The sequence below is a fragment of the Thermostichus sp. OS-CIW-31 genome, from assembly GCF_054060305.1.
In genome coordinates this window covers 1-57671 of record NZ_JBSSDA010000010.1, presented here as the reverse complement: position 1 = coordinate 57671, position 57671 = coordinate 1, and the positions used below count along the sequence as shown (strand labels likewise).

General features: G+C 59.4%; 46 protein-coding genes, 2 pseudogenes and 1 other annotated feature (1 of these 49 running past the window's edge). Of the genes and pseudogenes, 24 read left to right on the top strand and 24 right to left on the bottom strand.

Annotated features, from left to right (window positions below; genetic code table 11):
- The 5 genes and pseudogenes from ACVWY9_RS07655 to uvrA form a co-directional block, all read right to left on the bottom strand.
- On the bottom strand, window positions 1-617 hold the 5' portion of the coding sequence (locus tag ACVWY9_RS07655; RefSeq protein ID WP_457387968.1) for a glycerophosphoryl diester phosphodiesterase membrane domain-containing protein. Its footprint begins 91 nt before the window's first position; the window shows 617 of its 708 coding nt (coding positions 1-617); it begins with the start codon at window positions 615-617; its stop codon lies off the left edge, out of view.
- Between the two features lie 65 nt (window positions 618-682).
- Complete coding sequence (locus ACVWY9_RS07650) at window positions 683-2035, bottom strand: NAD(P)/FAD-dependent oxidoreductase (RefSeq protein ID WP_457387967.1); 1353 nt, start codon at window positions 2033-2035, stop codon at window positions 683-685.
- Between the two features lie 10 nt (window positions 2036-2045).
- Window positions 2046-2229: pseudogene (locus tag ACVWY9_RS07645) on the bottom strand (hypothetical protein); the annotation flags it as partial.
- 102 nt (window positions 2230-2331) lie between these two features.
- Window positions 2332-4572, bottom strand: a complete 2241-nt coding sequence (locus ACVWY9_RS07640; protein ID WP_457387966.1) for a WD40 repeat domain-containing serine/threonine-protein kinase — start codon at window positions 4570-4572, stop codon at window positions 2332-2334.
- Window positions 4573-4795: 223 nt separating this feature from the next.
- A complete protein-coding gene (gene uvrA / locus ACVWY9_RS07635; protein ID WP_457387965.1) occupies window positions 4796-7699 on the bottom strand; it encodes an excinuclease ABC subunit UvrA in 2904 nt (967 codons plus the stop codon).
- Between the two features lie 183 nt (window positions 7700-7882).
- On the opposite strand from uvrA, the gene ACVWY9_RS07630 reads away from it, so the two are divergent.
- The 4 genes from ACVWY9_RS07630 (at window position 7883) to ACVWY9_RS07615 (ending at window position 12506) form a co-directional block, all read left to right on the top strand.
- Window positions 7883-10249, top strand: coding sequence for a transglutaminase family protein (locus ACVWY9_RS07630; protein WP_457387964.1), 2367 nt, complete (start codon window positions 7883-7885; stop codon window positions 10247-10249).
- Window positions 10250-10505: 256 nt separating this feature from the next.
- Entirely contained in the window at window positions 10506-10865 is a 360-nt protein-coding gene (locus ACVWY9_RS07625) for a hypothetical protein (RefSeq protein ID WP_457387963.1), read from the top strand.
- A gap of 276 nt (window positions 10866-11141) precedes the next feature.
- Window positions 11142-11744: an alkaline phosphatase gene (locus ACVWY9_RS07620; RefSeq protein WP_457387962.1), complete on the top strand. Its 603-nt coding sequence runs from the start codon at window positions 11142-11144 to the stop codon at window positions 11742-11744.
- 336 nt (window positions 11745-12080) lie between these two features.
- Window positions 12081-12506 (top strand): MarR family winged helix-turn-helix transcriptional regulator, encoded by a 426-nt coding sequence (locus ACVWY9_RS07615; RefSeq protein WP_457387993.1) that lies wholly within the window; start codon window positions 12081-12083, stop codon window positions 12504-12506.
- Between the two features lie 68 nt (window positions 12507-12574).
- Here the strand turns inward: ACVWY9_RS07615 and ACVWY9_RS07610 are convergent, their stop codons facing one another.
- Both ACVWY9_RS07610 and ACVWY9_RS07605 read right to left on the bottom strand, forming a co-directional pair.
- Window positions 12575-13549, bottom strand: a complete 975-nt coding sequence (locus ACVWY9_RS07610) for an ABC transporter permease (RefSeq protein ID WP_414389016.1) — start codon at window positions 13547-13549, stop codon at window positions 12575-12577.
- Window positions 13550-13629: 80 nt separating this feature from the next.
- Window positions 13630-13905, bottom strand: coding sequence for a hypothetical protein (locus tag ACVWY9_RS07605; protein ID WP_041436392.1), 276 nt, complete (start codon window positions 13903-13905; stop codon window positions 13630-13632).
- A 246-nt stretch (window positions 13906-14151) separates the two neighbouring features.
- Between ACVWY9_RS07605 and ACVWY9_RS07600 the strand changes: the two genes are divergently transcribed.
- Entirely contained in the window at window positions 14152-14685 is a 534-nt protein-coding gene (locus ACVWY9_RS07600; protein WP_414342801.1) for a TM2 domain-containing protein, read from the top strand.
- 18 nt (window positions 14686-14703) lie between these two features.
- Here the strand turns inward: ACVWY9_RS07600 and ACVWY9_RS07595 are convergent, their stop codons facing one another.
- The 3 genes from ACVWY9_RS07595 to mfd form a co-directional block, all read right to left on the bottom strand.
- Entirely contained in the window at window positions 14704-15483 is a 780-nt protein-coding gene (locus ACVWY9_RS07595; protein ID WP_457387961.1) for an ABC transporter permease, read from the bottom strand.
- Window positions 15474-16412, bottom strand: coding sequence for an ABC transporter ATP-binding protein (locus tag ACVWY9_RS07590; RefSeq protein ID WP_457387960.1), 939 nt, complete (start codon window positions 16410-16412; stop codon window positions 15474-15476). Before ACVWY9_RS07590 ends, ACVWY9_RS07595 begins: the two co-directional genes overlap by 10 nt.
- 120 nt (window positions 16413-16532) lie before the next feature.
- Window positions 16533-20009, bottom strand: a complete 3477-nt coding sequence (mfd, locus tag ACVWY9_RS07585) for a transcription-repair coupling factor (protein ID WP_457387959.1) — start codon at window positions 20007-20009, stop codon at window positions 16533-16535.
- 489 nt (window positions 20010-20498) lie between these two features.
- Between mfd and ACVWY9_RS07580 the strand changes: the two genes are divergently transcribed.
- On the top strand, window positions 20499-21932 hold the full coding sequence (locus ACVWY9_RS07580; protein WP_457387958.1) for a cytochrome ubiquinol oxidase subunit I: 1434 nt from the start codon (window positions 20499-20501) through the stop codon (window positions 21930-21932).
- Between the two features lie 193 nt (window positions 21933-22125).
- On the top strand, window positions 22126-23175 hold the full coding sequence (gene cydB / locus ACVWY9_RS07575; RefSeq protein ID WP_011432837.1) for a cytochrome d ubiquinol oxidase subunit II: 1050 nt from the start codon (window positions 22126-22128) through the stop codon (window positions 23173-23175).
- Window positions 23176-23262: 87 nt separating this feature from the next.
- Here cydB and ACVWY9_RS07570 read toward each other — a convergent pair whose 3' ends face one another.
- The 4 genes from ACVWY9_RS07570 to ACVWY9_RS07555 form a co-directional block, all read right to left on the bottom strand.
- The gene (locus tag ACVWY9_RS07570) at window positions 23263-24849 is read right to left on the bottom strand and encodes a mechanosensitive ion channel (RefSeq protein WP_148202712.1); all 1587 of its coding nucleotides are present in this window, start codon (window positions 24847-24849) and stop codon (window positions 23263-23265) included.
- A gap of 547 nt (window positions 24850-25396) precedes the next feature.
- A complete protein-coding gene (gene rimI, locus ACVWY9_RS07565; protein WP_011432840.1) occupies window positions 25397-25930 on the bottom strand; it encodes a ribosomal protein S18-alanine N-acetyltransferase in 534 nt (177 codons plus the stop codon).
- Window positions 25931-25936: 6 nt separating this feature from the next.
- Complete coding sequence (locus ACVWY9_RS07560; RefSeq protein ID WP_011432841.1) at window positions 25937-26386, bottom strand: hypothetical protein; 450 nt, start codon at window positions 26384-26386, stop codon at window positions 25937-25939.
- Window positions 26383-27567, bottom strand: a complete 1185-nt coding sequence (locus ACVWY9_RS07555; RefSeq protein WP_011432842.1) for a 5-(carboxyamino)imidazole ribonucleotide synthase — start codon at window positions 27565-27567, stop codon at window positions 26383-26385. Before ACVWY9_RS07555 ends, ACVWY9_RS07560 begins: the two co-directional genes overlap by 4 nt.
- Window positions 27568-27667: 100 nt before the next feature.
- Here ACVWY9_RS07555 and ACVWY9_RS07550 point away from each other — a divergent pair, with 100 nt between their 5' ends.
- From ACVWY9_RS07550 to rplL, 10 genes are all read left to right on the top strand, one after another.
- Window positions 27668-27862, top strand: coding sequence for a hypothetical protein (locus tag ACVWY9_RS07550; protein ID WP_041436399.1), 195 nt, complete (start codon window positions 27668-27670; stop codon window positions 27860-27862).
- A 150-nt stretch (window positions 27863-28012) separates the two neighbouring features.
- On the top strand, window positions 28013-28411 hold the full coding sequence (locus ACVWY9_RS07545; protein WP_414522948.1) for a hypothetical protein: 399 nt from the start codon (window positions 28013-28015) through the stop codon (window positions 28409-28411).
- Between the two features lie 5 nt (window positions 28412-28416).
- The gene (trmD, locus tag ACVWY9_RS07540; RefSeq protein ID WP_011432845.1) at window positions 28417-29172 is read left to right on the top strand and encodes a tRNA (guanosine(37)-N1)-methyltransferase TrmD; all 756 of its coding nucleotides are present in this window, start codon (window positions 28417-28419) and stop codon (window positions 29170-29172) included.
- Window positions 29173-29175: 3 nt separating this feature from the next.
- Window positions 29176-29553 (top strand): hypothetical protein, encoded by a 378-nt coding sequence (locus ACVWY9_RS07535; protein ID WP_011432846.1) that lies wholly within the window; start codon window positions 29176-29178, stop codon window positions 29551-29553.
- Window positions 29554-29656: 103 nt separating this feature from the next.
- Window positions 29657-29929, top strand: a complete 273-nt coding sequence (gene secE / locus ACVWY9_RS07530; RefSeq protein WP_011432847.1) for a preprotein translocase subunit SecE — start codon at window positions 29657-29659, stop codon at window positions 29927-29929.
- Window positions 29930-29991: 62 nt separating this feature from the next.
- Complete coding sequence (gene nusG / locus ACVWY9_RS07525; protein WP_011432848.1) at window positions 29992-30657, top strand: transcription termination/antitermination protein NusG; 666 nt, start codon at window positions 29992-29994, stop codon at window positions 30655-30657.
- Window positions 30658-30666: 9 nt separating this feature from the next.
- Window positions 30667-31092, top strand: coding sequence for a 50S ribosomal protein L11 (gene rplK, locus ACVWY9_RS07520; protein ID WP_011432849.1), 426 nt, complete (start codon window positions 30667-30669; stop codon window positions 31090-31092).
- A gap of 106 nt (window positions 31093-31198) precedes the next feature.
- Window positions 31199-31909 carry a 50S ribosomal protein L1 gene (rplA, locus tag ACVWY9_RS07515; RefSeq protein ID WP_011432850.1) on the top strand — a complete coding sequence of 237 codons (711 nt, stop codon included), beginning with the start codon at window positions 31199-31201 and terminating at the stop codon, window positions 31907-31909.
- A 79-nt stretch (window positions 31910-31988) separates the two neighbouring features.
- Window positions 31989-32148 (top strand) — a sequence feature (ribosomal protein L10 leader region).
- Between the two features lie 59 nt (window positions 32149-32207).
- On the top strand, window positions 32208-32771 hold the full coding sequence (gene rplJ, locus ACVWY9_RS07510) for a 50S ribosomal protein L10 (RefSeq protein WP_011432851.1): 564 nt from the start codon (window positions 32208-32210) through the stop codon (window positions 32769-32771).
- 65 nt (window positions 32772-32836) lie between these two features.
- A complete protein-coding gene (gene rplL / locus ACVWY9_RS07505) occupies window positions 32837-33247 on the top strand; it encodes a 50S ribosomal protein L7/L12 (RefSeq protein WP_011432852.1) in 411 nt (136 codons plus the stop codon).
- Window positions 33248-33304: 57 nt separating this feature from the next.
- Here rplL and ACVWY9_RS07500 read toward each other — a convergent pair.
- A pseudogene (locus ACVWY9_RS07500) lies at window positions 33305-33571 on the bottom strand (hypothetical protein); the annotation flags it as partial.
- Between the two features lie 73 nt (window positions 33572-33644).
- On the opposite strand from ACVWY9_RS07500, the gene ACVWY9_RS07495 reads away from it, so the two are divergent.
- Window positions 33645-34856 carry an RNA-guided endonuclease InsQ/TnpB family protein gene (locus ACVWY9_RS07495; RefSeq protein WP_457387957.1) on the top strand — a complete coding sequence of 404 codons (1212 nt, stop codon included), beginning with the start codon at window positions 33645-33647 and terminating at the stop codon, window positions 34854-34856.
- On the opposite strand, the gene ACVWY9_RS07490 is transcribed toward ACVWY9_RS07495, so the two are convergent.
- The gene (locus ACVWY9_RS07490; protein WP_011432855.1) at window positions 34836-35681 is read right to left on the bottom strand and encodes an aromatic ring-hydroxylating oxygenase subunit alpha; all 846 of its coding nucleotides are present in this window, start codon (window positions 35679-35681) and stop codon (window positions 34836-34838) included. The genes ACVWY9_RS07495 and ACVWY9_RS07490 overlap by 21 nt on opposite strands.
- Before the next feature lie 256 nt (window positions 35682-35937).
- On the opposite strand from ACVWY9_RS07490, the gene ACVWY9_RS07485 reads away from it, so the two are divergent.
- Window positions 35938-37290 carry a TonB family protein gene (locus tag ACVWY9_RS07485; RefSeq protein ID WP_457387956.1) on the top strand — a complete coding sequence of 451 codons (1353 nt, stop codon included), beginning with the start codon at window positions 35938-35940 and terminating at the stop codon, window positions 37288-37290.
- A gap of 69 nt (window positions 37291-37359) precedes the next feature.
- Here the strand turns inward: ACVWY9_RS07485 and rpsU are convergent, their stop codons facing one another.
- Window positions 37360-37545: a 30S ribosomal protein S21 gene (rpsU, locus tag ACVWY9_RS07480; protein WP_011432857.1), complete on the bottom strand. Its 186-nt coding sequence runs from the start codon at window positions 37543-37545 to the stop codon at window positions 37360-37362.
- A gap of 354 nt (window positions 37546-37899) precedes the next feature.
- Complete coding sequence (locus tag ACVWY9_RS07475; protein WP_011432858.1) at window positions 37900-39186, bottom strand: trypsin-like serine protease; 1287 nt, start codon at window positions 39184-39186, stop codon at window positions 37900-37902.
- A gap of 194 nt (window positions 39187-39380) precedes the next feature.
- Here ACVWY9_RS07475 and ACVWY9_RS07470 point away from each other — a divergent pair, with 194 nt between their 5' ends.
- From ACVWY9_RS07470 to ACVWY9_RS07450, 5 genes are all read left to right on the top strand, one after another.
- A complete protein-coding gene (locus tag ACVWY9_RS07470) occupies window positions 39381-40004 on the top strand; it encodes a ParA family protein (RefSeq protein WP_041436401.1) in 624 nt (207 codons plus the stop codon).
- A complete protein-coding gene (locus ACVWY9_RS07465; RefSeq protein ID WP_457387955.1) occupies window positions 40001-40294 on the top strand; it encodes a hypothetical protein in 294 nt (97 codons plus the stop codon). The genes ACVWY9_RS07470 and ACVWY9_RS07465 overlap by 4 nt, the downstream gene beginning before the upstream one ends.
- A gap of 251 nt (window positions 40295-40545) precedes the next feature.
- Complete coding sequence (locus ACVWY9_RS07460) at window positions 40546-41724, top strand: 1-deoxy-D-xylulose-5-phosphate reductoisomerase (protein ID WP_414329119.1); 1179 nt, start codon at window positions 40546-40548, stop codon at window positions 41722-41724.
- Between the two features lie 59 nt (window positions 41725-41783).
- Window positions 41784-43547 carry an ABC transporter ATP-binding protein gene (locus ACVWY9_RS07455; RefSeq protein WP_457387954.1) on the top strand — a complete coding sequence of 588 codons (1764 nt, stop codon included), beginning with the start codon at window positions 41784-41786 and terminating at the stop codon, window positions 43545-43547.
- Between the two features lie 60 nt (window positions 43548-43607).
- The gene (locus ACVWY9_RS07450; RefSeq protein ID WP_457387953.1) at window positions 43608-45140 is read left to right on the top strand and encodes a UDP-N-acetylmuramoyl-L-alanyl-D-glutamate--2,6-diaminopimelate ligase; all 1533 of its coding nucleotides are present in this window, start codon (window positions 43608-43610) and stop codon (window positions 45138-45140) included.
- A gap of 2 nt (window positions 45141-45142) precedes the next feature.
- Here ACVWY9_RS07450 and carA read toward each other — a convergent pair whose 3' ends face one another.
- From carA to ACVWY9_RS07420, 6 genes are all read right to left on the bottom strand, one after another.
- Entirely contained in the window at window positions 45143-46321 is a 1179-nt protein-coding gene (carA, locus tag ACVWY9_RS07445; protein WP_457387952.1) for a glutamine-hydrolyzing carbamoyl-phosphate synthase small subunit, read from the bottom strand.
- 96 nt (window positions 46322-46417) lie between these two features.
- A complete protein-coding gene (locus tag ACVWY9_RS07440) occupies window positions 46418-47278 on the bottom strand; it encodes a pilus assembly FimT family protein (RefSeq protein ID WP_457387951.1) in 861 nt (286 codons plus the stop codon).
- 40 nt (window positions 47279-47318) lie between these two features.
- Window positions 47319-48401, bottom strand: coding sequence for a PulJ/GspJ family protein (locus tag ACVWY9_RS07435; RefSeq protein WP_457387950.1), 1083 nt, complete (start codon window positions 48399-48401; stop codon window positions 47319-47321).
- A gap of 50 nt (window positions 48402-48451) precedes the next feature.
- A complete protein-coding gene (locus ACVWY9_RS07430; RefSeq protein ID WP_457387949.1) occupies window positions 48452-49204 on the bottom strand; it encodes a prepilin-type N-terminal cleavage/methylation domain-containing protein in 753 nt (250 codons plus the stop codon).
- Window positions 49205-49267: 63 nt separating this feature from the next.
- Window positions 49268-56752: a hormogonium polysaccharide biosynthesis protein HpsA gene (gene hpsA, locus ACVWY9_RS07425; RefSeq protein WP_457387948.1), complete on the bottom strand. Its 7485-nt coding sequence runs from the start codon at window positions 56750-56752 to the stop codon at window positions 49268-49270.
- A gap of 141 nt (window positions 56753-56893) precedes the next feature.
- The gene (locus ACVWY9_RS07420; protein ID WP_414350377.1) at window positions 56894-57490 is read right to left on the bottom strand and encodes a response regulator; all 597 of its coding nucleotides are present in this window, start codon (window positions 57488-57490) and stop codon (window positions 56894-56896) included.
- Window positions 57491-57671: the final 181 nt, after the last annotated feature.

Here is a 57671-nt window from a genome sequence, read left to right as displayed (position 1 = left end):
TTCCCAACCACAGCCGCACCTAGGGTATCTCCCAGGATCCCCCCAACAAAAAACGAAATCAGGATCGCGATGCCGAAGATCAAACCCACGGCCAGAAATGCCCAAAACACCCCCCACCAACGGCCCCTGACGAGGTTCCAACTGTAGCCCAACCCTTCCGTGGCACCTTTGTCTTCCAGGACAATCGCGCAGAGGGTAAAAGCTAGCCTCACCCCCCAGTAGATTCCGGGAAGCACAAACAACAGCATCCCCAGCGAGACAATCAGCACCAGCAGAATGCTGCCGAATACCAGAGGCACTGCCTTGGAGACAGCTTGATCCAGACTGTTGCCCAGGGGAGGAGTGCGCTGCTTCAAGTGCTGATCCACCAGCCAAAAGGCTGCCCCTGCCAGGATGGGCAGGCCGATCAGGCCATAGGCCAAGTTGAGGATCCCCCCGGCAAGCGGGATCAGCTCCGCAACGATGGGAATGATAAAGCCAGGAGAAGCCAGGATCAGCAGCGGCCCATAGATGGGGCCCGCCATCTCGAATGACCGCTGCAGGAGCGGGATGGGGCTGAGGGTAGCGTTTTGCATGACAGAGGGATCCCTGTGGGCGACCAAGTTCACCCCCTTCATACCACGGGATCCCGGCTTTGGTTCTGGGAGCAGGCTTAAGAAAGTCTGTATTGCTTTGTACAGATCTAGGCGGATTTTTGGAGGATCCACGCCGCTGCCTGCTCGCCGCTGCGGAGAGCCCCCTCGAGGCTGCTCTGGTGGGTGTATTCCCCGGCCCAAAGGAGGCCCGGCAGGCCGCTAGAGGTGGGAACCAGATGCTGCTGAAAGCCGGGGGGTTGTACAAACTGGGCAAAAGGGATCCGGTACACCCGCAGCAGGCGCAGTTGCTCCAAGGGGGCTTTATCGCTACGCGACGCTGCCGCGACGGGGAAGTAAGTTTGCAGCTCGGCCCGGCAGGCTTGGGCCAGTTCCTCGTCCCTCAAGGGGGGATCCCCTAGCACCACCACCGAATACAGGTGTTGGCCAGGAGGAGCCAGCGCCGGGCTGATGCGGGTAAGTTGGACCCAATGGTTGATCCAGCCCTGGCCGGTGGCGTTGAGGTACAAGTAGGCGCCGCGGCTGAGGGAAAAGGGGGCGCAGAAGTAGAGACAGGTCACCGCTCGCCCCTGGGTGGGAATGGGGGTGGGGGCTTGAGGGCACAGCTCCGCCTGCCAGGCCCGTGCCTGAGGGGCATCAGTAGCACAAACTACCCACTCGGCAGGGATCTCTTCACCCTTGGCGGTGCGGATCCCGCGCACTTTCCCGTCTTCTGCCAGGATGCGCTCCACCGGGGTTTGGTAGCGAATCTGTTCGGGGGACAGGTGACCGGCCAGTTGTCGGGCCAGTTCTCCCATGCCCAAGGCCGGGGTGACGATGGAGCCCTCGGCCATCATCTTGAAATAAAAGGCAAAGAGGCGGGCGCTACTGCCCAGATCCGGATCTAGAAGGATCCCGCGGAAAAAGGGGTAGAAAAAGTGCTGGCAGATCTGTTGGGAAAAGCCGTACTGCTCCAGAAACTCCCGCAACGAGCAATCGGATCCCCCTAGCCCTTCTTGAAAAACCTGCTCCGGGCTGCGGCGCGCCAGCTCGGATCGCAATTGCAGCACCTTGAGCTTGTCCCCAAAGCTGGCCAAGGGGTTGAGCAAAGAGGGGAGAAGGCTGGACAGATCCCGTAGGGGATCCCCCAACAGCCAGCAGCGACCGGGTTGAGCCAAAATAGCGCCGGGCCGGTAGGGACGGGGATCGAGCTTGCCCAGATCCAAATGCTGTCGCACTTTGGGATAGGCGGTGAACAGCACCTGAAAACCGCGATCCAGGCGAAAGCCATCCACCTTGTCGGTACGCACCCGCCCCCCAGGGCCGTCGCTTTTTTCCAGAACCAGGACATCCCTCCACCCCGCCTGGCTCAGCACTTTGGCGCAAGCCAAGCCGGCCAGCCCCGCCCCAATGATGACAACTTTGCCCATGCTGATACATTTACGCTGAACACTGCTGAACATCACTGTTCAACTATGCAGCGATAGCATTCTGTTTGTTTCCAACCAGAATGGCGGTATCCCGCAAAGCTTTGAGTAGAATACCCAAAGCGCAGTTTCCGTGTCGTCTTACTACCAATTTTCTGCTTTGCTTTGGCTACCATGTTGGCAGACTCGAAAGTAAACAGAAAGATCAACTGGTAGTAATCCGTACTGAACATATTATACATTATTTTCAGTATAGTTGAGCTTATTATTGACTAGAGTCATGCTCTGCCGGGATCCCTTCTTCGTCGAGTATTTTATCTGCTTGGATCCCACTAGGGCTGAGCTGGGTCGGCTGGCCCCCAAATGCGAATTGAGCCATCGGCGCCACCACTGAGAAGGGTCTGTCCATATCGCTGCGCGACGCTTCCGCGACCGGGGCCAAACAGCAAGACGCTCACCATCCAAGTCTGGCCGCCCAGGGTGCGCAACTGTTCTCCGCTGCGCAGATCCCAGAGCTTGATCTGGTGAGCGCGGTAATCGGTGCCGCTGGCGAGCAAGCGGCCATCAGGGCTGAGGGCAAGGGCGGCCAAGCCGGACAAAGTCTGGGGCAAGGTGCGCTCCAAGGATCCCGTGCCCAAGTTCCAGACCAAGATGCCACCGGTACTGCCAGCGAGCAAATAGCGGCCATCTGGGCTCAGAAGCACCTGCTCGATGGGGTAGTCGGCCTTTAGGGTTTCCAGCAAGGCCCCGCTGCCAGGATCCCAAAGGTGAACGGTGGGATCTCCATTGGCGGCCACCAAGATCCAAGGGGGGATCCCTTCAGATTGGTGGGAAGTATTCATACGGGTAGGTCTTGGGCCAAAGGCCACTGCTGTAATGCCAGCCCTCTGAGGGGTCTCCTGGGCGGCAGCAGTGGGAGGCGCCAGGGTGCGGATCAACTGGCCGTTGTCGGCCTGCCAAAGGCGGATGGTGCGGTCGGCGCTGCCACTGGCAATCCAACGACCATCGGGGCTAATGGCGACACTGTTGATCAACCCGGTGTGCCCTTGCAACTGCAGCCGCGCCAGCACATCCCCAGGCGAGAGAGCCGGATCCCCCAGGGTCGCCAGATCCCAGACCCGTACCGTCTTGTCTGCCCCCCCACTCACCAAAAAGGTACCATCTGGGCTGATGGCCAGTGCCTCAACGGATCCCTCGTGGCCTGCCCAGCTCTGGAGCAGTTGGCCAGCCTGGGGATCCCAAAGCCGGATCACGCCGTCGTCTCCCCCGGCAGCAAGGAGATTTCCATCCGGGCTGATGGCCAGAGCAGTGACGGCGACAGGGCCTTCCAGCGTAGCCTTGAGCTGCAAAGACTTGGCCCAGTCTGCCGGGTCGTTATCGCTACGCGACGCTTCCGCGACCGTGACGGCGGTGGGGACGGAGGCATGAGAACCGTTCTCGCGAGTAGGACGGAGTCCCAGGCCGTTGCGCTTTGCCGGGCCAGAGGATCCCGTTCTCGTGAGGGGGACAGAATCCTTGGGCTCCCCCCGCAGGCCAAGGTTCGCCCTCATCTGCCATACCCCTGCCACCGTCAACGCCAGCAAAGCCGCCAAGCTGCCTCCTGCCCAAACCGGTGGGATCCGGGGACGCGCCCGCAGCGATACCGGAGAACGCGGTGGGGTGGTTGGCTCCTGTAAGGGCTCGGCGGCGACAGGGCTGGGCTGGGACAGGAGTTCGGCGGCAGGGGGGCTCTCGGCGGGGGGCAAAGCCTGCAAAGCGGCCAGAGCTGCTGTTGCTGAAGGAAAGCACTGTTGTGGGTTGCAGCTCACCAAACGATCCAGAAAAGCAGCAAAAGGAGCGCTAGTAGAGGCCAGATCGTGCCAGCGCAACTCCCCCGTCAACGGGTCGCGAAACAGCTTCTGGGGCGGGATCCCGCAGAGGGCCTGCAGGGCAATCAGCCCAAGAGCATAGAGGTCGCTGCAATGCCTGGGGCCATAGGGGTTCCCGAAGCCAGAGCCGGAAAAAGCCAGACCCTGTTCCTCACCCCCCCACTTCAACAACACCCATCGGCCATCCGCCTGACGGTAGATCAAGCGAGAGGGCTGCAGGTTGCAGCAGCTCACCCCTTCCCCATTCAGGAAGGCCAAGGTTTGCAGCACATCCTGCAACAAGGCCCGTACCTCAGCCTCTGTCCAGTCGTGCCCCCAATGGCAGTGCATTTGGCGGGACGGAGTCGTTAGCTGGCCCCTCTCGGTTGCGTTACCTAGCAATAGAGCTTGTTCCAGGGTGGGCCCTTCAACCCATTCTTCCACCCAATAAAACTCCCCCTCTTGCTCAAAGCAGGCCAACAGGCGGGGGATACCCTCGTGGGATCCCAGGTGCTCCCGCAGCGCCACTTCTTGCTGAAAGAGATGCCGTAGCGAGGCGGAGTCCTCACTGTGTTCGCGGTGCGGAGCATTTTGGCCGGCCTGCCAGCGTTTGAGCACCACCCGAAGCCGCTCAGGATGATGGCTATCCTGTGCCAAGTAGGTTTGTCCGCTGGATCCCAGTGCTTCCAAGATCTGATAGCGGCCACCCAGGGTCTGCCCTACCATGGGGAGAGTGCGAACCTTTTCCTTCCGACCCATCATGCCATAGCGACGTGAGACTCAGGCTAACCGTTCACCCTTGCGTTCACGGTGCGGAGCGCCTGGGTGGGATAGAGTCCTCGCCGCATCAGTCCTCCACCGCCATGGCTGAGGTGAGCAGAGCAAAAAGCGAAAGGGGATCCCGACAGCCGCTTTCGGTCAACTTTCTCCCTGGAGCAGGCTGAGTTGCTCAGCGACCTGGGGGATGTTGTTGCAAAACCTGCTTCAAATATCGCCCTGTATGGGATCCGGGGTGCTCAGCCACCTGTTCTGGAGTGCCAACGGCGATGATCTGGCCGCCGCGGTCGCCGCCCTCTGGCCCCAAGTCAATAATCCAATCAGCACAGCGGAGAATGTCCAGGTTGTGCTCGATCACCAGCACGGTGTTGCCTGTATCCACCAGCCGTTGCAGGACGTTCAAGAGCTTGTGGACATCGTAAAAAGACAAGCCGGTGGAGGGCTCATCCAGCAGATAGAGGGTTTTGCCGGTGGAGCGGCGGGCCAGTTCTGCGGCCAGCTTGACCCGTTGCGCTTCCCCACCGGAGAGGGTAGGAGCTGGCTGGCCCAGCTTGATGTAATCGAGGCCCACATCGGCCAGAGTCTGCAGGATCTTGGCGGCAGGAGGCAGGGCAGCGAAAAACTCCAGCGCCTCCCCCACCGTCATATCCAGGACTTCGGCGATGTTCTTGCCCTTGTACCTGACCTGCAGGGTTTCGCGGCTGTAGCGGCTGCCCCCGCAGACTTCGCAGGTGACGTACACATCGGGCAGGAAGTTCATTTCAATCACGTTCACCCCCTGCCCTTTGCAGGCTTCACAGCGCCCCCCCTTGACATTGAAGGAAAAGTGGCCGGATGGGTAGCCTCTGGCCTTGGCATCCAAGGTTTGGGCAAAGGTTTGGCGGATCGGGTCGAACAGGCCGGTGTAGGTGGCAGGGTTGGAGCGGGGGGTACGGCCAATGGGAGATTGGTCGATGACGATCACCTTGTCGATGTGTTCGATGCCCTCAAGTTCTCCCATCTCCGCGGGTTGGGGCACCTTGTGTCCAAGATGGTGCTGCAGGGCAGGGTAGAGCAATTCGTTGACCAAGGTGGATTTGCCGGAGCCGGAGACGCCTGTAACACAGACCAACTTGCCCAGAGGGATCTCCACATCGATGTGCTTGAGGTTGTTTTTGTGGGCATTGGTGAGCTTGAGGGCAACCGCTTTCCCAGCCCGCCGCTGCGCAGGGGTAGGGATCCGCAGCCGCCCCGAAAGATAAGCTCCGGTGATGGAGCGCTCGCAGGCCATGATGTCCGCCAGGGATCCCTGCACCACCACTTCCCCCCCGTGGATCCCGGCTCCAGGGCCGATATCCACGATGTAATCGGCGGCACGGATGGTTTCTTCGTCGTGTTCCACCACGATCAGGGTGTTGCCCAGATCCCGCAGGCGAAACAGGGTTTGCAACAGGCGCTCGTTGTCCCGCTGGTGGAGGCCAATCGAGGGTTCGTCCAACACGTAGAGCACCCCCGTCAAGCCGGAGCCCATTTGGCTGGCCAGCCGGATCCGCTGCGCTTCGCCGCCGGAGAGAGTCATGGCCGGACGGGCCAAGGTGAGGTAGTCGAGGCCCACATCCACCAAAAACTGCAGCCGGGTTTTGATCTCCCGCAGCACCAGCTCGCCGATCTGCGCTTGGCGGGGGGTAAGGTTTAGCTGCTCCAGGCGGTGCAGGCAGTCGCGGATGGAGATCTCGGTGAGATCGGTAATGCGGTAGCCGCCGATGCGCACGGCCAGAGCTTCCGGCTTGAGACGGGATCCCCCACAGGCGGAACAGGGACGGTAGGTGAGGTAGGCTTCCAGCTTTTGCCGATAGATTTCGGAAGTGGTTTCCTGGTAGTGCCGCTGCAATTGGGGAATCACCCCCTCATAGCGGCGATAGTACCCCCGGCCTCGGTACTGAGATTCCGCCTCGGCGATGTAGACCTCCTGGTCGGCGCCGTAGAGGATGATCTGCTGTTGCTGGGGGGTGAGATCACACCAGCGGCTGCTGAGGTCAAAGCCAAAAGCCTTGGCGGCTCCCGCCAACAAAGCCAGATAGTAGGGGTTCTCCCGCTCTGCCCAAGGGGCGATGGCCGCGTACAAGGGGAGCTTGGGATCGGGCACGATCCGCTCGGGGTCGAAGATGGGCTCAAAACCCAGCCCGTGGCAGACAGGACAGGCCCCAATCGGCGAGTTGAAGGAAAACAGGCGCGGCGACAGCTCGCCCATCACCGAACCGTGCTCCGGGCAGGCAAATTGCTCAGAAAAAATCAGCTCCGTTGGCTTGCCGTTCAGGTATTGCCCCGCCGACTCGGCCACCTTTTGCAGCAGCTGTTCTCGCTCCTCTTCCCGCGGCAGCAGCTCCACCACCGCAATTCCTCCCGACTGGCGCAGGCAGGTTGCCAGAGAATCGGCCAGTCGCTCCGCTATGTCGGGGCTCTTGACCAGCCGATCCACCACAACCTCAAGGGTGTGGGTTTTGTTTTTGGCTAACTCGATCTCCTCGCTCAGATCCCGCACCTGGCCGTCGATGCGCACGCGCACAAACCCTTGCTGGCGCAAGCTTTGCAACAGGTTGGCATGGGTGCCCTTTTTCCCCTTCACCACCGGCGAGAGCAACTGAAACCGCGTCCGATCCGGCAGAGCCATGATCTGATCCACAATCTGATCCACCGTCTGCGGGGCGATCACCCGGTTGCAATGGGGACAGTGAGGGATCCCAGCTCGCCCATACAGAAGCCGCAGGTAGTCGTAGATTTCGGTAACGGTGCCAACCGTCGAGCGGGGGTTGTGGCTGGTGGACTTTTGATCGATGGAGATGGCCGGACTCAGCCCTTCGATGCGATCCACATCCGGCTTGTCCAGTTGCCCCAAAAACTGCCGCGCATAGGCACTGAGGGATTCCACATAGCGCCGCTGCCCTTCGGCAAAAATGGTGTCAAAGGCCAAAGAAGATTTGCCAGAGCCGGAGACGCCGGTGAACACCACCAGGCGATCCCGCGGGATCCGCAGGTTGACATTTTTGAGGTTGTGCTGCCGCGCCCCCACCACGTGAATTTCGTTTTGGCTGGACATCTCACCACCTTTTCGCGCAGCGTGTCACAGGCATCCCGTCGAGACCGGCGAGTAACAAAATCTTAACGATTCTTAGCTAACGATTCTAATGCTCTTCGCTTTGTCCAGAAGGGGATCCCAGGGAGGGCAAACCGGTAGCAAAAAAGACTTGGCTATGCTGGAAAGGATTGAATCCCAAGGGCCATGACCTGGACACTGCCATCCGTTCAAAAGGTGTTTGTTTACCTGTTGGTGGGGATCGCCTTCACGGCCCTTTGTCTGGGGGATCAGGCTCTGTCGCCACCGGTCATTGCCGTTTGCTTGGCCGCAGGGGCCTGCAGTTGGTTTTGGGAGCCGCCAAGGATTGCTTTTGCCCGCTATGCCCCCCTGTGGATGCCCCTGACGGTGGCGGTGTTGCTTAGCCTGCTGGCTTTGGTCATCTCCGGGATCCTTCCCTTTTCCGATGGGGCCATTGGCTTGGTGCTTTACCTAACGGGGGCCAAGCTGTTTCAGCGGGAACGGGCGGCGGATCACATTCAGTTGGCGGTGCTGTCTCTGCTGCTGATGGCGATTGCCACTCTGTTCAACGAAGACATCAGCTTTGGGCTGCTGTTTTTGCTGTACGTGGGGGTAGGGCTAATCAACCTCACCCTTTACCACCTGCGCCTGCAAGCAGAGCAGCACCCGCAGGCAGCCAGCCAAACCCGTGGCATCAACCTCAACTTTTTGGGCTTTCTCGGATCCCTGGCTTTGCTGGCGGTGATCCTGTCCGTGGCTTTGTTTTTCTTGTTCCCGCGGGTCAGTTTAGGAATTCTGGGTCGCCAGGCCCGCTCGCCGGTGATGACCACTGGCTTTGCCGAGGAAGTCAGCCTGGGAGCATTCGGCACCCTCAAAACCGATAACACCGTTGTCATGCGGGTGGAATTTCCGGCAGGGGTGCCGCCCCGTGTGGAGTCCCTCTACTGGCGCGGGATCAGCTTCGATCGCTACGATGGACGGGCCTGGTCGCGAACGCTAGACCGCTTCATCCCCATTTTCCCCAACGCAGCAGGGGTATTTGATCTCTCTGCCTCCAGCTTGATCCCCACTGCTCCCGACCTGCTGCTTCTCCCCTTGGAGCAGCTTATCTATCTGGAGCCGCTGGTCACCAACACCGTTTTTGGGGTGGCCCCGCTGGTGGAGATGGAATGGCTGGAGCGGGGCGGAGCGGCGACGGTGCAACAAGCTTGGCAACGGCAGAATCGCCGCCTCATCCTGAGCGAGACCGGAGATGTTGGCCATTCTCTGCCTCGGCAGGTGCCCCATCTTTACCGCGCCCGGAGCCGGATCTCAAGGGAGTTAAGCCCGCGCTTGCGCCGGCTAGGCCACGCGGAGCTGTTCAGTGCTCTCGAGCCAGTCCAACAGGCAGCCTATCTGCAGTTGCCAGCAGACCTGGATCCGCGCATTCCCGCCTTGGCTGAAGACGTTACCGCTGGGATCCCCGATGTCTTTGGCAAGGTGACGGCTTTGCAGAACTACCTGCTGGAGAACTACGCCTATACCACCGATCTGCCGGATCCCGGCCCTGAACCGCCTTTGGAAGCCTTTCTGTTCACCCATCGGCGGGGCCACTGCGAATATTTCGCCACAGCCCTGACGGTGCTGGCCCGCAGCATTGGCATCCCAGCCCGGATGGTGAATGGCTTTTTGGGCGGGCGCTGGGTGGCGCAGGAAAATTATCTGGCAGTACGCAATGCCGACGCCCATTCCTGGACGGAGATCCCCTTTGGCCCCTACGGCTGGGTCATCTTTGACGCTACGCCGGCAGAGGCCAATGTTAGTCAGCGGCAGAGCTGGTGGGATCCCCTTCAAGATTTCTACGACAGCTTGCGCTTCCGCTGGTTTAAGTACGTCATCCAGTACGACCTATCCACCCAGCGGCAGATCTGGCGGCAGATCCAGGAGCTGGCTAGCGCTGTAGCCGCCTCTCCGGATCGAGAGGATGTCGGTGCTGGCTTCCGTCGCAGCCTGGTTGCCTTGGGGCAAACGTTGCAGCAGAATGGCCTGCCGGTGTTGGGGGTGGTTTTGATCACCGGATCCATGGCCTATTGGGGTCGCCGCCGCCGCTATCAGGCCGTGCGCTGGCAGGATGGGGGGTGGATTCTGTTGGCCACTGCCGGCAATGGGGTGGTGATGGGATCCCTGTGGCAGCCTCCGCCCCCCTGGCCCACCTGGATGGTTGGCCTCTTGCTACCGAGTCTGGCCTTTGCTGGGATGCGCTGGAGTCCGGCAGCTCTGCCCAAGTCGCAGCAGCGCCGCCAGCTTATCTCAAGGCTTTATCTGCAACTGCGGGATCTGGCGACGGCGGTGGGGATCCCAGCCCACCTAGGCCCTGAGGCCTGCCTGGAACACTTGCGCCACTCCGACTTACCACAAGCCCAGGTGGCCATCCAGTTCTTGGAGCGCTACCTGGAGGTGCGCTTCGGTGGGATCCCGTTGGAGGTGGGGGAACTGCAGCGCTGGCAGCAGCAACTCAGACAGCTTAGGCAAGCATGGCAGCCACTGGCCAAAACCCCCAGAAGAGCCGCCTGATCAGAAGGACGGCTATGCCCTGGAGCAGGTACCCCAAAAGCCCTGCGAGAAGCCTTGACAGTTATGAGACAGTTAAGAGATAGTTAACGTTAGTTATAGACCCCGTAAGCTGGCCTGCCAGAATAGCGGGACAGGAGGCGGCGTACTCACTTTGGGCACGTCGCACACTGGTAAGTTGCTCTGCTCTTGCAAACTCGTCCGAAGCTGTGTTACGTTTTTCAACGTTCAGCTTCGAACGAGCAAGGGCGTGTTAGCTATGCGTAGCTATTCTTTGAGGGCGGCTTTGGCTGCAACTTTGTGTCTGCTGTCCTCGTCAGTTTTTTCCTCTAGTGTGGCTCAAGCGGCGCCTAAGCCAACCGGCAACGGTGCAATCTTCTTTCACCCAGATGGAACCTCAGCTTCCCACTGGGACATTACACGCATTCTCCACTACGGCCCCGATGGCTTTCTGAACTGGGATCGTCTCCCCGTGATTGCCCCCTATCGCGGGCACCTTCTCGACCAGCTTGGGGGAACTTCCAACGCCGGAGCGGTGACCCATGCCACAGGAACTCGTGTCCACGCCAAGAGCTTTGGGTTGGATCCGGACGGCAAAGAGCATGACTCTAGTCAATAATAAGCTCAACTATACTGAAAATAATGTATAATATGTTCAGTACGGATTACTACCAGTTGATCTTTCTGTTTACTTTCGAGTCTGCCAACATGGTAGCCAAAGCAAAGCAGAAAATTGGTAGTAAGACGACACGGAAACTGCGCTTTGGGTATTCTACTCAAAGCTTTGCGGGATACCGCCATTCTGTTTGGACTCCGTCCCGCTAACGCGAATGGAAACAAACAGAATGCTATCGCTGCATAGTTGAACAGTGATGTTCAGCAGTGTTCAGCGTAAATGTATCAGTTGCGGAAAGAAAACTTGCCCAACTACATCGCCAGCGCCCCCACCATTGCCGAGATGACCGAATTTGCCCTGGCGCGGATCTCCCGCAATCCTAAGGGCTTCTTCGCCGTCATCGAAGAAGAGGGCACTGATAACATGTGCAACAACCTCAATGCCTCTGGCTGCCTGGAGGCCATGAAGCGGGCCGACGATGCCATCGGGGTGATTCTCAACTTTATCGAGAAGAATCCCAAGACCTTCATGATCACCACCAGCGACAGCAATGCCGGTGGCATGCAGTTGGTGGATGTCGAGTCCGCCGAGGAGCCGTTGCCCCCTACTGACCCCGAAGGCAGTGGTGCCCCCATTGACGGAGTTGACGGCACGGGCACAAAGCCGTTTATTTCTGCTCCTGACAAGAATGGCAAGCGCTTTCCCTTTGCCGTGGCTTGGGCTAGCGGAGATGACGTGGGCAGTGGAGTCATTGCTCGCGCTGCGGGCTTGAAGGCCCAAGAGCTGGTGCCGACCACCGGGATCCTGAACACGGACATTTATCGGATTCTCTACTTCGTGCTCTTCGGGGGGGAGCGCATCCCCAGCGAGCTGAAGCCCTAGTGTCTGCTGTGGTCACCTGCCTTGGGCGGGTGTTTGCCCCACAAGCTCTGTCCGTCACGGGGGATCCATCCAGTGGATCCCCTTTTTTTATGAGAACCACATAACGGCGAAGGGGCTAGCTCAGCAAAGCAGATAGACGTAGTTCATTTTGCGTTAGAACTGTACTACAGTGGGCTATCATGGAGCCGAGACTGTCCTTTGGGTTTGAGTTTGTTCCACCAACGCGAACTGCGATCTTCAACCATGCCCACTCCCGCTGACTCCTCTCCATCCCCCCTTCTCCAAAGCGACGAGGTTCTCAAGCCTGAGGACTCTGTTCCGCTGAGGGGGACGGTATTGGCGGCCCGTGAGCCTTTTTTGGGGCTGTTGCGGGATCTGGCGCGGGCCTACCAAGCTTTTGAAAATTACGCCGGGGCTCACATTCGGCAAATGGGGCTGACGGCCCCCCAATTCGATGTGTTGGTTACCCTTGGCAATACCCCTGGGATGACCATGAATGTCTTGGCCCAAAAAACGCTGGTGACTAAAGGGACACTGACCGGCATTGTGGATCGCCTGGAACAAAAAGGGCTGGTGCGCCGGGAAGTGCCCCCGGAAAACCGACGCTGCTTTAAGGTCGTGCTGACAGAAGCGGGGGAAAAACTGTTTGAGGAAATTTTCCCGGCCCACGTCGCCTACTTGAAAGAGCGCTTCCAAAAGCTGGATCCCTCGGAGATGGCGCAGATCCAGGCTTGCCTTAAAAAACTGCAGGCTATTTTCTAGCGCTTTCAGATTCCCCTCTCCGATCCGGCTGATCAGCGACCCCCAAGCCGTAGTGCCGGAAGCAACCTCTAGCCCGGTTCAAACGGCTGCCCTAGAGCTGCCGGCGGCGTGGCCTTCACCGCCTGCTGGATCCAGCGCCGCAGCCGAGGTGGGATCCCGCGCAAGCCGTACTCCCACCATTCCCCAGAGGTGAGCACCAACACCAAAATCATCAACACAAAGGGAGCCACCGTAAAAACTTGGGTGGGCACGGCGCGGATGGTGGTCTGGGCAACCCCAGCGAAGGACTGCAAAATGCCGAACAGGTAGGCCCCCAGAGCTACCCGCAAGGGGTTCCAGCCACCGAAGATGACGATGGCCAAGGCAATCCAGCCATACCCTGCTGTATGTCGGTGGCTCCAGCCGGCCTTGAAATCCAGAGAAAAGGCAGCCCCCGCCAAGCCCAATAGGGATCCCCCCACAAGGGTGTAAACATAGCGCCAGAAAATGACATTGGTGCCGCGGGCAAAAGCCGCCGCCGGCTGTTCTCCCATAGCCCGCAACATCAGGCCAGGCTGAGTGCGATACAAAAAGAACCAAGTTCCCCCGATGAGCGCGTAGCTGGCGTACAGCAACAGATCCCCTTGGAACAGGAGTGGCCCCAGCAGCGGCACCTCTCTCAGGAAGGGGATGGGCAGGCTGGGCACCGTTGGCCCTGGGATCCGCACGAACGGATTGCCCAAAAAGGAAGACAAATCCGCCCCCAATAGGGTCAAGACGAAACCAATGGCAATTTGGGATCCCTTCAGGGTCAGCGAGCCAAAGGCCACGATCCCAGCAAACAGCGCTCCCACCGCGGCGGCAGCCAAAAAGCCCAATACCAAGCTTCCCGTCAGCTTGGCCACGGCGAACCCAACCATGGCCGCCAGCATGATCGTCCCCTCTGCGGAGAGATTGATCACCCCTGCCCGCTCGGTAATGGTTTCCCCCACACAGGCGAAGACCACCGGTGTGGCGGTGGCAATGGCAGTGGAGAGAATGGCGACCAGTTGGGCAGCGGTCATTATGAGCCTGTCGAGAACTCGGGTTGGGTTAACGCATTTGCAGTTGCTGCGGGAATGCGCCTGTCGATCTGGTCATCGCCTCACCCCAACACCCAGAGCATGAAAGCCACCCCTAGGGTGACGGCACCAAACAGAGCATAGCTGATCCGGCGCAGCGGCCTCAGTTGCAGGGCATGCAGATCCTTAAGCCAGCCCAGCCCCAAGGATTCGACAAAGCGATCCAGCACCGCCTGCATAGGGTAGGCGTAAACCGATCCTTGCTCCTTAAAGTTCACCAGCACAACCAGCAGTGTAGCGTAGCCCCAGAGGAGGCCCCAGAGCACAGCGCTCAACCCGATTAAAATTGGCTCAAACATCGACTTTCCCTTGCCTTCTATAGGCATGTCCACTGCTTGCGTGAGCGGGAGACGGAGTTCTTTGAGCCTGGGGGACTTGGATCTCATTATTCCGGTTGTTTTCCCGTTGAGGCTGCCCTCCCTCAGACAAGAGCGTAGAAGGGATCCCAGCTTGCTTGCAGAGATCACGCCGGTTCTCTTCTGCCCGTCCAGGCCAGAAGATGACAAACTGGAAGTACCCGCTCGGAGTTATCTCGTCAAATCTCCATGAGTTCTCGCTACCTGCTGCCCCCCGCTGAACCCAAGTCTGTCGGTACTGCCTATATCCTCTGGGCGTTGGGCATCTTCGGGATCTGTGGCGTCCATCGCTTCTACCTGGGCAAGACTGGAACAGGCATCCTCTGGCTGTTCACCTTTGGCCTGCTGGGCTTTGGCCAGTTAATTGACCTGTTTTTGATCCCAGGCATGGTGGAGAACTACAACTTCAAGCTGGCCGTCCTGCAGGGATCCCGACCCTCCCCATCCCCAGCTTCCTCAAAAACCACCTCAGCACCTCCTCAGCCCCTCAAAGGTCAAGCTCTGATGCGGGAGATCCTGCGGCTAGCCCAACAGCGGCAAGGGATCCTCACCCTTGCGGAGATAGCTATCGACTTACCTGCCGACTTTGACGAAATTGAAAAGGCGCTGCAAGAGCTGAGCCGGCGGAGCATGGCTTTCCCCGAAAACAACCCGGTCACTGGAGCGGTAGAATACCACTTCCCTCACCTGCTGCACCGCTCCCCCGACCAACGTTCGCTCTAGATGCCCTCCTGCAGACCTCTACTGGGATCCCAGGATCCCTCGGCGCTTGGCTGCCCGAACCGCCCGGCGAAAGGTCAGCAAGCCCAGGCCGAAGTAGAAAACGCCGCTGGTCAGAGCCATGATCAGCCGCACGGGATCCAAGCCCGCCTCCCGCACCATCACGTCTCGCAGCAGCCCCGCCCCCGCTGTCATGGGTAGCATCTGCCCCAGCCCCTTCAGGGATCCCGGCCATTCTTCCGTGGGAGCAGCCAACAGGAAAAGCAGGCCGAATTGGCTGATAATTAAAAGCTGCTGAATTCGCTTCCAAATCAGAGCGGCGGATCCCAGCAAAAACGAAAAACCGTAGGCCCCCAGCACCACGCTCAAGAGCGGCAGCACCAAACTGGGGGGAAAGCGCAGCCGACTGCCTGTGAGCAGCAAAATGGCACCCAAAATGACGACAACAACAGAAAAGCGCAACACCAAGCTGGCACAAGCCCGCGCCAGAAACAGGGTGGCCGCGGAAAAGGGCGAAAGCAGCACCTGCTCTAGCGTCCCCGTCTGGGCTTCCACCTGCAGGTTAAGGGCAATATCGTTGACCACAAAAATGACCAGCGTCCAGAGCACATAGCCGATCACCACCGCATCCAACCGTTCGCCAAATTGGGAGGCAGGCCCTGCCACATATTGGGCGCCGGCAAAGAGGGCATAGAAGAAGAACGTGGTGATCAGGATCCCGCCCAGGGCCTCTGCCGGATAGCGGATGTACTGGATCCAGGCCCGCTTTAGTTCGGCCCAAAACAGGTGGATCACTGGCATTGTCTATCCCCTCTTTTCAACAACTTGAGGAAGATGTGGGTGAGATCGGCTTCCTCTCGTTTGAGGCTGAGCAAGGGCAAAGGCTTCAAGATCTCCAGCACCTGATAGAGCATCTCTGGCGGGCCGCTGAACCGCACCCGATGGGATCCGAGAATCTCCACCCCTTGGCGGGCCAGTTGTTCAACCCTCCAGGGATCCAGCCCCTGTTCCAGCTCGATCCGATAAGTGCTGACGGCGCCGGCAAAGTTCCGGATGAACTCGCGCGTGGGGGCTTGGGCAACGATCACCCCCTGCTGAATGACAGCCACCTGATCCGCCAGCACCTCCGCCATCTCCAGTTGATGGGTAGTTAGCAGAATGGCCTGCCCGGAGGCAGCAATCTGGCGGATGAGGGATTTCACCGCTTGGGCGGCTTCCACGTCCAGCCCTAGGGTGGGCTCATCCAGCAACAACAGGGCCGGCTGGTGCAGGAGGGCAACGGCAATGGCCACCTTCTGCTGCATACCCCGCGAAAGGGTTTGCACGGCAACATCCCGCTTTTCCCACAGGCCAAAGGTCTCCAGGAGCTCTAGCCCCCGTTGCCGGGCGGTTCTGGGGGGTAGCCCCCGCAGCACGCCAAAGTACTCCAGGTTCTGTAGGGGGGTCAGCCGCCAGTAGAGGTTGCGATTGCCTTCCAGCACTGCCCCCACCTGGGCCAGGGCCCCCGGATCGGTATGGGGATCCCGTCCGAGAACGCACACTGTGCCCGCGTCCGGTTGGATCAGCCCGGCAATCATCTTAATGGTGGTGGTCTTGCCGGCCCCGTTGGGCCCCAAAAAAGCCAGGATCTCCCCTGCTGCCAGCGTCAGGGAGACATCCACCACCGCCCGCACCTCCCTGCCTCCTTGCCGGTAGGTTTTTTGGAGGTGGTGAGCTTCTAGAACTTTCATGACGCGAACCCGATGCAAACGCGAAGCCGATGCAAAAAGGAGCGCTGAAGAGAGGAGGGCCGGCCATTCCACTCTCTCACACCAGAGCATGGGCCCGCCTCGAGAGGGATCCGGCAAGATCTAGGGGGTCATTGGGATCCCAGCCTCCATCCGGCTCAGGGCCAGGCTCATCTTGTCCAGCCACTGCAAAAGGTTCTCCAGTTGCTGCGCCGCCGGCACCATCCCCAGCCCTCGCACCGTCACCTTGCCCGGTTGGTAGACAAAGCGAGGCTGCAGGTGAGTGGGCAGAGCCTCTTTCAGGCGATTCCAAGCCGGCTCCTCCATGGGGGTTTCCAAAAGCACATGCTCTTTGGCCGGTTTGATGCGGGAAAAGCCCAGGGTGCGGGCCAGGATCTTCAGCTCCATCACCCGCAGCAGCTCCTGGGTAGGCTTGGGCAGGGGGCCAAAGCGGTCTTGCCATTCTTGGGCAATTTGCAACAGCTCGACCCGAGAGCCGGCAGCAGCCAGGTGTCGATAAGCCTGCATCTTTTGATCTTCGTCGGGGATATAGCTTTGCGGGATCATGGCGGTAACATTCAGGTCGATTTGCGTGTCCTCCACCTGCGGGATCTCCTGGCCGCGAATTTCTCGAATGGCTTCTTGCAGCATTTCCAGGTAAAGATCGAAGCCCACCGCATTGACTTGCCCGGATTGTTCCGTTCCCAGCAGGTTGCCAATGCCACGAATTTCCATATCCCGCATTGCCAACTGATAGCCGGATCCCAGTTGGGTAAATTCCTGAATGGCCTGTAGGCGTTTGCGGGCCTCCTCGGTGAGGATCCCGTCTTCTCGGTAAAACAGCCAAGCATGGGCTTGGATCCCAGCCCGGCCCACCCGCCCCCGCAGCTGGTATAGCTGAGCCAATCCAAACTCCTGAGCATTTTCAATCAAAATGGTGTTGACGCGGGGAATATCCAAACCGGATTCGATAATCGTCGTGCAGACCAGGATATCGATTTCCCCATTGTTAAAAGCCAGCATCGTTGCCTCTAGCTCCCCTTCCGGCATCTGCCCGTGGGCAATGGCAATGCGAGCACCGGGCACCCACTCCCGCAATTTGGCACTGGTTTCTTCGATGCCTTCAATGCGGTTGACGACATAGAAGACTTGACCGCCGCGATCCAACTCTTGGCGGATAGCCGTGCGGATGACTTCGGGGTTGTAGGGAGAAAGGTGAGTTTTGATAGGCCGGCGGGAAGGAGGCGGAGTTTGGATCAAGCTCATTTCCCGCAAACCCGACAAGGCCATATACAGAGTGCGGGGAATAGGGGTGGCGGTGAGGGTGAGTACATCCACCTGGGTTTTGAGAAGTTTGATTTTCTCTTTTTGGTTGACGCCAAAGCGCTGCTCTTCGTCAATAACCAAAAGGCCTAAATCCCGAAATTGCACATCCTTGCCCAAAAGCTGGTGGGTGCCCACCACAACATCCAGTTCGCCACTCTTGAGACGGGATAGGATTTCTTTTTTCTCCTCCGAGGTGCGGAAGCGGTTGAGCAAGCCCACTTGAATAGGATAGGGAGCGAAGCGCTCTTTTAAGGTGTGATAATGCTGCTGGGTGAGAATGGTGGTCGGCGCCAAAAGAGCCACTTGCTTGCCGGCGGTTACGGCCTTGAAAATGGCGCGGATGGCCACTTCCGTTTTGCCAAAACCCACATCTCCACACAGCAGCCGATCCATAGGGCGTGGAGATTCCATATCCCGCTTGATCTCCTGGACAGCTCGGAGTTGATCCGGCGTCAGGGGATAGGGGAAAGAATCTTCCAGCTCCTGTTGCCAAGGAGAATCGGGCGGGAAGGCATAGCCCTCCTGTTCGGCGCGTTTGGCATAGAGCTGCAGCAGGTCAAAGGCCACTTTTCGCAGGCTCTTTTTCACCTTCTGTTTGGTCTTTTCCCAGGTGCTGCCGGACATCTTGTGCAGGGCAGGTGGTCCATCCCCGCTGGCGCGGTAGCGGGAAAGGGAGTTGACCTGGTCGGCAGCCACCCGCAACAGGCCATCGCTGTATTGAATAACCAGGTACTCGCGGGTTTCGCCCCCAATGGTGAGGCTTTCTAAGCGCAGAAACTGGCCAATGCCATGGGCCTTGTGAACGACAAAATCCCCTGGCTTGAGCAGGTTGGGATCCACCTGGCGAGAGCTGGCCTGGCGGCGCTTGCGCACATAAGTAGGGGTGGCCAGGCTGTGCTGGCCGAAAAACTCGCGGTCGGTGAGCACCACCCACCCCAAGGTGGGCAGGAGAACCCCCTCCAGCTCGGCCAGGCCGGAATACTTGAGGGCCACTGGGGTGTAGGACTGCAGCTGGCGCTCGATGGCCGGGAAGTCTTTGGGATTGGGCACGTACTGGGCGGGGCAGTCGTGTTCCTGCAGCAGAGCTACGGTGCGGGAGGGCTGGGCAGAGAGGATCCACACCTGCAACTGCTGCTTGCGGTACTCGCGCAGGGTTTTGGCCAGGGATCCAAACTGGTGGGGAGCAGTAGGCACAGGCCGGCTTTTTAGGTCAAGGGCAGCTTCGGCTTCGCCAGCAGGGGCAAAGGTGCGGGCCAACAGGCAGGGGAAGGGATCCCAGTCGGGAGCATGGAGATCGAAGGGGCGGTGAAAGGGCTGCAGAGCCGGCTCCGCAACCTGGGCCTGTTTCCACTGTTCTTGGGCGTGGTAGAGCCACTGCTGGCTGTGGGCCTGGCACTGCTCCGGCTCGTCGATCAGGATCAAAGCCTCGGGATCCAGATAGCTCAGCAGGTTGGCTGGCGGATCGTAGAGCAGGCCGAGAAAACGGCGCAAGCCCTCCGGAGGAGACGGCGACTGCTCCAACTGCTGCCGCAGACCCTGGGAAAGCTGATCGGCTTTTTCCTGCAGAGCCGGCCAGAGGATGGGCCCGTAGCCGGTGGGAGTTAGCCAGACATGGGGGATCCCGTCTTGAGAGCGCTGGCTCACCGGGTCAAACTCCCGCAGCCGCTCCAGCTCGTTGCCAAACCACTCTAGGCGCACCGGCCACTCGCAGGCCACCGGGAAAACGTCGAGAATATCGCCTCTCTGGCTCCACTCCCCTTCGCTTTCCACCAGGCTTACCCGCCGATAGCCCAGACGAGCCAACTGCTGCCCCAACTGCTGCGGCGACATCTCCAGGCCGGGTTCCAGCTTGAGGCAAAAGGCCCGCAACACCTCTGGGGGAGGGAGGTGGGGTTGGAGGGCCCGCTCTGTCGCCACAATGGCCATGCCCTTCTTCCCCTGGAGGCAATCGGCCAGCACCTGAAACTGGCCCCACACCAGCTCCGGTTCCAGGTCAAAAGGTTCGTAGGGGGAAGCCTCGGAGGTGGGGTAGAGCTGCACACTCTCCCAGCCCATGCCCTCCAGTTGCGCCGTCCAGCGGCCTGCCTCCTCCAAGGTGGCAGTGACCACCAGCAGGGATCTTCCCTCCTGCTGGGCCAAAGCCGAGGCGATCAACCCCTTGGCAATCCGCCCTGCCCCCTGCAGATTTGCCCGTCGCTGCGATCTCAAGCAGGCGGCCAGCTCTTGAATCAAGCCAGATTGGGCCAGAAAGCGCACCAGCGGGATAAACGACATCTTCCACCCCACACTGCAAACTGCGATCCCAACAAGCAGGGATCCCAATTCTGGCAGGCTCCGGGGACAATCAGCAGCCGTCTGCTGGCGCTGTAGACGGGAAGTCGCCCCTTGCTGGGAATTGCTCCTCGATCTATTGGGACAACAGTTTTGTTGTTTAAAGACGAAGAAAACCAGAACCCTATGTCAATGGCCTGCCAGTTTTTGGCCGCTAGGTTCACAGAGGGCTTTTTGCTTTGTAGTCTAAATCACAAAAAAAGCCTATACTTCACAGAATCCTAAAATTAACCTTTAGAGTCGGACGGCCTGTCAATTGTCTTAGCCAAGATTCGATGTTAGAAGGAACAACGAACTACGGCTTTCCCGGCCTCATCTGATGTCTGCCAGTCAGCAAGATGTTTTTCATGCAAGAGATGTAGCTGTATCAATTGCAGCAGATGTTGTCGGAAAAAGCTGTATGGGTCAATTCATCTAAACTTGGTACAAATCATGTTTCTGGATACCGTTGCCCTTTCTCGTCTACAGTTTGCCCTCACGGCCATTTTTCACATGTTGTGGCCGGTTTTAACAACGGGGATGGCCATTTATCTCGTTGTGATTGAGGGACTTTGGCTAAAAACCCGCAACTTAGATTACTACCGCCACGCCCGTTTCTGGTCAAAACTCTATGTGTTGAACTTCGGTATTGGCGTGGCCTCAGGCTTGCCAATGGCCTTTCAATTTGGCATGAACTGGGCACCCTTTTCCGAAGCGGTGGGAGATTTTTTTGGAACCATCCTGGGCTTTGAGGGCACGATGGCCTTTATGCTGGAGGCCAGCTTTCTGGGGATCATGCTGTTCGGCTGGGAGCGCGTCCCGCCGGTGATTCACTGGATCTCGACGATCCTGGTGGCCTTTGGCGCCAACTTATCCACCTTTTGGATCCTGACGGCCAACTCTTGGCTGCAGACGCCGGCAGGTGGCGTGTTCGTCGATGGGAAATTTGTGGTGCGGGACTACCTGCAGGCCATTGTCAACCCCTTCATGGTCAACAGCTTTCTGCACATGTTTTTTGCCACCTTGGAAACCTCTTTGTTTGTTATCGGTGGCATCAGTGCCTGGTACATTCTCAAGCGGCGGCACAGCGAGTTCTTCTCCCGCTCCCTCAAAGTGGTCTTGGCAATGACCCTGGTGATCGCCCCTTTGCAGGTGTTTGTCGGCCATCTAAGCGCGGAGCAAGTCTATCGCTATCAGCCGGCCAAGCTGGCGGCCATGGAGGCCCAGTGGGAGACGATCCCTGCCGGCGAGCGGGCAGACTGGAGCCTGTTGGCTGTGCCCAACGACCGCGAAGAGCGCAACGAGTGGGAGGTGAAGATCCCTGGCGCGCTGGGCTATCTGCTGGAGTTCAAACCCAGGCTGGATCGACCCATTCAAGGGCTCAAAAGCTGGGATCCCCAAAATCGTCCCCACATGGTTGGCCTCATCTACTACTCCTTTAGGACAATGGTGGCCATTGGCCTCCTCCTAGCCGGGCTTGTCGGAGTTACCCTTGTGCAATGGCTGAGGGGCAAGCTCTCAGTGGAGGCCCTTTCTCAGCAAAAGTGGCTGATGAGAGCTTGGATCTTCGCAGCACCCCTGGGATACATCGCCGTTGAAACCGGTTGGATCGTCCGCTGTGTGGGTCGGCAGCCCTGGATTGTGTATGGACAACTGCGCACGGTGGAATCGGTTTCGCCCCTGCCGGCAGGAGAAGTGCTGTTTTCTCTGGTTGGCCTGACCGCGTTGTACACTGTGTTCTTCGTTGCCGCTCTCTACTTTGGCAGCCGCATCATCCGCAAAGGGCCCAACCTGGAGTTGCCCGCTCCTGCCCCGGCAACGCAGCCGGTGATCGTGGTCGAGCCTGCCCGCCACGAGCCAGATCGCCGTCCTGCAGAAGCTCGGTAGCAGCAGTTTGGTAGCCATCTAACTGGTGACTCCAAGTAGCAACAGGGCAACGTAGCAGGCCCATTCCCCACAGCAGTGAAACCCTTCGCTACGTCAACTCCCAACTTCCCTTCCCTGGAGGGAGAGGGACTGGGGATCGCCATCGGGAACTGTCTCGCACTGGTCAGAAATACTCAAAGCAGAGGGAACAGCGATGGAATCTTTTGAGCCTTTACAGCGGTTTCTGCCCCAGGTTTGGTTTTTTATCCTGGGCCTATTCCTATTTCTCTACGTTCTGCTGGACGGGTTTGATCTGGGAGTTGGTATCCTCTCCCTGACGGCCTCCAGCGAGACGCGGCGCAGCATTCTCATGACCAGCTTGGGCAATGTTTGGGATGCCAACGAGACGTGGCTGGTGTTGATGGGGGGATCCCTATTTGGATCTTTTCCTCTCGCCTACGCCACCATTCTCAATGCCCTCTACATACCCTTGGTGATCATGGTGGTGGGCCTGATCTTGCGGGCCGTTTCCTTCGAGTTTCGGGAAAACGCCGACAACAAGTTGGTGTGGAACCTAGCCTTTGGAGTGGGCAGCTTTTTGGCAGCCTTGGGCCAGGGATTTGCCTTGGGCAGCGTCTTCGAAGGGATCCGCGTGGACGAAGCCGGCCACTTTGCCGGCAGCCCCTGGGATTGGCTGACCTGGCGCACGCTGTTGGTGGCTCTTACTTTGATCCAGGGCTATGTGTTAATCGGCTCAGCCTACCTAATCGTTAAGACCACCGGCGAGCTTCAGGAAACCTACTACAAGACGGCAACCATCGCCACCTGGACAACTTTACTGGGGGCAGTGTTTATCACCATCAGCACTCCTATCATGTCCGAGCAGGCGCGTGCTCAGCTTTTCTCGCCCCCCCTTTTCTACATCTTTGCTGCCATCCCAGTTCTGGGACTTTTGTTGGTGGCGTTGTTGCTGCGCAGCCTGCGCCGGCGGGAAGAAAATAGCGTTTTGGTTTACACTTTTTTGATCTTTGCGCTTTCTTTTATCGGCTTGGGGTTCATGGTCTTCCCCAACATCATCCCCCCCAGCGTCACCATCTACGAAGCGGCAGCCTCCCCCAGCTCGCTGGTGTTTATGCTCACCTTTATTGGCTTTCTGATCCCGGTTATCTTGTCCTACAACATCTACAACTACGTGGTGTTCCGGGGCAAGATCGTGGTGCAGGAAGTGGCGGCGGAAGAGGCCAAAGTTCCAGAGGCAGTTTAAGCTGGCCTGAGGATGCAGCAATAACCCCGCCCGGTGATGGGCGGGGCAATTTTTTAGGTGCAATCGAACGTCTACAGAGAAAGGCTCTCACTCTCTCTTGAGCCATTGCCGGATCTGCTCGGCAGCTACATCGCGACCTCCCAACCCAAAAGCCAACGCCACCGCCACGGCAATCGCCCCCAGAACCAGACCAAAAGCCAACACCACAATGTCGGTGGCCACGCCCATCTGCTGCAGGGCCATGGCGCCAACAAAAACCAAGATAGCCACCCGCGCCGCCTGGGCCAGTACCCCTGAGGAAGGGCTACCCAAGCTCTTGATCATAGAGTGGGCCAAATTGGCCAAATAAAGACCGATCCCAAACACCAGGGCGCCGATGAGCACCCGACCGGAAATCAGCAACAGCCCCTGCACAATGTCGGTTAGGGCGGCAAACTGCAGCAACTCCACTGCCGGCACCGCCCCAAACAAGACCACGCCTACCCAGACCACCAAGCCGGCGATCTCGGAGGGAGTGCGACGTTTGGCAGCGGGATCCCCTTCAGGCTCAGGAGCAGCGGCCAGGGGCAAGCCCAGCCCCGCGACCAGACGGTCAAAACCCACCGCCTGCAGCAACTGGGTTACCAAGCTGGCCAAAAATTGCCCCAGCAAGTAAAAGACGGCCAGGATCAAAGCGGATCCCGCGATCAAGGGAATGGCCCGCAACACCTGCTCCAGCATCGCCACCGCCGGATCGGAGATGGCCCGAATTTCCAAGGCATTCAGCGCCGCAATCACCGCCGGGATCAACACCAAGACATACACCACCGTCCCGACGATCTGGGCCAACTGGGGAACGCCAAAGCGTGCCCCCAACCGATTTGCCCCTGCTGCCACCAACAAATTGGAGACGATCCCACGCACGATGCGGGCCAAAAACCAGCCCACTGCACCGATGATCAGCGCTCCCAAAATCCGCGGCACCATCGACAGCAACTGATCCAGCAGGTTTTGCACCGGCTGCAGCGGCCCCTGCAGGTTCAGGGTATCCAGGATGATCGGCAAAAAGAACAGCAGAATCAGCCAGTAAAGGGCATTGCCCAAAGTTTCATTCAGCAGGAAAGGGGTGACCTCTGTACCTCCCTCTTGGCCGGTTGGGGTTCCTTCTGCACCTGCCTCACCGGCAGTGCTTTCCTGTTGCAGAGGCCGGGCCAACTGCTCATCGAGGTTGAAACGCCGCAGCCCCTGGATGACCGCCAGCCGAGCAACAGTGGCCACCACCCAGCCCACAGCCAGCAGCACCAGCGCCCCACCCACCCGTGGCAGATAAACGAAGATTTCCCCCAAAAACCTGTTGAGCGGATCGGAGACAGCTTGAAGCTGCAGGGCATTCAGTACCGCCACCAACACAAAAGCAAGAATCACCCAGTAGACGGCAGCGGCCACCCAGCGCTCCGTTTGGGGCAGCTTCTCGCCGGGCTTTTGGCCCAAAACCCAAGCAGCCAAGCGATTGTCCAGTTGCGTCCTCTTGAGAAGTCCTCTGATGCCGAAGGCTACTGCCGTGGCCACTATCCAACCCAGAATTAAGATGGCAATCGCCGCAAGGAGATTGGGCATAAAATCGATAAGCCTAGACCAAAGACTGACGACAAAAGAGATGGCCTCATCTCCAATGGTGTTTCCAGAGGTGTCCATAATGATCCTCACAGCTTGAAAATGCTCAGGATGGACAGATAACAAGTGTAGGTTAACCTGAAGTGTTTTTTCAGGCAAGTTGGCCAAAGGGGGAATATGATATGAAAAATATATATTGAGGCAGAAATATCGGATCTCGAAATAAAACTTCACATTCTATTAACCCAAGGGCTCCAGCCATCAGTCAAAGCTCCGATGGGCCATCGAACGGCAAGGATCGAATTCAAGTTGTTGATACCGCAGATTATAGCTTTTCCCCACCGAGCAGGAGCTTTGTAGATTAAGTCAGGATCTCTGTTGTGCGATGGATGCGGCTGCATTGGCTAGAGTCAGTGTTGCTGGGAGGAACTGCAGCGGGCAGTTTGCATCCACAGAATGAGAGCATTTTGATGACCTATATAAAGAATCAAACGGGCAATCGACACTCGGTCAATGGGTTGGATCCCCTGTAGCCTTGATATGCTTAGCCTATTGGCTTGCTCACTGTCTGGCCTAAGGTGTATCCCGAAATACGTTTGCAGTTCTTCAATTTACAATTGATAGCCTTCTAAATCGGTTTCTTCCAATACACCAGCGCATCTTCTCCGTTGTAATACCCCTTGCGACGTCCCAGCCGTTGAAACCCTGCCGATTCGTACAGGCGGATTGCCGCTTGATTGGAAGCCTTTACCTCCAGAGTGGCCCAGCGGCAGCCTGCTGCTCTCGCTTGGTTCAGCAGTTCTTCCAGAATCCGCCGGCCCAAGCCCTGTTGCCGGTGCTCGGGATCCACCGCCAGAGAGATGATATGTGCTTCTTCTTCAATGCGCCAGAGAATGCCGAAGCCCACCAGCTCTTTTGTCACCTGCGTCGGCGAAGTGGGGTTTGGAGAGGGAAGGGGAAACTCGGCTCGGCCCGAGCCACACGAAGCGCCAACGGCAGCGGGTTCCGCCACTACCCCAATCACCGTGCTTGTGGGTCGTTCCAGCTCCGCTCGATATCCCTGTTCTCCCCAGTATCCCCCATAGCACCGCCGATCCAGCTCCAGCAGTTGGGGCAGGGCAGTGATGTCCAACAGCTGCAGCCGATAACTCGTACCGCTCATGGTGGCCTAGTCTCGCAATTCGCAGAATTCCGCCAACAACAACTGCCCCAAGGGATCGTCATCGGGAGCCGCGTAGGGCAAGGCTCTGCGGCTGATGCTCAAGATGTTGCCCCCCGATTGGGGATGGTGCTCCGCACCGCTTTCGAGAACAGGCTTGAGTTCGTAGTCGATCCCTTCGGTGAAGCCGGCTTCCTGTAGGTAGTCTTGGGCGGCTTTGAGGATCCCTTCTCGCAGTTGCGCTTTGACCGCAGGGGCCATGAGGTGGCGAACAAACCACTGGGCGCTGGCGGGATCCACCTCGGCGAGGTATCGAAGGGCAGGGGTCAACACGGCGGGGCGCTCTTGGGGGGAGAGGCGGTTGACCTGCTGGGCTACCGCGGGCACATCCCGCCGTTGCATGGCCTGGATCAGGGCTTGAATGTCTGGGGAGAAGGAGGGATCCGACACTTGGCTCATGGCTGGGGGTACCAGAGGGATTCGAGGGTGCGGACAAGGGCTGCTGCTTCGAAAGGAGAGGGAGCAGTCGGCAGACAGACGGTTACATGGCCCAGTTTCCGCCCTGGGCGGGCAGGGGTTTTGTGGTACCAATGCACCGTGGCATTGGGGAGCTGGGCCAGGCGCTGCCGCTTTTCTGGGTAATCGCCGGTGGAATGCTCATAGCCCAAGAGGTTCACCATCACTGCCCCCCCACACTTGAGGGAGGGATCCCCCAAGGGCAGGCCGAGGATGGCCCGCAGGTGTTGCTCGAATTGTGAGGTGCGGCAGGCTTCTAGGGTGTAGTGGCCGGAATTGTGGACCCGCGGCGAGATTTCGTTGATCCAGATCCCGGCCTTGGGGTGGGGCGGCGGCACCCAGAACAGCTCGATGCCAAACACGCCAACTGCACCCAATTTTTCCATCAGATCGGCTGCTAAGCGCCGGATCTCCGCCTCGGTGGTTGGGGGGATGCGGGCAGGCACCAGGACGTGGCGGCAGATTTGCTCAATCTGCACAGTTTCCACCACCGGGTAAACCCGGATCTCTCCCTTCAGCCCCCGCGCTACCATCACCGCCAGCTCCCGCTCGAACGGGATCCATTCCTCCAGCAATAGCGGGATCCCCTCAGATTGGCTAAGGGCCTGCTGCAAAGCCGCTCGCTCGTGCAAGATGCGGGTGCCCTGCCCATCGTAGCCCTGCCGCCGTCGCTTGAGCACCACCGGAAAGCCCAGTCCAGCCAGGTCTGCCGAATCCAACACCGCCTCCAGCGGAAAAAAAGTCGGCACCGGCAACCCCAACCGCGCCAGGAACTGCCGTTGGTGCAACTTGTCCAGCAGCGGCTCTAGCGTGCTGAGGCTGGGACGAAAGCGGGATCCCTCCGGATCCAGTTTTTTCAGCTCCGGCAGAGGGATAAACTCGTTTTCAAAAGTAACCACCGGGCAGCGCTCCAACAACTGGGCCGTGGCCTGGCTGTCGGCTGTGGATCCCCAAACCACCCCATCGGCCACTGCCACCGCCGGATCGGTGGGAGCAGCAGCCTGCACCACCAGCGGGATCCCCATCTGGCGAGCTGCCAAGGCCAACATCTGCGCCAACTGCCCGCCGCCAATCACCCCCACAGGTTGGGATCTCTGGTCTTTTGAGGATACCTGGGTTTCCACAGCCGTACCGTTATACTGGGTGGTGGGCCGCTGTCCATTGCTTCTGGGATCCAGAACCCCATTATGGGATCCCTTGCCCTCCAGCGCTAGGAGAAAAACGGTGGAACCCTCTCAACCCTCTGAGCTGAGAGCTCTAATCAACCGGGCTTTGGCGGACAAAGTCTTGACTCGCGCCGAGCAACAGCAGATTCTCAGTGCCGTCATGGCCGATCAAGAAATTTCCCCAGAAGAGCACGAGCTGCTGGAGTCGGTTGTGGAGCGCCTGAACAGCGGCGAGATCCGCGCCGTCGATTAAACCCTGTCTTCAGGTTGAGATTGCCCTCAAGACTTTGGAGAACTAGACTCCAGTCTGTCCTCGAACGCCGGGTATTCTGCTTGTATCCTTGGGCTCATCCCGTCGGGTGGATCGCCTAGAATAATCCACAACCCACCTCTTTCTGCTGCCATGAGTTCTCACTCTTCAGATTGGTTCACGCGGGCTCGCCACATTTTTTACGGCACGGCCACTGCTCTGGTGGAAATCCTGCAAGACCCGGAAAAGCGCACCGAAAACCTCAACCGCCTTTCGATGGACTTGGGCCAACTGGCGGCAGAGCTGGAGCAAAAGGGAGAGTTGATCGAGCAGGAGGCAATTCGTTACGTTGAGAGTCTCAGGGATCCAGCCGCCAACGCCCCCTCGGCAAGTCCTGACTCTGAAGCGCCTGTCGAGAATGCTCCCCCGACACCAGCTTCCTCCCCCAACAAGCCGGCTATCTCCAGAGAAGAGATGGCTGAGTTGATGGAGCTGATCCACCAGATCGAGTCCTTGCGCCTGGATTTGGAGCGGTTGCGCACCTCGTCCTGAGTCCTGTGCGGTTCGATATCCTTACCCTTTTCCCCGAATTTTTTGAAACGCCGCTGCGCATTGGGCTGGTGGGCAAAGCCCTACAGCAGGGGATCGCCGAAGTCCACTGCACCAATCCACGCGACTTCGCCACCGATAAGCACCGCCGTGTCGATGATGAGCCCTACGGGGGTGGGGTGGGCATGGTGCTCAAGCCAGAGCCTTTCTTCGCTGCTGTCGCCTCCCTGCCCCGGTTGGATCCCTGCGAGATCATTCTGCTGACGCCCCAGGGGCAACCGCTGAACCAGGCGCTGCTGCAGGAGCTGGCCCAGAAAGCGCAACTGATCCTGCTGTGTGGCCAGTACGAAGGCTTTGACGAACGCATCCGCCAATACCTGGCCACCCGCGAGGTGTCGCTGGGGGATTTTGTCCTGACCGGGGGGGAAATTCCGGCGCTGGCCCTGATCAACGGCGTGGTGCGGCTCTTGCCGGGCACTGTGGGCAAGGTAGACTCGTTAAAGAGCGAAAGCTTCCAGGCGGGGCTGTTGGACTATCCTCAATACACCCGCCCGGCAGAGTTTCAGGGGCACAAGGTGCCGCCGGTGCTCCTCTCAGGCGACCATCAAGCCATTGCCCGTTGGCGTCTGCAGCAGCAGTTGGTTCGAACCTGGCAAAGGCGGCCAGACCTGTTGGCCAAGCGCCCCTTGACCGCCGAAGAGCAACAGTTGTTGGCAGAGGGGTTGGCGGAGCAGCACCCTGGCGTGAACGATGTGGAGAAATAAATCATGCTCGGCAAGCTTCTCAACCGTCTCCTGAATCCATCGCCCGTCTGCTGGCGTGGGATCCCCTCGCCCCCAGTGCTGCTTCTGGTGGGAATGGCCTTGAGCTCGGTTCTGAGCGGTTCTGGGGTGGCCCTGGCCCAAAGCGGAAGTGTCAACGATGCCATTCGCCGCGACAGCAATCCCCCTCTGTTCGATGGCACCAGCATCAACGTCAACGATCTCTTCCGGGCTGCCGACTTCCTCTCCCGCCAGAATGCTGCTTCCCGCTGGGACGGCAAGGCCAGCGTTGATGCTGCTGTGGAGCAATTTAACCAATCCCGCCGCCGCTCCCTCCCGCTTTCTCCCGGTTCCTTGGCACCTGAGCCCACCCCCACTCCCTAAGGTTGGATCCCATTCCCGGTAAATCTGTTAGGATCGCAAAGCCGATCCCGTGCCTGCTGAAATGCGGTACACCGTTTTCGGGATCCATTAGGAGAACACCGCCGTGGTTAAGAGCACCCCCTCCAGCAAAGCCGATACGGAGCAGCGTTTGGATCCCGCCAGCCGGGGTCACTCCAAAGACAGTTCCACCGCACCCAAAGGGATCCCGGGTTTTATTCAAGAGACCCGCACAGAATTAAGCAAGATTGTTTGGCCGAGCCGCCGGCAATTGATCGGCGAGTCGGTAGGGGTCTTACTGATTGTGTTGGCTTTTGCTTCCTTCATCTACCTGGTCGATCAAGTGTTTGCTTGGGTAGCCACTCAGCTGTTCTTGTGATGTTCTGTCCTGAGGGGCAAGAGAGTCATGTTCAAGGATGGCTACAGGGAGGATGTGAGGTGATGAGGCCAGAGCAGCAGCGAAAACGTCGTGGGGGCCGTGTGGAGCACTTTGAGCCTGCAGACGCGATCCCGGAACCGGACGAGGGGGAAGGTCAAGAGCGTCGTAACCTGCGCTGGTACGCCGTGCAGGTGGCTTCCGGCTGCGAGAACAAAGTGAAGAGCACCCTGATGCAACGGGCGGCTGCTTTGGATGTGGCGGATCAAATTGTCGAGGTGGTGATCCCGAAGCGGACGGGCTTCAAGCTGGATCGATCCGGCAAGCGCCAGGAGCAAGAGGAGAAGATTTTTCCCGGCTATGTCCTGGTGCGCATGGACATGAACGACGACACTTGGATGGTGGTGAAAACAACCCCCAATGTGATCAACTTTGTCGGCACCGAAGAAAAGCGGGCCTACGGTCGCGGTCGGGGGCATGTTACACCGCGTCCCCTCAGCCAAAGCGAAGTCCAGCGCATCTTCAGCAGCGTCGAGGTGGAGGAAGTGCCCCTCAAAATCGACATGGCCCCTGGGGATCGCATCGAGGTGCTGTCCGGCCCCTTCCAAGGTTTCTACGGCGAGGTGGTGGAAGTCAGCCCAGAACGGGGCAAGCTCAAGGCGTTGATCTCGATTTTCGGGCGCGATACCCCGGTAGAATTAGAGTTTGGTCAAGTGCGAAAAGAGGTGTAACTGCGTTTCATGGCTAAGAAGTTGGTGGCCGTGGTCAAGTTGGCCATTCAGGCGGGCAAGGCCACCCCCGCTCCCCCCATTGGCCCAGCCTTGGGTCAACACGGGGTCAACATCATGGCCTTTTGTAAGGAGTACAACGCCAAGACGGCGGATCAGGCCGGGATGGTGGTGCCTGTTGAAATCTCCATCTTCGAGGATCGCAGCTTTACCTTCGTCCTCAAGACGCCGCCGGCTTCGGTGTTGATCAAGAAGGCTCTGGGCATTGAGTCTGGCTCCAGCGAGCCCCACAAAACCAAGGTGGGATCCCTGACCCGAGCTCAACTGCGCCAGATCGCCGAGCAGAAGCTGCCGGATTTGAATGCCCACGATGTGGAGGCGGCCATGAAAATTATTGCCGGAACTGCTCGCAGCATGGGGGTGACGGTGGTGGATTGATGGAGGGATCCCTTGCCCTATCTGAGGTGTTCACGGTCTTGAAAAAGTTGTTCTAGCAAACCACTGTGGGGGAGAGAAGTTCTCGCCAGTACCCCGAGGAGAAACGATGGCTCGAAAGCTTTCCAAACGTATGCAGGCTTTGCGGGAGAAGGTGAAGCCCATTGCCTATGCTCCCGAAGCCGCTTTGGCCCTGATGAAAGAGACGGCCACCGCCAAATTTGAGGAGGCGGCAGAGGTTCACATCCGCCTGGGGATTGACCCCAAGTACGCCGACCAACAACTGCGCACCACTGTAGTCTTGCCCAGGGGCACCGGCCAAGAGATCCGGGTGGCGGTGATTGCCCGTGGCGAGAAAGTGGTGGAGGCCCAAAATGCAGGGGCGGATCGGGTTGGCTATGAAGACCTGATCGAGGAAATCAGCAAGGGCATGATGGATTTTGACCTTCTGATCGCCACCCCCGATGTGATGCCCCAAGTGGCCAAGCTGGGGCGGCTGTTGGGGCCGCGCGGCCTCATGCCCTCTCCCAAGGGGGGAACGGTAACCATGGATCTGGCCCAAGCGATTAAGGAGTTCAAGGCCGGCAAGCTGGAGTACCGGGCGGATCGCACCGGCATTGTGCATTTGATCTTCGGCAAGTGCAAGTTCCCCGTCGAAGCTCTGCTGGAGAACCTAAAGGCAGTGCAGGAGTCCATCGATCGCAACCGTCCCTCTGGAGCCAAGGGCAAGTATTGGCGAACCCTACACGTTTCTGCTACAATGGGGCCCTCTATTGAGGTTGATATCAATGCCCTGCGGGAGCTGAAGTTGGCGACCTAAGCCTGGCTTCGGCGCTGCGATGGGTTGAAAAGGGTTTGAGTGAGTGTAATTTGGAGGAGGATCCCGGCAGAACATCTTTCCCCAGTCGAATAGCAAGCCGAAGACAGCAGGTGCCCGCGGGCTTAATGTCCTGCCGAGGTTTGAGCGAAGTTCAAAGGGATCCCTTCTTGGATCGCTTTTGATGGTGCGCTTATCTCCATGCGTCTCGGCCACGGCTGGGGCGCATTCTGTTTGGTAGAACCCAGATTCACCACCCGTTCAACCCTGGGTGACCATTGACAACAAAGGAGGTGAGCGCATGGGCAAGCAACCTTTAGCGAAGAAAGCGGAGATCGTCGATAAAGTCCGATCCCTGCTGCAGGCCAGCCAAATGGTGCTGGTGATCGACTACAAGGGGCTGACCGTTGCGGAGATGGACCAACTGCGGGCAGAGCTGCGCAAGTCGGATTCGGTTTGCATGGTTGTTAAGAATACCCTGATGCGGCGAGCCATCGCCGACCAAAAAGCTTGGGCAGGGATCATTCCCTTTTTGGCGGGGCCGACGGCCTTTATCTTGATTCGGGGCGATATTTCAGCCGCCCTGAAGGCGTATCAAGATTTTGCCAAGCAAACCAAGAAAACCGAGTTCCGCGGTGCTGGCATTGAAGGGCTATCCCTGACCTTGGAGCAGGCCAAGGCCATCGCCGAGCTACCGCCCAAGGAAGTGCTCATGGCCCAAGTGGCGGGCAGCCTCAAGTCGGTGGCCACCGGCCTGGCGGTCGGGCTCAATGCTGTGCCCACGCAAGTGGCGCGCGGTATCCACGAGATCCCAGCCTCTCTGGGGCGGGCCATCCGGGCCATTGCCGACAAGGAGGCTGCCTAAAGGGCTTCGGTTCATCAGCCCAAACCTATGTCATCCATTCCATTACCCCTTAAGGAGAAACCATCATGCCTTCAGAGCGCGTTGCAAAGATTTTGGAAGAGTTGAAAGCCTTGAGCTTGCTGGAAGCTTCCGAGCTGGTGAAAGCCATCGAGGAAACCTTTGGCGTCAGTGCAGCAGCCCCAGCCGGCGGCATGGTCATGGCAGCTCCTGTGGCAGCGGCTGCGGCAGCTCCGGCGGCAGCCCCTGAGCCGGTGGAAGAGCAAACTGCCTTTGATGTCATCCTCGAGGCTGTGCCAGCCGACAAGAAGATCGCCATCCTCAAGGTGGTGCGCGAGTTGACCGGCTTGGGTCTGAAGGATGCCAAAGATCTGGTCGAGGCGGCTCCCAAACCCGTCAAAGAAGGGGTTGCCAAAGAGGAAGCCAACGACATCAAGAAGAAGCTGGAAGAAGCCGGCGCTACCGTCAAGATCAAGTAGTTCAAGTTACGGGGAAAGCGCTTCTTTCTGGTCTAACGAGAAATCCAATCGAGACACTCAAACCCAAGAAGGGGGGCTGCTTCGGCCCCTCTTTTGGGTCTGCCCGACCATTGGCGTGAGTTCAGGATCCCTGCTCCGCCGCGCTTCCACCTCTCCGTGAGCTTTCAAGAGGGCAGCCAGCTTGCGACGCATGACGATGCTGGGTTTATCGGTAAACATGTGCTGCTCCGCCTTGATATCGAGGGGAACGTCATAGTCGGTGCTTTCCAGAACCCGTTGATCCTCAAGGGTCACCTGCCGATCGAAGGCGATGATACTCTCAGCTAGAAATCGCAGGAGCCCCGCACTGTACCCGTAGGGTCAGTGTCGGGAGGAATGCGGAAGTTATGATAGAACCATGACCCAAGTCCTGACCGTATCCTGCAAGCTCAAGGCGTCCCAGTCGCAAGCCGCCAAATTGGACGCGACTTTGGAGGCTTTTGGCCAAGCCTTGAACTGGGTCAACCAAAACACACCCGAGAAAGTCGCCAACGCCGTTAAGCTCCAGTCTCTGTGCTACCGCGAAATCCGTGCCCGGTTCGGCTTGTCCAGTAACTTGGCTCAGCAGGTCTGCAGACGGCTGGCCGGCGCCCGTAAAGTTGCCCAACAGAAAAACCGCCCCGTCAAAGCGTTCAAAGGGGGCTTCGCTACCTACGACGCTCGTATCTTTTCGTTCCGCGAGAAAGACTGGACGGTGTCGCTGACCACGGTGGAGGGTCGGGAGCGCTTTGAGCTGGCGATTGGCCGCTACCAGAGAGAACGGCTGGCGGGCTCCAATCCCAAATCGGCCACTCTGGTCAAGCGTAAAGACGGCTCCTACTCCATTCAAATCTGTGTAGAAGCGGAGCCATCCCCACCGCAACGCACGGGCAGAGTGCTGGGGGTGGACTTGGGAAGGACAGATATTGCCCATACGTCAGAGGGGGATAACTGGAATGGACAGCAGTTGAACAGAGTCCGAGACCACTACTCCCGGTTGAGGGCGGCACTCCAACGCAAAGCCAGTAAGGGCACACGCAGTTCGCGGCGCAGATGCAGAGAACTGTTGCAACGGCTGTCTGGCAAGGAGAGACGTTTTCAGGCGTGGGTCAATCATCGCATCTCCAAAGCTATTGTCTCTAGGGCAAAAGCTACCAACAGCGCTATCGCCCTGGAAGACCTGACAGGGATCCGGAAAAGAGTCAATCAACAGCCGCGCAGCAAAGCCGAGCGGCGCAGGGCCAACAGTTGGGCGTTCTACCAACTACGCCAGTTTCTGGAATACAAGGCGAGGGTTGCAGGGGTTTCTCTGATTCCTGTGCCGCCTGCTTACACGTCGCAGACCTGTCACCGGTGCTTACACATCCACCCTGAGCAGGGCAAGTCCTACCGCAGTGGCAAGTCGTTCAAGTGTGGGCACTGTGGATGGGAAGGGGATGCGGATTTGAATGGTGCGAATGTGATTGCGCTCTTGGGGGCTGTCGTAAACCAGCCTAGAGGTTCGGGCCTGTTTTGTTCTCTGGTAGGGCAGAGCAGGCTCAGGGCTACTGAAAGCCCGCTCCGTACCGCTTTAGCGGTCGGAGTCGGGTAGTTTACCACTCACCTCTGCTTCTGAATCGTTGCGCAAACAGAATTGCACCACCTGCGAGGTTTGGTCGTCGATGGGGGTAGCCGCTGTGAAAATGATGTGGATGAGGCCGTTGGGGTAGGTGATTTTGAGCTTGCGACCAAAAGGCATAAACCAGGTGCCCTCCAGGATACGCACTGTGCGATCCTCTGACATCCGCAAGTTTTGCTTCTGCAAGTCACTGTTGAACACCGGCAAAACAGAGGTGGCCCGAAGGCCATATTCCAGTTCTTCAAGGCTGTCCAGATCTGGGGGTACAGGCTCGGAGATCACCCCAAAGCTCTGGTGATGGACGAAGTGGAGATGGGCATTGTCAAAGGAGTTTTCCATCAGGCGCAGGCCGGCGCATTTCCAGACCTCATAGAACTGATGAATTTGGCGAAACCGGGAATCCGCCACCTCTGGGATCTCGGGAATATCGGTCAAGGGATCCGCCAATGCCACCCAAACATAGCCATAGCGCTCTTGGCAGCGAAACCCCTCCACCTTGTAGGTAGGGGGGATGAAGTTGTCTGTAAGTTGGGGCACCTTCACACAGGTGCCGGAGCCGTCAAACTCCCAGCCGTGATAGGGGCAGCGGATGTGGCCATTGCAAACAACCCCTTTGGAAAGTTGGGCCGAGCGATGGCAGCAACGATCCAAGACGGCGCAAGGCTGCCCTGACTCATTGAGCCAAAGCACCAGAGGAGTCTTCAGCAGCGTGAAAGCTTGTGGGCCGGTTTCCAGGGCCGACATCGGGATCACGGGGTACCAAAACCGCCTCAGGACAGGTTGCTGGGTAACAAGCATAAACCCGCTCCACAAGCTCTAGTTCGGAGAATCATGAGCTGGCTTTTCGTGAGCCTAGGTGGCTCAAAGCACCGCCCCCCGTGAAAAAGATAGGCGTTGAAATGGCAGAAGTCCGTATAAGCCAACACAGCTTTGCCCTGGGCGCGTTTGTGCATCGATGGCTACCCCCCTGCCCGGGGATGGGCTATTGATCGAAGGAAGCAGAGAAGCGTCGGTGGGCTTCTGTTGGCATGTGGCTGTGAGGAAAGGTGGAAAGGTGCAAAACGAATTGAACCCCGCTCGAGATCCTTGTAGCGCAGGGATCCCGGCCCAACCTACTGCAGAGTCCACCTCCCCCAAACCAGAACCGGCTGCTGAGAGCCGGCCAAACCAACTGACGGATCCAGATCCTCGCCTCAGCTGTTCTCAACAAAAACGAGAGCAGGAACGCCGCTCCTTACCTTGGCGTCTGGGGCTGGCCAACGTGCTCTCGGCAGGGTTGCATTTCATCGCGATGAGCTGGGTGGGTTGGCAGCCTAGGATCCGGGAAGAGGAGGAGATAATCTCCTTTCAGTGGGTGGAGATGGCGGATGAGCCGCCCCCAGAGCCGCAGTGGATTGCGCCCGTCTCCGCCCGTGAGTCCGGTGTCTCTGAACCTCGGGATCACGTATCGGTGCGGCAGTCGCAAGTGCCCAGCCCAAGTGAAGAGGCCACTTCTGCGGCGGCACAGCCTTTGGTTGCCTCAGCCGCAGGGAGTCCTGTCCCTGGGATCCTCCCCCCATCCCCAAGGGAGCTTGAGATGCCCCAACCCAACCGCGACTCTGCCTCTCCTCAGCAGCAGCCAAAGGCCAGGTTAGAAAATCTGTCAGCGGGTTTAGCAGCTCTGGAGCAGGCAGTTGCCGATCACAATTGGGCGGAGGCGCTACATCTGACGGAAGAATGGCTGGATCACTGGCCTCTGTCCTCTCCACAGCGCCAGCAACTGCAGGACTATCGTCAGCATCTGCAAAGCCTACTGGCTACCTCCTCGGCAGCAGCAGTGGAGACCAAATCGGCTCAGATCTCTCCTGCTCAATCCCTCAAGCCTCAACCCGAAAGAGCAGCAAGTTCTCCTGAGGTTTTGCCACAACCCTACCTGTCGGCTCCAGCGGATCCGCATCCAACTTTGCCCTCTCCAGAGCCGATCGCAGCCCCGTTGGAAGAGCCTTCTCCCACCTTGCCCCCGACTTTTCCTACCGGATCCCACAGCTCCAGCCTTGGTCGCACCAGTGGGATAGAGTCCTCGCGGGCAGGCCCACCCAGCCTAAATGCCACCGCCGATCCGGATTGGGGAGACTACTTGGCTCAATTCCAAGAAAGGGTTCGCCAACACTGGATGGTACGGCGGGCATCCGGCTCCTACGTAACAGTGGTGCAGGTGCGTCTGGATCGACAGGGATCCCTGCGGGAACTGCGCCTGCAAACCCCCTCAGAAGATCCCCTGTTGGATGCAGCCGTGCTCAGTGCCATCCAGCGCTCAGCCCCCTTTGCTCCTTTGCCCGAGAGCTATGTTGGCGAAGAACTGATGCTGGAAATTAACGTGTTGAGCGGATCCCTGCAGGCTGGCTCAACCCAGAATCCGAGAAACTAACGTCAGAACCTCAGGCAAGGCCACAAGCCCTGTTCAGAGGGGTTCAGATTTCCGAGTGTCGGCAATGGCCTAGGCCATAGATTTGCGGCGGTTGCGCCGGACGGCTACCGCTTTGCGCTTGCGCTTTTCTAGGTTGGTTTCAAAGTGCCGATGGTTGCGCAAATCCCGCAAAATGCCCGCCTTAGAAACCTGACGCTTGAAGCGACGCAGCGCAGATTCGATCCCTTCGTTTTCGCCAATCGTCACTTGGGTCATAGGAAAGACATCTCCTCCGTCAATCAAATGGGTTTGGTTACAACAGGGATCCCTATCGTGACATACTCCCGACTCCGACTGCTGGCGGTACGGAGCGGGCTTCTCGCTTCATTGGGGAGCTAGTGCAAGAACCCTCCACGAGCAGACACGGGATGCCCCACCGCGTAGCTGTACCAGATTCCGGCAATGCCGTTTTGCACAGCCAGGTTGATTATAGAACAGGGGATGTCCGCCTTTCATTCCGACCCTCGTCCTACGGACAGAGGGCGGGGCTTCAAGGACTCCGTCCCGCTAGCGCGAACGGCGGCCTAGCTAAACGATCGCCACACCACTGCTTGCTGCCACAGTTCGTGTTCACTGCGCCCGGCTGCCAAAGTTGAGCCCCGCAACCACCTCACCTTCCCTCAAATTGACAACGAATGAAGCAGTTGTCCCGGTGGGGGGTGGAGGGGAGGGTGGTGCTGGAGTTGGGCTGGGGGCACTGCCGATTACCGATTGCACAAAACCGGCGAAGCTAGACACCCGCGTATACACCCCATAGAAATTGGGCTGGGCGCAGCCTCTGCCAAAACTGGTGATCCCGGCCAGGGCAAAACCCCTGCCGCTGGACACAATCAAAGGCCCACCACTATCGCCCTGACACGTATCGACTCCCCCCTGAGGAAAGCCGGCGCAGAGCATGGTATCTAAAATGGTGCCATTGTAGGATTGGGGCGCATTGCACACCGCATTGGAGACGATGGGAACGGTGGCCTGCTGCAAATCTCGGGGAAAGCCGCTGGGTTCTTGATCCGGGGCGCTGGGGAAGGTGGCTCCCCAGCCGAGGATGGTGGCGGCAGTGCCAGGGGCCGTCAGGTTGGTTTGGTTGGGCTGCACCAGCGGCAGGGTAGGCAGGGCCACTGGCCGAGAGAGGCGCACCAGGGCAATGTCGTTCCCCCCAAGTTTCCCCACCTGGGGGTTGTAGCCGGGGTTGAGGACAATTTGCGCGGCGCGAATTCGCTGGCCAGCGCCCAATTGCAGACGGGTGGTTCCCAACAACAGATCCAGGTTGCGTGCATTCACATCCTGCTGGCCTTGATCGTTGAAAAAACAATGGGCAGCGGTGAGCACCCACTCCGGGGCAATTAGAGATCCCCCGCAAAACTGCGCTCGAGAGGGATCCGGCTCAGCCGCCCTCAGCAAAGCCACCATCCAGGGAAAGGCCCCTTCGGGAGCAGGACTGCCGCCCACAATCCGCTCCAGCCCCAAGCCTGAGCGCGGCGTGGTGAACACTCGCCCCGGGGGCAAAAGGGCAGTGACGCGGTAGGTGCCAGGGGGCAAGTTGGAGAAGCGAAAGTTACCGCTGGCATCGCTGACGGTGCTGGGCTCCCCCGGGTCGAGGCGGCCATTGCCGTTTAAGTCCAAAAAGGTGGCGATGCCCGGCAGCCCCGGCTCCCCCGGATCCCGCAGCCCATTGCCGTTGAGATCGTCGAAATGGGATCCCTCAATTCGTCCTGTGGGAGGAGCTGAGACTGGGGGAAGCGGGCGACTGGAACCCCCGCCGCCACAGGCGCTTATGCTCAGGGCCAGACACAACCCCAGCGGAATAGACCAAGAGCGAGCCAAGCCCAAGGAGGAATGGGATCGCGAGAGATGAGGCATGGTCAGATTCTCCAAAGCCAGCCGGTTATGCCAGCCAAGGATATCCTACCGGCGAAGCCTAAAGATTGCGCAACCGGGAGAACTTCTCCCCGCGGCCGGCTCTCCCGAGTTGCCCCAAGACCCCAATGCCCACTTTTGCCTCTTGCCGCCCGTGCACCTGGGCAGTAAAACCAGGGTGGGAGGGTGTGTGGCAGATGAATATCGCGGTCTTGGGGTTCAAAGGGGGCGTGGGCAAAACCACCACAGCGGTGCATTTGGCCCTCTACCTTCAGCAAAAACAAGGGGCAGCTCCTGCGGGTGGGTCGGGGATGGCCCTGTTGATCGACGCCGATCCCAATCGCTCGGCCTCTCGCTGGGCAGAACGGGGATCATCCTTTCCTATCAAGGTATTGGCCGGGGATCCCACCACTCCCACGCCCACAGGCTTTCAGCACACGGTGATCGACACCCCTGCCCGTCCCACCCCGGAACAGTTACACGCTCTGGCGCAGCGGTGTGATCTGCTGCTTTTGCCCTGTTCCCCGGATGCCTTGGCTCTAGATGCCTTGATGCTGACCGCCAAGGCCCTAGACCGGTTGGGGGCAAAGCACTACAAGGTCTTGCTGACGCTGGTTCCCCCCTGGCCCAACCGAGATGGAGCGGAGGCCCGCAACTTTCTCAAGCAAGTCGGGATTCCTCTCTGCCACCATTCCATTCGCCGCACGGTGGCTTTTCAACGGGCTGCTCTGGAGGGGGTCTGTGTTCACGAGATCCCAGAGCCGAGAGCCAAACAAGCTTGGTCAGACTACGTTGCTGTGGGGGAGGAAATCTCGTCATGAGCAAGTTTGAGCGCCTTCTCGACCGGCAGCCAGAGGGGATCCCGGCCCGACCCGCCCCGAAAAAGCTGAGCGCCCAAGCCTACAAGATTCCAGAACCCAAGCCGACCCTCGAGCAACCGGAAGCAGGCGCCAAGCCCAACAGCTCTGAGTACGTCAAATTGACGGCCTACATCCCCAAAGAGACCCACCGAACCGTGAAGCGCCTTCTGTTGGAGTCGGATCAAGATCTCTCAGAGTTAGTCGAGACGCTGCTCAGCCAGTGGCTGCGTTCTCAGTCGGGAAAGGTTTGAAACCAAAATCTGGGGAAGGGGGGCATCGCGGACCCCACAGCCGCATAGGATCCCGCTGTCGGGGATCGGAGGGAGCACACAGATTCCAGTTGAGAGCCAGATAGGAATAAGATGAAGGGGCGTGAGGCAGGGATCCCCGAACGCGAGGTGGGGCCGTTCGCAATAGCGGGACGGAGTCCTTGGGCAAGTTGCGCGAGGGGAAGTCTGCGTTGGGAGGACGTCACGCTCTTTCAGGGGTAAAGGGATCCTTTATGCAAGCCATCACCTTGCTCGGCTCCACCGGCTCGATTGGCACCCAAACTCTGGACTTGGTGGCCCAGTATCCAGAGCGTTTTCAGGTTGTTGGCCTGACCAGCTACAGCAACGTTGCCCTCTTGGCCGAGCAGGTGCGGCGGTTTCGGCCCCAGATGGTTGCCATTGGCCGGGAGGAGCTGCTGCCGGAGCTGCGGTCGCTGCTGACGGGGATCCGACCGCTGCCGGAGTTGGTGGCCGGAACGGAGGGGCTGTGTCAGGTGGCGGCTCACCCGGCGGCCCAGCGGGTGGTGACGGGGATCGTCGGCTGCGCCGGTTTGTTGCCAACCCTGGCGGCCATCCGTGCCGGCAAAGACATTGCCCTGGCCAACAAAGAAACCCTGGTGGCAGGGGGGCCGGTGGTGCTGCCCTTGGTGCGGCAGTACGGGGTGAACCTGATCCCCGTCGACTCTGAGCATTCGGCCATTTTCCAGTGTTTACAGGGGGTGCCCGCGGGATCCCTGCGAAGAATCCTGTTGACTGCCTCGGGTGGCGCCTTTCGGGATTGGCCTGCCGAAAAATTGGATCAGGTCACTCTGGCCGATGCCCTCAAGCATCCCAATTGGGTGATGGGGCGCAAAATCACCATCGACTCGGCTACCCTAATGAACAAGGGCCTGGAGGTGATCGAGGCCCACTGGCTCTTCGGCCTGGACTACGACCACATCGACATCCTCATCCACCCGCAGAGCATTGTCCACTCCCTGATCGAGCTGGCCGATACCTCGGTTCTGGCCCAGTTGGGCTGGCCGGACATGCACCTGCCCATCCTCTACGGCCTCAGTTGGCCGGAACGCCTGGCCACCCCCTGGGATCCCCTCGATTTGGTCAAGCTGGGATCCCTCACCTTTAAGGCTCCGGATCACCGCAAGTACCCCTGCATGGAGTTGGCCTATGCCGCTGGACGGAGGGGGGGAACGCTGCCGGCAGTGTTGAATGCGGCCAACGAAGCGGCGGTGGCCCTGTTCTTGCAGGAGCGCATCCGTTTTTTGGATATTCCCCGTCTCTTGGAGCGGGTTTGTGAGCGGCATCAAGTCATTGCCGATCCCAGCCTGGAGGACATTTTGCAGGCAGATGCCTGGGCACGGCGGGAAACGGCGCAACTGGCCCAGCAAGCCCCGGCTCAGGTTCTGGTCTGATCCCTACCGGGGGGATCCGGCTGAACGCTAGAGTGGAAGAGGATGCAGGGAGCAAGTGAGTGACCGGATCCCATCTCCGACAATTGGCCCATTATCTGCGCCCCTATCGACGACAGGTGGGGTTGGGCATTGGATCCCTGCTCTTGGTCAATGGCCTGGGGGTGTTCCTGCCCTGGTACGTCAAGCTGGTCATCGATGACCTGAGCCAGAACCTGGCCACTTTGTCGGACCGGCGCATTGCCCTTTACGCCTTGACGGTGCTGGTCGTCTCCAGCCTGATGATGGGCATTCGCATTGCCTCGCGGGTGTGGATGTTTGGGGTGGGACGGCAGGTGGAGTTTCACCTCAAGCAAGCCATCTTCGAGCATTTGCTCACCCTGCAGCCTTCCTACTTTGCCCAGCAGACCATCGGGGACATTCTCACCTGCATCACCAGCGATGTGGAAAACATCCGCCGCCTGTTGGGGTTCGCCCTACTCAATTTGGCCAACACGATCTTTGCCTATGCCACCACCTTGCCCGCCATGTTTGGCATCGAGCCCCGTCTGAGCACCTTGGCGCTGTCGGTGTTTCCGGTGATGTTGGTGCTGGTGAAGTTGAGCAGCAACCGCCTGCAGCAGGAGCAGCTCCAGGTGCAGCAGGAGTTGGCGGATCTGAGCGATCTCATTCAAGAGGACCTGAACGGCATTGCCCTGATCAAGGTGTACAGCCAGGAACAGCACGAGCAGCGGGAGTTTCGCCGCCAGAACCAGCGGCTGCTGCAGGCCAATTTGCGCTTGGCCCTCACTCGCAACTTGCTTTTCCCTTCTTTGGTGGCGCTGGTCAGCCTCAGTTTGTTGCTACTGCTGGCGGTGGGGGGGGCGCAGATTGCGGCAGGGACGCTGACCATCGGGGATTTTTCGGCCCTCACCCTCTACGTGGAACGGTTGGTATTTCCCACCGCCCTGCTGGGCTTCACCATCACGGCCTACCAGCGGGGGCAGGTCAGCTTGGAGCGGATCGATGCTCTGTTGGGGGTAGAACCCACCATCCGAGACGCCCCAGGCGCTTTGCCGTTGTCTCTGGAGAGGGTGCAGGGTCGCCTCGAGGCCAGAGGTCTCGCGTTTGCCTTCGCCGGCCCTGCGGCAGCTCCGGCTCTAGAGGATTTGCACTTTTGCATAGAACCGGGCCAGATGGTGGCGGTGGTGGGGCCGATTGGGGCGGGCAAGTCCACTCTGGCCAATGCCCTTCTTCGGCTGCTGGAGATCCAGCCGGGGCAACTGTTTTTGGATGGGCAGGATATCACCCAGATTCAACTGGGATCCCTGCGCCGGGCCATTGCCTATGTGCCCCAGGAGAGCTTCCTGTTCAGCGCCACGGTCCGGGATAACATTCGCTACGGCAAGCCGGATGCCGAAGATTGGGAGGTGGAATGGGCTGCCAAAGCCGCCCACATCCACGCCGAGATCCTCAACTTTCCCAAGGGCTACGACACTCTGGTGGGAGAGCGGGGCATTACCCTCTCCGGTGGCCAGCGACAGCGGGTGGCCTTGGCTCGGGCTTTACTGGTGGATGCTCCCATCTTGATCCTGGATGACTCTCTCTCCAGCGTGGACAATCAGACGGCTCAGGCCATTCTTCGCCATCTGCGTCGGGTCACGGCCCAGAAAACGGTGATCTTCATCACCCATCGCCTTACGGCTGCGGTGGAGGCCGATCAGATTTGGGTGATGGACCAGGGCCGCCTTGTGCAGAAGGGATCCCATGCCGAATTGCTGGCGGACGAGAAGGGCCTCTACGCTTCTCTGTGGGCCAAGCAAAAGCTGGAGGAAGCCCTGGCCTAATTTGACGGCGGCAATCCCTGGCCGCTACCCTAACCGGCAAAGCTGTGGGGAGTGGCAACGATGGAAACTGCTGGGATCACTTTGTCCAAATTGCTCCACCAAGCTGGGATCCAGCCTCAATTGGCCCAGGGATCCCTGGAGGGGGTGCAGGTCTGGGGCCTCTGTGCCGACTCTCGCCAGGTACAGCCGGGGGATCTCTTCTTGGGGATGCCGGGATCCCGCGTGGATGGAGGTAGCTTCGTGGCCCAAGCCCTGGCGGCAGGGGCAGTGGCCGCCCTGATCTCCCAGGAGGCGTGGGAGAGCGTCAGCGGAGAGGCTGGATGGGGAAGTCAGCCCGTCCTGGTTTTGCCTCGCGCCAGCCTGAACAGGGCCGTGGCCCAGGTGGCGGCAGCTTTCTATGGGTTTCCCGCCCGCCAACTGACCTTGGTGGGGGTGACGGGCACCAATGGCAAAACCACCACCACCCACTTAATCGAACATTTGGTGCAAGCTGCCGGCCGCTCCGCGGCTTTGCTGGGCACTCTGTACAACCGCTGGCCTGGCTATAGCGAAGTGGCCTCCCACACCACCCTTTTTCCGCCTGAACTGCAGCGCAGCCTCAGGGAAGCCCAGAGAGCCGGGGCGGAGGTGGCGGTGATGGAGGTGAGCTCCCATGCTCTCGCTCAAGATCGGGTGTGGGGATGTTCCTTTGCCGCTGCCGTCTGGACCAACCTTACCCAGGATCACCTGGATTTCCACGGCAGCATGGAGAACTACTGGCAGGCCAAGGCCACCCTCTTCCGACAGGAGTATCTCCAAGGGCGGGCGGTGATCAACGCCGACGATGCTGGGGGACGGCGGCTCTTGCAAGCCATTCGGCCCGATCTGCAGCCCTGGGCCTACTCGCTGCAGCCCCTGCAGGGGATCCCCGGCCTCTGGCCCAGCAACGTTCAATTGCACCCCAGCGGCTTACAGGCGACGCTCCACACCCCCTCTGGCGCCTTTGCCGTGGCAGCCCCCCTGGTGGGATCCTTCAACCTGGCCAACCTGCTGGCGGCGGTGGGGGTAGCCCTGCACTTGGGGATCCCTGTCGAGATCATCCAGTCGGCCCTGCCCCACTTTCCGGGCGTACCGGGGCGGATGGAGCGGGTGACCCTGCCGGGGCAGGATATCGCGGTGATTGTGGACTATGCCCACACCCCCGACGGGCTGGAAAACCTGCTCAAGGCCCTGCGCTCCCAGGTGCAAGGTCAGCTTATCTGTGTCTTTGGCTGTGGGGGGGATCGGGATCGGGGCAAACGACCGCAGATGGGCCGCATTGCCGCCACCTGGGCCGATCAGGTGATCGTTACCTCCGACAACCCCCGCACCGAAGATCCCCAGCAGATCCTACGGGATATTCTGGCCGGGATCCCTGGATCCCCCTGGGCGGTGGAGGTGGATCGGCGCCAAGCCATCCGCCTGGCCATCCTAGAGGCCCAGCCGGGCGATACGGTGGTGATTGCCGGCAAAGGCCACGAGGACTACCAGATCCTGGGCACCGAGAAGATTCACTTCGACGACCGGGAAGAAGCCCGCGCCGCCCTGGCCCTGAGGGAAAAAAGCCGGGGGTGAGGCTAACGGGAGCGGTGCTGCAGCATCAGCTCCACGAACTCGCGGAAGAGGTGATCGGCGTCGTGGGGGCCGGGGCTGGCCTCCGGGTGATACTGCACAGAAAACAGGGGCAGGTGACGGTGGCGGATCCCGGCCACGGTACGGTCATTCAAGTTGAGGTAGGTGATTACCACCCCATCGGCGGGGATCGAAGCGGCATCCACCGCAAATCCGTGGTTCTGGCTGGTGATCTCCACTTGCTTCTCCAACCCGCAAGGGTGGTTGAGGCCGCGGTGGCCAAACTTGAGCTTGTAGGTGGATCCCCCTAGGGCCAAACTGAGAATCTGATGGCCCAGGCAGATCCCAAATAGGGGCTTCCCGGTTTGCAGCAGCGCTTGCGTGGTGCGGATGGCCGTGGTCTCTGCCGCCGGATCCCCTGGCCCATTGGAGAGGAAGATCCCATCGGGGTTGTAACTCAAAATCTGCTCCGGGCTGGCATTGGCCGGCAACACCATGACGCGACAGCCGTAGCGGGTGAGGCGGCGCAAGATGTTGCGTTTGATGCCAAAATCCAGGGCCACCACCCGCAGGGGCGGCTCCGGGATCGGGATCCCTTGGCTGCGCCCATAGTCCCAATCGGCAGGCGTAGGCTCCAGCCACTCGTAGGGTTGAGGAGTAGTGACTTCCGCCACCAAGCTCAACCCCTGCATGGAAGGAGCCTGGCGCACCCGCTCCAACAAAACCTGGGGATCCAAAGTCTCCGTGGAAAGGGCCCCGTTCATCACCCCCTGGGAGCGCAGCCGCCGTGCCAAAGCCCGCGTATCTACCCCAGCAATGGCCGGGATCCCATATCGTTGCAGGTATTCGGGGAGGGTGGAAGTAGCCCGCCAGGAGCTGGCCAAGCGCGATACATTGCGGGCGATGATCCCCGCGACTTGGGGCCGAGCCGATTCTTCGTCCAGCTCATTGACTCCGGTGTTTCCCAGCTCCGGACAGGTGAAGGTAACCATCTGCCCCCGGTAGCTAGGGTCGGTGATCACCTCCTGGTAGCCGGTCATGCCTGTGTTGAACACCACCTCGCCCACCGCCGTGCCCGGCGCCCCAAAAGACCAACCGGCAAAGGAAGTGCCATCCGCCAGCACCAAGAGAGCCGGCTGACGAGTTTGCCAGGGAAAAACAAGCGGTGGGGAAGCCGTGAGCATAGAAGGAACCTACAGCATTACCAGCCCCCCAAACCCTCCTCTCCCTTTGGGAGAGGGGCCGGGGGTGAGGGCGGCAGTCCGACCATCCTACCCCAACTATTCTCCCTCTACCACGCTGCCACACTCAGGGTTGTTGTCCTTGCGAATGGTACCGATTAAGGTGCTTACCACCACACAGCGGTTTTCCCCCTGAGAGTAGGTGCTGCTGACCACAAAGCGACCCAGTTGACGGGCGCGGCCATCGGATTCAAAAACTGCCCCCCCGTTGGCGAAGGTGGGGGCGTTCTCTATAACCTCAACCTCCACTGACTGCATAACCTCCACTGACCGCTCTGGTATGGCAATTAAAGTTGACCGCTCTGGTATGGCAATTAAAGTGGATGTCACTTCATCAGGGCTGCTGACCACAAAGCGATCCAGTTGACGGGCGCGGCCATCGGATTCAAAAACTGCCCCCCCGTTGGCGAAGGTGGGGGCGTTCTCTATAACCTCAACCTCCACTGACCGCATAACCTCCACTGACCGCTCTGGTATGGCAATTAAAGTTGACCGCTCTGGTATGGCAATTAAAGTGGATGTCACTTCACCAGGGAAGATACTGTTGACGGTTACAAAATTATTCAGGCGCACCCGCTGACAGGGGGTGGGTTCATCGCAAAGGCCCTGCTCATCTTGAATAACCAGAGTCGGTACATTCGGCTCCGAATTGTCCACCCCAACCACCCAAGCTCGGCCCAGGAGAGAAGCCCTGGCATTGGTGCGAGCAGTGCGTAAGGCCCGCTCCACCTTGTTTTGCGCATCATCAAGCTGGATCCGGGCCCAGATGTTGATCCCAGAGGGAACGGCCAGCACAGCCAAGATGCCGATGATGACAATAACCGCCAAGACTTCTATCAGCGTAAAGCCCCTTGTCTGGGCAGGTGCAGTCCGTCTGAATCTGCTCATCGAGGCCAACATAGGTAGGAATCCCCCCTCCGAATAAGTCACATAGGCTTGACTAGGCTTGACGATTGAACACACCACGGGCCAAAACTTGAGTTTGCATCGCCGTCAAGTACCGCGACACCTGTTCCGCATCGACACTCGTCGCATCTTGAATGTAGCGCCGGAACAGGCCGGGATTGGCTCGCTCCATAGCCGTTGCCGTGATGGTAACAATCACATCTTGGGGAAGGCTGGCGGCGGCGCTGCGCCGGACGCAAACATGGAAGCCCACGTCGTTTTGATTGACTCCCAAGCCTGAGAAAGTGACTCCATTGGGCAGGCCCCCTCCCAAGGCGTAGCCTTCTGGGCAAGGGGGGGCAACCTGCGGGCTGCCCTGCCGGCTGCTAAAGATATTGGAGACCAGAGTTACAAGACGAGGGCCTGCTGAGCTGGTGGCAATGGGAGTTTGACCATCTGGATTGCGAGGCCAAGCCAGAAAGCCAGCCTGGAAAGGATCTGGATCCTCTCTGAAAAACGAGCTGCGCCGAGTGCATTCGTCATCAAAAGGTTGCAACTCAAACCTAGCAATGCGCGCATTGCCCTCCCAGGGGGTGCTGCCGTCTGGGTTACCGGCGTTGTTGTAGTTACGTCGCAAGTAGTACACAACCAAGGTATAGATGTTGCGGCGGTTGCGGATGTTGTCCCAGTCAGCTACAGAAATGTCTCTAGGTCTCTCCTTCAAAGTTGCTTGGCCCCTTCGGATATCCTGCAGAGTAGGGTTGCCTGCGTAGCACCTCTGCGGGATCGGATTCAGCTTCCAAAAGGCGACCACTGGAATGGCCCCATCGGGGCGGCGAATCCATCCAGGAGTGTAAAGCCTTTGGATGAGATCTGGCGTTCCGTCTCCGTTGGGCTGTTCCGCATCGTTGTAGATGTAAAGCGCCTCTGCCAGATCCTGCTGGATAAACTGCATGGCTTGGGTCAGCTCCGCCTGCACCTGGGTGCGGCCCGTCTCTTCCCGATCCAGCCGCATCGTCTCGATGACAATCATCGCGGTGGCCAGGAGAAAGATGAAGGCAACCAGCAGTGAGACCAACAGCTCAATGAGGGTAAACCCCGCACTCTGGTAAACCCTGTGGCGAAAAACCTTGAACATAGGAAAACACCACCTTTTTGTGAGCCTGCAGGAGGAGCTTACCCGTCGCTTCAAAGCGAGGTAGGGCTTGGGCTGGGCAGCGGGAAGGCATTGCAGTTGTTGGTCGGTGTTCCACCCCTGGCTTGAACATCGGCCAAAACGGCGCGGCAAACATCCCCCAAATTGGCGGCCAGGTTGACTTCTACAATCGAGCTGGCCATGGGAAAGAGCCACACATCGGCATTGGCCAAGTTCTGATTGGCGGAGACCGTCTCAGCGCGCAGGCCAGGAAGAGCTTGCCGAGTGTTTGGGTCAAAGGAAAAGCGATGGTAGACCCTGACTCCCATCATAAAGCTGCAGGGAACCCCTGCAATGATGGTTCTGCTACGTCGGTCGATGCATTCCCCGCCCCTATCCCGAAAGGTTTGGATGACATAGACCTCGGGGTTTCGCCCCGGCACCTGAACTTCAGCCAAACGAATGGAGTAGTTGGGGCCGGGGTTGTCCATATCAGCAGGAGGCGGGGTATTGGCCAAGGGGATTGCTCCAATCCTGGGCAGACGATCCAACTGAGCCGGGTTCTGGAAAGCAGCTGGGTTGGCGGCCAGCTCCAGGTCAACCAGGGTGCGGATGCGATCCACCTCAGCCCGGGCCAGTTGATTGGCCACTTCTATCCGCTCCGTCATGGCCCGCCGGTAGGCGATCAAGGTAAGGGCAGGAGCAAGGGCAGCCATGGCCAAAGCCACAATGACCACCGACGCCAAGACCTCAATGAGGGTAAAGCCCCCTGTTTCTTGTTGCCGCCAAAGCCGTCCTTTGCTCATCGATCCCTCCCTTAGCCCACTCTGCTCCTACCTCGAATCTACCCCTGGCATGGGAAGTCAATATCAGTTGAATTCGTTGCAGCCTCCAATCCGAGCAGCCGCCTGCAGGGGCACATCTGGCTGAGCTTGCAGCCCGCAGCGCAGCCGCCGCACATACGGATCCTGAGGATCCAACTCCCGCAAGAACTCAGTGCGGGCATTGGAGGGGAATTGGAAGCGAGCCGACACCGCGCTGGGACGACGGGCAATTTGCAGGCCCACATCGTAGCCGAAGCGGCGATTGGGCGGGAAGTAGTAGTCGTAGCCGCGCGTGAGGGCCGAGCCCGTAACCAAGTTGGGCGGCTCAAAGCTCTGCTGCAGGAAGGGGCCGGTGGCATAGGTGCTGTAGTTGAGCTGGATCATCGAGCCGCTGAAGAAGAGGTTGGTATTTCTCCACAGCTCGTTGAGGCGCAGGAAGTTGTGCATGCCGCCGGCAGTTTGGTCTAGCCGCGAGGGCAGGGTGCCGCTGATGGCAATGGCATTCACCCGCGTTTCCCTGGCCGGCTGCAGCTGCCGGTTTTGGCTGCCATCGTCGTTGCGGCGGCGCTGGTTCACATTGGTTGAAGCCAGCTCTTGGAAGCGGGGAATGGGAATGGGCCGACGGGTCACCTCATCCAGGATTACCCCCAGCACCGGGTTTTCGCCGGCAAAGCCAGTGGGAGTCTTGTTCAGGTCCAGGGTGAACGGCTCCACATCCACCCAAGCAAAAGCGGCGGTGTCGTTGGTGAAGTCGCTGTCGGTCATTGTGGAACCGTTGCGATCAATCTGGATTTGAACCCTCTTGGTGCCCGAGTCCACCCTGACGTAGAAGCACAGGCCATTGCGGATATCTTCGCTCCCCTTGGTGTCAATGTAGTAGCCGCCAAGATAGCTGGAGCTTGGGGAGTAGTTCTGAGTGTCACCTTTGTTTACCCAAGCATAGGGGTTCAACGCCATCTGGGGCTGAACCAGCAGTTTATTGGGATTGGCAGGATCCTTCTCCGCAAACAGCGGATCCCGATCCAGTACATCCCAAGGCTCGTCGGCGTTGCGAACGCCGTTGCCGTTTTTGTCCCAGAAGTTCAGTTGGCCGTCTCCGTTCCAGTCTTTGATGCGCAACGTGCTGGGGCGGCTGTCACCGGTGTAGGCGGTGTACTTGAAGGTGGTGTTGAAGTTGGGGCGAAATACCCCCGGCACCCAGAAGCCGCCTTTGGAATCTGGGCCTTCCTCCTCCGAGGGGCAGCCCACCGTCAGATCTTCCTTGAGTAATTCGCGCCTCAGCCTTCTGGCCCAGTCTTCGCTCCCCTTCGTAAACGAGCCTTCTAGAGCCTCTCCCTTGATAGCCGGGCGGATGCCGGGCTCGCGGTTGGGTTGAGAAACGATCTCGGAGAGAACGCCACCTCTCACCAAGCCCTCGCGGGCAGCATAGGCCGGTTCGCCAAACATCCAATTGAAGGCCGCCTGCAGAGCCTCGGCAGGGTTGGGCCACTTGGGCGGCTTGGGCACCCCGGCTTTCACCTCCAGCACCGGCGAAAGCTGCGGCTGCAGAGCAATGGTTACGCCCTCGGCAGGAGCCGCGGCCACCGTATTCACGCTGATGGTCTCCGGCTCCGGATCCGCTTGGATTTCCCAGACGGGGCGCAGATCCACCGTGTTGGGCTTGGCTGCCATCCACTCGCCCAAGGGGCTCTTGGAAGGAGTTTCTGGGGCAAAAGTGCTGGGCCCGCAGGGACGCCCTTGACAGGTCAAACTTTTTGTCCCCGTTGTGGTGGGCGAGCAGGTGGGGCTGCTGGTGTTGGCGATGAGGGTGCCCGTCCGGGTTTGGGTAAAGGTTTTGGTTGTGCCGCAGGCGATCTGGTTGATGACCTCATCGCAACTGGCCGGTGACCAAGGGCCCCAGTTGTAGTTGCAAGTTTGCTTGCAGGTGATCTTCTGAGTTTCTGTCCTGGTGGTAGTTCCGCACTTCGACGTGCAGGTCTCGGTGCGGGTTTGAGTCACCTCCAGGCCGCCGTTGGCCACCGTACACTCAGGAGTCCAGTCTGTGTAGGTGCAGCTAGCACCTGGAGGCTGGCAGGTGATGGTTTGGCGTTCAGTTTCGACAAAGGGGCTTTGGCTGGTACAGAGCGGCGTTACCGTGCGGCTGCGGGTTTGGGTAATGGTGGTTTTGTTGCACTGCTGCTCCGGGGTACACTGAGGCGTCCAACCTGACCAAGGCCCGTAGTTGTACTGAGGGTAGCAGGTGATCGTCCGAGTTTCCGACGGCGGAGTGCCAGGGCAACCGGCAGGCAAGGTGGCAGTTCTGGTTTGTTTAATAGTGGTTTGCTGACAGATGTTGGTTTTACATGCAGGAGTCCAGTCTGTCCAGATGGGATCGCAATTGAGGGGTTCTGCGCAGTACTGCTGGTTGGGTGCCAGAGGTTTAGTCTGATCCGGCTGGCAAGGTTGGTTGACCGGCTTCAGCGGCTTCAGGTAGCGAAGGTCATAGTTTTCCAGCGGCTGCCCATCTCCCTGGGTTGTAAAGCGGACGAAGGCATTGCCCATGTTCTCGTAGGTTTGGATCTCCACCAAGTAGGGAGAAGGCCGAGTGTAGTCGGTAACGCACTGCAGCTCCAGCCGGAAACTCACACGGTTATCGGCGCCATCCCACCAGGCTTCGACACCAACAGCCTCATCCTCCGACAGCTCTTCTAGACGAGTGCCCGCATTGCGATAGAAGCCTCTAAAAGCTGGCTCTTCCTCATCTGGGTTAAGAGTGTAGTTGGGGTTCCTGCGAATGATGAGTCGGCCCCCATCGTCGGTGTTGAGGTTGTAGGTGGCAACACCCGGCCAACGGGGATACAGCTCCCCTACCCAGCGCACCACGAAAAAGTCGTTGCCGAGGTTGTTGCCACTTCCCCATGATCCGTCTCTGCGCCGCCAGCAGGAGCGCCAGAAGCCTATGTTGCCCCTGTCTATGTCTGGAGCATCAGCGGGAAGTTGAGGCGGATTCATATCCGGCTCACTGCATCTTGGCATCCACAAAAAGTCAGCCTTGGGAAAGTTGGGTTGAGTATTCCACAAAGGCCAGCCGTCCCAGCCAAAGGGCCAGAGGAAGGGGGAGTTGGTGTTCAGGTAGTTCTGGTTGGCAAACAGGTAGTAGAACCCACCCCAAGGCGGGAGATCGGGATGGCCACCGTCTTCCCAGAAGGCAAAGCCTTTTCCAGGTGGATTTCTAGGGGGATCCCAGCCGGAAATACCGGAACCATCGGTTTTTAAAGCATCGCGAATACAGGCCCATCGCGAGCCGGGTGGGCTGCTCCAGCCGCCTGAGGTGTTGCAGGTTGGCCCTCCCTGAGCCTCCTCCCTCATGAAGGAGCCAATCTGCCAATCTTGAACAGGGTAGGTTGGATCCGGCCAGCGCACTGCCCGCAGGTAGGGCAGGTTGGCCTCTTGAGCGCTCGAAGGCAGGGGGCCTATGGCTCCGGTGTCCCCAAACCCTGTGTCGCGGTTGTACTGGTTCTGCGGGCTGGTTATCCAGCCGTTGTAGTACTCGGCCAACAGGCCACCGCCTCCTTCTATTTCAGGCGGTCGGCAAGGCTGGAGGGAAGCTATCAGCAGCCAGCGGGAGGTATCCAGCACCGGGTTGCCCAAAGCCGAAATGCGGGTGCCAAAGTTGGCATAGCCCACATCGGGTGCGCGCAAGAGCCGCACTTCTGGCACGCCAAGCCCTGCTGTCCTGTCAGCGTTATTTGAGCTCGGGTCGGCACTGTCGCGACGGGCAAAGATGGTGTCGCGGGCGAAGACCTCCGGCCAGCCTGGCCGCCGCACGTGGTTGCCCAAATTCTGCGCCCCGTTGGTGTTGTCGAAGCGGAGGACACCAGCACCATCTCTGTTGGGATCCGGAGCCGGCCAGTTGTTGCCTCGGATCACCAGCGCTTGGTTGAGGAAAGAAGTGTTGGCTCCTAGGTTTGGCCCGCTGCAGCCGTAGTGTTCGTTGCGGCGAGGAGCCGAGGCTCGTTGTGGGCTGCCCTGGTAGTTCCGGTCAGCCACAAAGCTGCTGCCGCCGCCGTTGAGCGTAGCATCCTGCACAAAGCCGTCGTCGATGCTGCCATCGCAGAAATCGGCAGAGAGGATGTTCACCGAGTCGCCCAACACGTCGCTCGGCCGCCAGAGATCCTGCGCCGCCCGGGCAAAGCGCCGATCTTCATTGGCCCGCAGCCGCCCGTAGAAGTTGCTGTAGAGGCCATCTGCTCCGAAGTTAAGAAGAGTTGTGAACTCCTCCAGCCGCTGCCCGTTCCTCGTCTGGTGCAGGTTAAAGTCCCCTTGGATGTAAACGGGGTTGTCGGAAACGAAGGAGAGGCCAAAAATCGCGTCATCAGGGTTGAACCCGCCGCGGGCCAGCACCGCCCCGTTGCGCAGCCGGAAGCCGTAGGGCCGCCGATCCGGATCGGCATAGTAGTCCACCGGTTTGGGGCTGAGTCCACCTGGATTGGAAACAGGGGGATCCCAGACCGTTTGACCATTCGCCGTGTCGCGACCTGGCTGACCAGCGTTCATAACGCCGGCGCTGCCCAAAGTGCCGCTGGCATTTCTGTTGCGCCAGTTGGTCAGGTAGCTATCAAAAGTGCCCAAGGGTGGGCGGGCAATGGCATCTTCCCGCACGGCATCTTCCCGGAAGGCGTAGAAAATCCCCCCTTCTCGGTTCTCGCCAATGCCGGCAGGCAGCCAAGTGTCCCCGTTAATCAACCCCCTGGCCTGTCCGTTGACGTTGTTGGTCAGCAGGGCCAGGTCGATGTTGAGGGCCCGCACCGCCATTGCCTCGCGGCCATCGTAAAAGACGGAATCTTTGAAGGGCACGCGGTAGCACTGGTCGCCAATCCGAATTAACTCAAATCGGTTGCTGTTGGGGTGGTTGCCAAGTACTGGGCTTCTGGGGCATTCCTCTAAACGAGCATTGGGCAAGGTCCAGGCGTTGATCTTAGGCTGGGGCCTCAGCCTCATGGATTCCAGGTCCACCACGGCTTGATAGGTTACTGGCCCCTGTAGGAAGGGGTAGGCCTGCCTCCGCTCATTTTCAAGGTCATCGTCGGGGTTGGGAGGCACACTGTGGTGGAAGGTCTGCAGAGGGAAAATGTAGCGCAGCGGCAGATAAAACCGGTTGGCTGCTTCTCGGTCCCCAGCTCGGCTGGCTTGGATGTCGTTCCAAAGGATTTGAGCTGTGGGATCAGGCTTGCTGGCATCATTGGCGGCATCCCGAATGCGCAGGATGTTGTCGGCCAGCATGCCCAGCATGCAGCCTGCCGTTTGCAGCGTGGTTTGGTCGGCTAGGCTCAGTTGGTCAACAGAGGTGCCTCGGTTGACCAGATCAATCGCCCGCCGCAGCTCCGAGAAGTTGCCAAAGGCCGTAATAAACGGATCCGGATGAATGCGGCCCGGCTCTTGCTTAGGTGGGTAGGCCCCGTCGGGATCGCCGGCAAAATTGGCCAGGTTGGTGAGGGCCGTCCACAAGGGGGTGCCCGGAGCTAGCCGAGCCTGCATCGGGGTTGGGTCATATTCCCAAACGTTGGTGCCCTCGCCGGTAAAGAAGTTGATACCCAGTTGGTTGCTCTGGTCACCCGCGGGAAACGTAGAAGCCCGCTGCAAGCTCCAGGGAGTGCCGGGGTGAGCCACCGTGGCCAAGCAGGCAATGGGAAAGCGCCCCTGCTCATGGCTGTAGTGGTAAACGGCCGTGGCCTGCACTGCCGCTGGGTTATCTCGCAGGGTTAGCCGTTGCCGCGCCTCGTTGCTGATGAAAATGGCCTGCAGCTTGGTGGGATCGTTGGGATCCCCGGTGGGCACCAAAGGCAAAGGCAAAGAATCTGTGCGAGTCAGCTCCAGCCGCTGGCCCACGATCACCCGCAGACCTTCCACACGGGCCCGCCGCTCCCAATAGCCATCCAAGCCCACCTCGGAAAGGGCGCCTGGGGGTGGGTTGTCTTGCGTTAGAGATTCCCTCTGGTTGTTCTGAGCATCCCCAGGGATCGGAGCACCAGCACTGACACCAAACCTCTGAGCAAAGGTGTCCACATCGCAGCCCCTTGCCGGATCAGGGCTGACCGGTGGACGGTCATAGCTGGCCTTGGGGCCAAAGCGGTTGTCGGCCCGATACACATCGTCCACGTAGGGCGGGCAGGTCTGGTCGGCAGCGGACCGAAAGCCGCCAGCTTTAATCCGGCCAGGGTTCTCCCTCTTTTGGGCGTTGAGAGGAGAATCTGCCCATCCCGCTGGATCCTGGGCGTAGGTTCCGCGGGTACGAATGCGACCAAAAAGCTGTAGCTCCAGCGGATCCAGAGCTACCATCTCAGGAGCTGCGGTGTTTTGAACCGAATCGAAATTGAGGTTATTCAGGCGGGGAAGGGGCGTACTTGGCGGCACATCCGCCACGCCGGGGTGGGCATCAAAAATTAGGGTGTCGCTTGCATCCTGCCCGGCATAGCCGATGGCCCCTGCCACCAGCTCTCCATAGGCTGTAATTTCCGAGTTTTCCGGCGGCATGTAGAAGCAGGACTGCTCCGAGCTGATGGTGAAAGCCCGGAACAAGTTGTTGGCAGTGTACCGGAAGAAAAGGCTACCGCCTGCGTAGATGGCGCCGTTCCAGTTGTAGCCGGGTGTAAAGAAATACTCCACGTCGCCGCGGTTGAAAACCCCCCACTTGTTCAGCAGATCCCGCCGCCGATCTTGCTGAAATTGCAAAGCCGAAACGGCGCGGGTGGTGGAGTCGGCCCCCTCAATGGGAAGAGTAACTGCATAGACCTGAAAGGGCTTTTGCAAAGATGAGCCCACCTGGAACCAGTCCCCCACGTTGGGGTTGGCGGTTTGGTTGACAGGGGAATCGTTACACCCTGCCAGGGCGGATCCTTGAAGAGGCCCGCCGCGCATCACCAGTCGCCGCGCCCGCTCGGTATCGCTGATGTTTTCCTCAAAACCCTGCAATCCAGATTGGCCCTCTACCGGAGCGCGACGGGCGTGGAGGATGGTATAAACTGTTACAGAGTCATTGAGGCCATTGTTATCGGTATCCACCAAGAACCACCAGGCTGGGGCTTGCCGCTGCACTTCAATTCCCTGGCTCGGATTCTGAGGATCCGGAACACGGGCAGAGTACCTCAACAGGAAGCGCCGCTCATCGGGAAGGGTATAGGGATCCGAGGGCTCTGCAGGCACCGCCGTGCCATCGTTGGTCAGGGCAGAGGTAAATTGGGCATCGGTGGGAGCGCTGTTGGGCAGGCGGCGATCCCGAATCAGGTTGTCAATCTTGGCCCTGGCCCGGTCGATGGCAGCATTCAGTTGCCGGCTGATGGTCAGCTCCGCCCGTTCCACCTGGGTTTGGATGGTGCGCTGGGTAGAGCGGGTCAGCAGCCCTACCGTCACCAAGCTCAAGACCAGCACGATCAAAACAGCCACCGGCAGGACGAAGCCCCGCTCGCGAATCTTGCGCCGATCCACCCGTGCTTTCAAAGAGGCGAGCAAGCGCAGGGTGAGCTTGAGCAGCAGCGTGGAAGGAGCAGACATACCGTATCTCGGACAACGTGAAGGGGAAGGCGGCACCCAGGGGATCCCTTGTCAAGATGCCAAGCTAGCAACAGTATGGCGGTGATCATGGCCGCCGCAAATCCCCACCTCTGGGGGGAATCCCCAAGCCCTTTCTCCAATTCACAAGATCCCCAGTTGCTGCGCCTTGAGCAGGGCGGTGACACGGTCGCTAGCATCCAGCTTGCGGTAGGCGGTGCTGGCGTATTCTTTGACGGTTTCGATGCTCAGGCCCAAACGGCGGGCAATCTGTTTGTTGGCCAAGCCCTCGCTCATCAGTTGCAGCACACACAGCTCGCGGGGGGTGAGCTTGGGCAGCTCCTGTCGGGCAGGCAGCCAGTCTCGTTCGGGGTTGGACAAAATCTGACGGATGACGCGGGCCAATTCCGCCGGGTCGGTCTCTTTGGAAAGGTAGCCTTTGGCCCCGGCGCGGCGGGCTGCCTCAATCAGACCCGGCTCCTGAAAGGTGGTCATCATCACCACCACCACCGGCAGGCCCAGCTCGGTGATTTGCTGGCAGGCGGCGATCCCATCCCCATCCGGCATGCGCACATCCAAAATGGCTACGTCGATGGGGCAACTGCGACAATGGTGGACGGCCTGGGATCCCGTCTCGGCTTCGGCCACCACCTCAAATCCTTGGGCTTGCAGGGCAAACTTCAGCCCCAACCGAAAGAGGGGATGATCGTCGGCAATGAGAACGCGGACAGGGGAAGTCATGGCAGGGGATCCCAGCCGAGGGGGTGCTGGTTGTGACATCCTCCCGACGCTGACCCTACGGGTACAGCGCGGGCTTCCTAACCTCGCGGTTAGGCATTCCTGCCCCACGCCACTTATCTAGGTCATAGACCCCCGACAGAACGACTTGGCAGGCTGTTTCCGTTCCCCAGAGTCCCTGGGC

Bases quoted from the DNA above. Each gene is read 5' to 3' on its own strand.
- ACVWY9_RS07535 (WP_011432846.1), top strand. From the start codon at position 29,176: ATGCTCGGCAAGCTTCTCAACCGTCTCCTGAATCCATCGCCCGTCTGC.
- ACVWY9_RS07620 (WP_457387962.1), top strand. From the start codon at position 11,142: ATGTATCAGTTGCGGAAAGAAAACTTGCCCAACTACATCGCCAGCGCC.
- ACVWY9_RS07495 (WP_457387957.1), top strand. From the start codon at position 33,645: ATGACCCAAGTCCTGACCGTATCCTGCAAGCTCAAGGCGTCCCAGTCG.
- ACVWY9_RS07580 (WP_457387958.1), top strand. From the start codon at position 20,499: ATGTTTCTGGATACCGTTGCCCTTTCTCGTCTACAGTTTGCCCTCACG.
- ACVWY9_RS07470 (WP_041436401.1), top strand. From the start codon at position 39,381: ATGAATATCGCGGTCTTGGGGTTCAAAGGGGGCGTGGGCAAAACCACC.
- ACVWY9_RS07475 (WP_011432858.1), bottom strand. From the start codon at position 39,186: ATGCCTCATCTCTCGCGATCCCATTCCTCCTTGGGCTTGGCTCGCTCT.
- ACVWY9_RS07545 (WP_414522948.1), top strand. From the start codon at position 28,013: ATGAGTTCTCACTCTTCAGATTGGTTCACGCGGGCTCGCCACATTTTT.
- mfd (WP_457387959.1), bottom strand. From the start codon at position 20,009: ATGTCGTTTATCCCGCTGGTGCGCTTTCTGGCCCAATCTGGCTTGATT.
- carA (WP_457387952.1), bottom strand. From the start codon at position 46,321: ATGCTCACGGCTTCCCCACCGCTTGTTTTTCCCTGGCAAACTCGTCAG.
- ACVWY9_RS07440 (WP_457387951.1), bottom strand. From the start codon at position 47,278: ATGTTGGCCTCGATGAGCAGATTCAGACGGACTGCACCTGCCCAGACA.
- ACVWY9_RS07590 (WP_457387960.1), bottom strand. From the start codon at position 16,412: ATGAAAGTTCTAGAAGCTCACCACCTCCAAAAAACCTACCGGCAAGGA.
- rplK (WP_011432849.1), top strand. From the start codon at position 30,667: ATGGCTAAGAAGTTGGTGGCCGTGGTCAAGTTGGCCATTCAGGCGGGC.
- ACVWY9_RS07650 (WP_457387967.1), bottom strand. From the start codon at position 2,035: ATGTTCAGCAGTGTTCAGCGTAAATGTATCAGCATGGGCAAAGTTGTC.
- ACVWY9_RS07430 (WP_457387949.1), bottom strand. From the start codon at position 49,204: ATGAGCAAAGGACGGCTTTGGCGGCAACAAGAAACAGGGGGCTTTACC.
- rplJ (WP_011432851.1), top strand. From the start codon at position 32,208: ATGGGCAAGCAACCTTTAGCGAAGAAAGCGGAGATCGTCGATAAAGTC.
- rpsU (WP_011432857.1), bottom strand. From the start codon at position 37,545: ATGACCCAAGTGACGATTGGCGAAAACGAAGGGATCGAATCTGCGCTG.
- ACVWY9_RS07610 (WP_414389016.1), bottom strand. From the start codon at position 13,549: ATGACCGCTGCCCAACTGGTCGCCATTCTCTCCACTGCCATTGCCACC.
- ACVWY9_RS07625 (WP_457387963.1), top strand. From the start codon at position 10,506: ATGCGTAGCTATTCTTTGAGGGCGGCTTTGGCTGCAACTTTGTGTCTG.
- rplL (WP_011432852.1), top strand. From the start codon at position 32,837: ATGCCTTCAGAGCGCGTTGCAAAGATTTTGGAAGAGTTGAAAGCCTTG.
- uvrA (WP_457387965.1), bottom strand. From the start codon at position 7,699: ATGTCCAGCCAAAACGAAATTCACGTGGTGGGGGCGCGGCAGCACAAC.
- ACVWY9_RS07560 (WP_011432841.1), bottom strand. From the start codon at position 26,386: ATGAGCCAAGTGTCGGATCCCTCCTTCTCCCCAGACATTCAAGCCCTG.
- ACVWY9_RS07465 (WP_457387955.1), top strand. From the start codon at position 40,001: ATGAGCAAGTTTGAGCGCCTTCTCGACCGGCAGCCAGAGGGGATCCCG.
- rimI (WP_011432840.1), bottom strand. From the start codon at position 25,930: ATGAGCGGTACGAGTTATCGGCTGCAGCTGTTGGACATCACTGCCCTG.
- nusG (WP_011432848.1), top strand. From the start codon at position 29,992: ATGAGGCCAGAGCAGCAGCGAAAACGTCGTGGGGGCCGTGTGGAGCAC.
- ACVWY9_RS07435 (WP_457387950.1), bottom strand. From the start codon at position 48,401: ATGTTCAAGGTTTTTCGCCACAGGGTTTACCAGAGTGCGGGGTTTACC.
- rplA (WP_011432850.1), top strand. From the start codon at position 31,199: ATGGCTCGAAAGCTTTCCAAACGTATGCAGGCTTTGCGGGAGAAGGTG.
- ACVWY9_RS07450 (WP_457387953.1), top strand. From the start codon at position 43,608: ATGGAAACTGCTGGGATCACTTTGTCCAAATTGCTCCACCAAGCTGGG.
- cydB (WP_011432837.1), top strand. From the start codon at position 22,126: ATGGAATCTTTTGAGCCTTTACAGCGGTTTCTGCCCCAGGTTTGGTTT.
- ACVWY9_RS07570 (WP_148202712.1), bottom strand. From the start codon at position 24,849: ATGGACACCTCTGGAAACACCATTGGAGATGAGGCCATCTCTTTTGTC.
- hpsA (WP_457387948.1), bottom strand. From the start codon at position 56,752: ATGTCTGCTCCTTCCACGCTGCTGCTCAAGCTCACCCTGCGCTTGCTC.
- ACVWY9_RS07600 (WP_414342801.1), top strand. From the start codon at position 14,152: ATGAGTTCTCGCTACCTGCTGCCCCCCGCTGAACCCAAGTCTGTCGGT.
- ACVWY9_RS07595 (WP_457387961.1), bottom strand. From the start codon at position 15,483: ATGCCAGTGATCCACCTGTTTTGGGCCGAACTAAAGCGGGCCTGGATC.
- ACVWY9_RS07460 (WP_414329119.1), top strand. From the start codon at position 40,546: ATGCAAGCCATCACCTTGCTCGGCTCCACCGGCTCGATTGGCACCCAA.
- ACVWY9_RS07420 (WP_414350377.1), bottom strand. From the start codon at position 57,490: ATGACTTCCCCTGTCCGCGTTCTCATTGCCGACGATCATCCCCTCTTT.
- ACVWY9_RS07605 (WP_041436392.1), bottom strand. From the start codon at position 13,905: ATGTTTGAGCCAATTTTAATCGGGTTGAGCGCTGTGCTCTGGGGCCTC.
- ACVWY9_RS07630 (WP_457387964.1), top strand. From the start codon at position 7,883: ATGACCTGGACACTGCCATCCGTTCAAAAGGTGTTTGTTTACCTGTTG.
- ACVWY9_RS07490 (WP_011432855.1), bottom strand. From the start codon at position 35,681: ATGCTTGTTACCCAGCAACCTGTCCTGAGGCGGTTTTGGTACCCCGTG.
- ACVWY9_RS07640 (WP_457387966.1), bottom strand. From the start codon at position 4,572: ATGGTAGGGCAGACCCTGGGTGGCCGCTATCAGATCTTGGAAGCACTG.